Below are 50112 nucleotides of genomic sequence, written 5' to 3'. Positions count from 1 at the left end.
CGAACCCCTCAGTTCTCGAATCGTGCCTGAACGAACGGCTGTACGTCGCCGATGTCGCTCAGTCTGGAGTCAGAAAGGAGAACAGCTTCCGTCTCTTCGAGTGGAACCGAGAGGCTGATTTCTTTCGTCCGGCCGTACCGTCCCTTCGAGACGACGACGGCGTTGACGATCCCGAGCATATCGAGTTCGCTGATCAGGTCGGTGACGCGACGCTGGGTCAGGACGTCGGCGTCGATCTCCTCACAGAGGCGTTTGTAGATGTTGAACACCTCGCCGGTGTTGATGCTGTGGACGCCGTTTTTCTCGAGCAGGATGATCGAAAAGAGGACGAGTTTGCTCTGTGTCGGCAGCGTCCGGACGACCTCGACGACCCGATCGAGTTCGATCTTGTCCTGGGCCTGGCGGACGTGTTCCTCGACGATCGTTTCCGTCTGGGCGCGTTCGGCGAGTTCGCCCGCTGTTCGAAGTAGATCGAGCGCGCGGCGTGCGTCCCCGTGTTCCTGTGCAGCGAACGCCGCACAGAGCGGGATCACGTCGCCGGAAAGCGCCCCGTCTTTGAAGGCGACGTCCGATCGGTGCTGGAGGATATCTCGCAACTGGTTAGCGTCGTAGGGTGGAAAGACGATCTCTTCCTCACCAAGTGAGGATTTGACTCGCGGGTCGAGAAAGTCGGTGAATTTCAGATCGTTGCTGATCCCGATAATAGACACGCGCGAGTTGTCCAGTTCGGAGTTCATCCGTGACAGATTGTAGAGCGTGTCGTCGCCGCTTTTTTCGACGAGTTTGTCGATTTCGTCCAGCATGATGACGACGACCCGTTCGTCGTAATCGACGGCGTCGAAAAAGACGCTATAAACGCGATCGGTCGGCCAGCCGGTCATCGGCACCTCCTCGAAAGAGTCCCGATCGGATTCGAGTTCCTCCATCCGGGTTTCGACCTCCGTGCGGGTGGCAAACGGTGTCGATTCGAGTGGATGGCTGGAGCCGTGATCGTGATTCTCGGCGTCGGGTCCTTCGCTCGCTGACCCCTCTATTTCACCTGGAGAACCACTAGACATAGCGTTATTTGGTGTTCCAGTGGAAACGTCTTGGTCGGGGTCCGAATCGGGACCAGAATCAGTTTCGGTCGACGCGACGTCGGTAAACAGATCGGTGTCGTCGGAGGCGTAACCGACGGATTCGGAATCGGCGTGCTCTTCGTACTCGTCTACTGCGGTGAGAAGCGCGTCCAGCGTTTCGAGACGGTCGTCGATTCGGGTTTTATTCTTCTCGATGAACTTGTTTGCCAACTGCGCGAGGACCCGATACTGGGTGTCGGTCACCTCACAGTTGATGTACTCGACGTCACACGGGACGCTGTACTTCTGAGAGGTGCTCTCGAGTTCCTTGCTGACGAACTTGGCGCTTGCAGTCTTCCCCGTTCCGGTTTTTCCGTAAATGAGAATGTTCGATGGGGTCTCACCCCGAAGTGCGGCGACCAGAATTGTTGCCATTTTGTTGATCTGATCGGTTCGATGCGGGAGTTCGTGCGGTGTATAGGATGGACGCAGTACTTCTTTGTTCTCGAAAATCGGTTCCCCGCTGAGGAGGTCGTCGAATAGACCCTGATTCGACTCTTCGTCAGCGATTTCGGAACTCCCGAAGTCCGTCGAGAATCCGGCGGTTCGGCGTTCCTCGACATCTCCATCGTTCCTCGTGATTTCTTTTTCGTCGTCTGACATCCGTCGTGCACATACCCCCTCATTTCGAGTGGAACACGGACGCGAGTGCAGGAATACAACCGTATAGATTGCCTTTCGAGGGCAGTCCACTATTCCAGGCGTCTGGCCCGTGTCCAGTTGATGCAAACGAAACAGTGGAAGACCGTGGTATTAAATTCTTCCATTCAATTCAACGTGACGATCGAACCGAACCATCTGAATCGATCGGTATCCGGTTCGATACGCGACAACGGCGTGTACAGACGGTGTAAATTATCGAGACGAATACCAATGTGAATCTGAATAAGGGCTGTTTCAGGTAGACAGACCAGAAGATCTCGTCTCTGAGGGAACGCAACGCTGATAGGGATTGTTGTAACTTGGTACCGGCGATCGTCCGTCACGGGCTGGCGGTCACCGGTAATCGATTACAAGAGTCCCTCTGAGGGTGTGAGCTTCCGAGATACGAGCGAGTTCTTGAGGGAGTTCCTTACCGCATCACACATTTCGGGTATTTCGGTTTCGAGATCGGAATCTCTCATCAACGCGTGGTACCCGTGACAACAAACGGTGTGTTTGCAGACAGGTTCTGGTTCTCCGAATCGACCGAGATCGATCGGTGCCGATAGTGTGGTATAGTTGATGTGAGGGGATCTAGCCCCCCACCCCTTCGCTTCAGGTGGAACTGCGTCACGAAGGGGTGGGGGAGGAGGGGTCTTTAAAATACGGAATCTTTATTACCATGGATCAGAAACAGTATCCGCAATCCTAGCAAAATAAAATAGTTACTAGAGAGTGTGGAGTTTGTTGCTAGTTCCTGCTAGATTCTCCGTTTTCTGAGGATCGCGTTACTAGATCTGTCTCTGAAGCTCGTTTCTCAAGAATTCCCCCGGTAGCACCGCTGTTGGGCCGACTCATCTCTAAACGAAGGTATTCTGTGGTCTTTCATCCATCACATTCCCCGTCCTTGAGGGGGACTCCTTCGACGATCTCCAGTCGAAACGAAGGGGTGGGGGTGTCACGGACCGCTCGCAATCTTCGATCGGTCTCGGCTACTGACCGGAATATCTCCGAAAGACATTCTCTATGTCGTGACACTATTTCTCACAATCGAACTCTGTTTCGTATGATAGTCAACATGTCTGACGTAGGCTTAAGTGAATTCAGTCAGTAGTACGCGCAGATGCACCCCGCGGTGCTGGAGGTCCCCAAGGATGGGATTGTTCACAGAACTCAAAGATAGTATCTCTCGGGCGACGGACCGTCTGTTCTCCGAACAGGAACCGAAACGAATCGGGATATATGGACCGCCGAACGCCGGCAAGACGACGCTTGCGAACCGCATCGCTCGTGACTGGACGGGTGACGCGATCGGAACGGAGAGCCACGTTCCACACGAAACGCGACGCGCACGCAGGAAAGAAAACGTCGAGATCGAACGAAACGGAAAGTCGGTGACGATCGACATCGTCGACACGCCCGGCGTGACGACGAAAGTCGACTACGAGGAGTTCACCGACGAGATGGGAAAAGACGACGCCATTCGTCGATCACGGGAGGCGACGGAGGGGGTTGCCGAAGCGATGCACTGGCTTCGGGAGGACGTCGACGGCGTCATCTACGTTCTCGACAGCGCCGAAGATCCGATCACGCAGGTCAACACGATGCTCATCGGGATCATCGAATCCCGAGAGCTGCCGGTGCTGATTTTTGCGAACAAGATCGATCTCGACGAGTCGAGCGTCAAGCGGATCGAGGATGCGTTTCCACAACACAAAACGGTCCCGCTGTCCGCGAAAGAGGGGAACAACATGGACGAAGTGTACGACAACATCGCGGAGTACTTCGGGTGAATACGGATGCCAAAAGCAACGAATACGGACGATCCGGATACCGCCAACGGCGTCCAGATCGATCTCATTAGCGGCGAACGGATGGACGGGATGGCGACGATGGAAAAGATCCGGATGATTCTCGACGGTGTCCACGACGGAAACATCGTTATTCTCGAAGAGGGGCTGACGCCGGACGAAGAGAGTCGACTCATCGAGGTAACCATGGCCGAGATTAGCCCCGACGAATTCAACGGGATCGAGATCGAGACGTATCCAAAGTCGGACACTCGTGACGCCTCGTTACTCGGACGGATCATGGGTGCCGAGGAAAAATCGACGAAGAAACTGACCGTGATCGGGCCGGCAAACCAGATCGAAACGCTCCACAAGGACGAAACGCTCATCAGCGCGCTCGTGTCTCGAAACTAATGCCACACGAATGCACGAACTGCGGCCGCACGTTCCCCGACGGCTCGAAGGAGATGCTCGCTGGCTGTCCCGATTGCGGGGGCAACAAGTTCCAGTTCGCTCCGAAGACGACGATCACGGGAGACTCATCCGAGCACGCTGGTAAGCCTGAATCGGCCGACGACGGTGAGCCATCGGATGATCCCGGTCCCGACTCTTCTACCAGCGACGAACGCGGGATCGCGACCAGTGCGGCCGATACAGTTCGTGACTGGGTCTCGTCCGATTCACAGAGTGATACGGATTCCGCACCCTCGACCGATATGGAAGAGTTTGCGGAGTGGCCCGACACGGCGCGGCGACCCGAGGATCGATCGACTGCGGCGACCGACCCTGAGGATCGATCGACAGCCAGCGATGAGACCGCGGATCGGTCACTGTCCGACCGGACTAACTCCCATGGTGGCGACGCGCCATCCGGTTCACCGTCGGGCGCACACGCCGAATCGACCGATACCTCGATGAATCTGACCGACGAGGATACGGCACAGGCAGACGCCAGGAGCGAAGTCGTCAGTCGCGACGACCTTCCGTCCGAACCGCCCCGAGTGGACGATCGAGACGATCACACAGCAGATATCAGCGACACTCAGGCCCAGCTGGGAGACGGTGACACACCGTCTCAGCCGACGGCGGGTGAGAACGACGAACCACCGGATCACGGTCGCGTCGTCAGCGAACCGTCGGCCGACCAGCCGTCGATCGAAGACTTGCGTGCCGAACTCAACGAGCAGTTCGAGAGCATTCGAATCGTCAGTCCCGGCCAGTACGAACTCAATTTGATGGAACTGTACAATCGCGAGGAGTATATCATTTCACTGCAGGAGGACGGTCGGTACGTGATCGACGTTCCGGATTCCTGGCGCGGTGACGACGAGTAGTTTCTTGACGGAGATGAGCCGCGACTTTCCGACAGGGATGAGCCGCGACTTTCCGACAGGGATGAGCCGCGACTTTCCGACAGGGATGAGCCGCGACTTTCCGACAGGGATGGGCCGCGACTTTCCGACAGGGATGGGCCGCGATTTCTCGACGTGGTTCCGATGGAACGCGGGGAACTCCGATCGAGACAGATGGGGAGAATTCCGACCGAGGCAGATGGGGAGAATTCCGACCGAGGCAGATGGGGAGAATTCTGACCGAGACAGATGGATTTAAGCGACGTGGCCGATAGCGACCGAGTATGAGTACTGCAACCAAGGTCGTTCTCGGTACCGTTGGCGTCTCAGCACTGCTGTCGGTCCTGATTATCTTTCAGACCGTCTTCGTCTGATGTTCGAGCCGCGGACGCTGTCAGCGGAACTCGAAGCGATCCGAGACGCGTCGGTTCCAGACGTACGGGTACTCGATTGTTCACGAGACTTCGAGACGCTTCCGCCCGAGCAGGCCGAAGACCTCGGCCTGTTCGTCGACGCGCTCGATCCGGCGAGCTACCCACCTGAGTGGCTCCCCGAAGACGCACCGACGCTCCTCGCCCGGTACGCGAGTTCGGACTTCACCGTCGGGATGCCCGGCGACGGGAGCGTCGCCTGGACGCGACAGACCGACCCTCCGACCGTTATCGTCAAGCCACGGGTCGAGGGGTCGCCCGCATCGTTCGTCGATTTCCTGATCGCGGAAGCGTTCGTCGAACTGGGTCTCGACGTCCCCGAGCACTTTCTCGGATTCTTCGAGGCTGACTATCCGGATCTGGACCGCGCGATCGAACTCGATCCCGGCGGTACGTATCAGGTCGCCGCGGCACTGTACGATGGCTGGGTCGGACTTCAGAGCCGGGAGATATTTTCGGAGTGGCACGACGATTCCCCGACGCTTGCCGACGCGTGGCAGGATGCGGGTGCTCGACTCGAGGACCGTGTCACCGGACTCCCCCGAGCAATCGCCCGTGGAGACACCCAATTCGCGGACGCAACCGAACTCGCCTGTGCGGGGATCAAACACGCGATCGAGTTGCCGGCACCATTCGCTGCACTCGACACCGACGCGTACGTCGATCACGGTCCCGCGTACGCAATCCGGTGGGCCGAAAAGACGTTCGACGCGCTGTCGGAGTGACCAGGGTCTGGCCCGTGCGTTACCAGGGCCTAGTCCGTGGCCTCGTTTTCGACTCGATCGAGCACGATCCGGTCTGCAAACCCGCCCCGTTCGGCCCGTTTCTCGCGGCGCTCCGCCTCGATATCGTCCATCCGCAGGTTCTGCTCACCGAGAATCGCACGGACCACTTCGAGAAGATCGGCCAGTTCCTCGATACTTCGATCCTCCTCAAATTCGTTGGCTTCTTCCACTAACTTCGCTGCGAGCCTGTCGAGGTACTCGTCGTCGCCCGCGACGTGAGTCACCGGTCGCTCGTCGGTCGCCTCGATGAGTTCGGGGATTCGATCTCGGACGAGTTTGTCGTACTCCGTGGGCATGATCGATTGGCGACGACGGAGCGTCAGAATTCGGCGTCGACGTTACCGTCTTCGTCGAGGTCGATCACGCCGTCGAACAGCGATCGGAACTCGTCGACGAGAGCGGGGTCGTGAGGGTCTTCCGAAAGATGGAATAGACCAACTGCGTCGTGTTCCTCGAGGAGTTCGAGGATACGCTTGACCGCGTCGAGCGCGCTCTCGTCGCCGGCATAGTAGGCGAGTTCGGTGACGGAGTCGAAACTGAGGCGAAGTTTGCCCTCGTGGGCGTCGAGAAAGCCGTCGATGTGGTCGACGATGCCGTCGACGTCGTCGGGTGCGGCGACGTAGTGGACCGTATCGCTCGTTCGCCGGGAGTAGCCGCGTTCGATGCTGAGGGTGTCGAGAATTTCGGCGCGGTCTTCGTCGACATCGTAGTACTCGAGCTTTTGTTTGACTTCGCGGGCGGTTGTCCGGGTGGAAATGACGAGAAAGTTGTCGGTGTCGGTTTTGAGAAAGTCGGTGTCGATTCGATCGGTTTCGCCGGTACTCGGATGGAGGAGGAGAATGCCGGTCCCACCCGGTACTGTCTCGGGAGTGTGGTCGATTTCGAGCGTATACTCCATTACTGCCGTGAACAACTTTCGGCACTTACTTAAGAGTGGGGATGTGTTCCCGGTCGACGTCCCGACGCGGTACGGCGATCGTGGGGCAGATCGTTCGTTTCGGGTTCTCGCGCCGGTCCCGATCACCCAATATCGTCTCCTTCCTGTCGGAGCAAGACGAGCATCGAGAGGCCCGAAATAAGCACCAGGAGAAGCGCCGGAATCGCAGCGTAGCGGTACGCGAGCGAGCTCTGTGCGTCCCAGATGATCGACACGAGCGTGTCCATGCCGATCGGCTGGAGCATGAGCGTGACGGGGAGTTCTTTCATCGTGGTCAGGAAGACGAGTATGCCGCCAGCGATCACGCCGGGCATGATCAGCGGCAGCGTCACTCGTCGAAACGTCTCCAGCCGACCGGCGTTGAGCGTTCGGGCGGCCTCGATAGTCTGGTCGTCGACCTGGAGAACGGACGATCGAACGGTGCCGACTGCCTGTGGCAGGAACCGGACGACGTACGCGAACACGAGCAGCCAGACGCCCTGGCGGTACAGCGACGGCAGGGTTCTGGTACCCAGAAACACCAGCGCGAGGCCGATGACGATTCCCGGGACGGCAAACCCGATGTAGGTCGCTCGTTCGAGGATTCGTGAGAGCAAGGAGTTCACCCGCCCGGAGTAGTACGCTACCGGAAGTGCAACGAGACACGCGGCCACTGCGGCCAGCAGCGCGAGGTAGACGGAGTTGAACGCGAACTCCCACTGAAATTCGAGCGACGGGATGGGATCCCCTTCGCTGTGAACCAGCCAGTTCGTAAAGATTGCGACCGGAACGACCAGCGTCACGATCCCGATCGCGGAGACGAATCCCATGGCCGGCCACTTCCAGCCGCCGAGTCGGATCGTACTGCCCGTAGCCGTCCCGCTGTTTGCGTCTTCGTCGCGTCCGATGCCGGCTTCGATGACGAGGACGATCGCGACGATCGCGATAAGCTGTAACGCGAGTAAGGCGGCGTATTCGACGGCGAAGCCGCTGAATTCCCAGTAGATCGTACTCGTAAAAACGCTGGCCTGCATGAACGCCGGCGTCCCGAAATCGGAGATCGCATAGAGACCAGCGAGCAGTGCGCCGGCGGCGATTCCCGGTCTGATCTGTGGGAAGGTGACGCGGCGGAACGCCTCGAACGGGCCGGCATTGAGCGTACGCGCGGCGTCAGCGAGCGAACTGTCCATCGACAGCAGCGCCGCCCGCGTCGTCAAGAACACGTACGGGTAGGTGTAGAGGGTGATGATGAATACCGCTCCCGAGAGCCCGTCGACCTGCGGGATCGTCGTGCCGAACAGCGCCTCGACTTCGCCGCCGGAACCGAACATCCCGTTGAACGCGATCGCACCGATATAGCTGGGGATGACGAGCGGGAGCGCGGCGACGACGGTCCAGAAGCGGGGATAGGGAAGATCCGTCCGGGTCGTCAGCAGGGCGAGTGGCACGCCGAGACAGATGGAAAACGCCGTGACGAACCCCATTAGTGCGATACTGTTGGCCGTCACTCTCGCAGTTTGCGTGGAGATGAGAAGATCGGAAGCGCGAGAGAGTTCGACCGTCGTCGCCTGCCAGACCAACCAGAACATCGGTGACACGACCAGCAACGCAAACAGCGCGCTCACTGCGGCCAGTGCGATCGTCCACGGATCTACGCTCTCGAATCGTTTGGCGATCGCTTCGGCGTGCGGTGACGTGTCCATGGCGTCCTTGATTGGTTTCATCGTGATTTCGACGTGTCGACCGGCGATTCACGCTCGATTGTGATCCGCTCGGCGCTCGGGTATCTTGAAACCCCTGATTGGATCGCGGATCGATGGGAGCTGTCGACTGGTCAACTCCATACGGATCGGGGTTACGAAAGATCACAGGGACGGCGTGAGAACGTTGCGGCCTCGTTGTCTGATACCGACGTTTTGGGGTCTGATGGCTCGTTTCGAGAGAGCACGGAGATGCAGTGGGAATCGGTACAGCGACAACGTCGACTGTTCCGCTTCGTTCGTCGACGCTTCCACCTCGGTTTCCGTTAGAGCGGGAGCATTCCTTCCTCTTCCAGGAGCTCTCGGGCGTCCTGCAGTTCCATGTCGAAGCTACTCAGATCGAACTGCGGCGGGTTGAGTTCGTCGAGGTTCGGCAGCGGGCCGACGTAGTCGACCCCGTCGACGACGGGGTACTCCCCGTTTGTCTCCATCATGAACTCCTGTCCTTCGGCGGCCACCAGGTGGCGGGTGAACTCCGCGACGAGCTCGGGGTCGTCGACTTGATTCGTGACGGCCACGCCGGCGACGCTGAACAGACAACCGGGGTCGTCCTCGGTAAACGTCACCCGGATCGGCGCGCTCGAATCCTCGTTGACGATGCGCGCGGCGTAGTAGCTGTTGCCGAGCGCGACGATCGGGTCGTCGTCACCGCCCTGGTTGACGGCTGCGGCCTGATCGCCTCCGCTCGAGAAGAGTTTGGGATCCTGTTCCATGAAGTCCCGGACCCACTGACGGGTTGCCTCTTCGCCTTCGAGTTCGACCATCGCCTGGATGAATCCGCGGAACGTCCCCGAGTTGGGTCGCGTCGCGATGATCCCCTCGAACCGATCGTCGGTCGCGAACTCGAAGATGTCGGTCGGGAAGTCGTCGTCGTCCCCATCCCAGCGCTCGCTGTTGTACTGGATCGCGCGCACGCGGCCGCTTACACCGGTCCAGAATCCGTCGGGTTCGCGGTAACTCTCGGGAACGGCGTCGACGACGTCGGTCGGAAGCTGCTGGACGAGGCCTTCGTCGTGGACCGCGCCCAGTGCGCCGGGGTCCTGAGAGTAGAAGATATCAGCCGGGGTGGCCTCACCCTCCTGGATCAGCTGGTTGACCTGCACGTCGTTGTCGTCGTAGTCGCGGTTGATCGTGAGCCCGTCGTACCTCGCTTCGAGTTCCTCGAAGACGAGGTCGATCTGATCGCGCGTGCGACCGGAGTAGACGGTGATCTCGCCCTCGAGATCGCCGAGGTCGTCCCACGAGACCGCGGTGGAATCGACGGGGTTTTCGATCGGGTCGGCGTCGGCAACGGCTCCGTTGCCGTTGGTACCGCCGTTTCCGCCCCCGTTACCACCGCCGTTTCCGCTCGCGTCGTCATCGTCGCCGTTTCCGAGACAGCCGGCCAGACCGAGTGCGCCTACGGTAGCGGCTCCCGCAGTCGCGAGCAGCGGCCGTCGTCTACTGGTTTCGACGTTCTCGTCGTCGCCTGGCGTGTTCTCTGTCATACATCGGTTTAGGTGGGCCTAAAACATATAACAATGTCGGATTTCTAATACGATTTCGAGGATCGGTCGTCGCTTCGACTGGAACACCCCAATCGGCCGTTATTTCGATCGCAACGCGATGCGGTGTTTCAAGGGCTGTCGACGACTCGAATGAGTTCGTCCGCGCTACTACCGCTGTACTGGTGGTATTTGAATCGCCGCGGACACGGATTGCGTTTCGACGAGCGGACCGAAGTTTCGTTTCGACGAGCGGACCGAAGATCCGTTTCGACGATCAGTTGTCTCCCGTGATCGGCCGTGGTTCGAGCGCTGCGGTTATACAGTCCCCGAACGCGCACTCGTTTCATCGTTCTGTGGCCTGCCCGTTCCGTCCTCGATCCGAAGAATTGCCGTCATTCAAATATTTTCGAGGAGTTTGTCGATGAGACGCTCGGCACGACCGAGCAGCCGTTCGGGGAGCAGTGGAAGGATTTCAGCGAGCAACGGTTCGAGTTCGTCCGAACGGGCGAGATCCAGGTATATCCGGGACCCTTCACGACGACGGCGGACGACATCTTGTGTGACCAACCGGTCTGAATGCCACGATAGCGTGCTCCGAGCGATACCGACCGCCTCGATCAGTTCGGAGGGTGACGATTCTCCGTGTTCGAGAAGATACATGACGATATCCCTCGTCGTCTCTCGTCGCAACAGTGCGATCGTGGTGCGTTCCCAGTTGTCAAAGCGCGGCGAATAGTAGTGGCTTTGCCCGTAAAGCGACTCACAGACAACGGTCCCACACTCCAGAAGATCGTTGACGTGGCGATCTATTTGTTCGGGTGAGGCCTCGAACTCGCGGACCAGCGCGTTGAAATGGATGCCCGGGTTCTGATACACGACCGTCGCTAGCTCGGATCGACGCCTCTCGCTCACAGATTATCACCGAACTGGTCGGTCCGAGAGACGTATACTGCAACGAGCAGTGCAGCGACGAGAACGACGTCGAGACCGTGTTCGATCGTATTGTACACGGTGAACTTGCCGGTATCCAAGGCGGCGGGATCAAACAGGGCTATGAGGCCGGTAAGACTTCGGATCAATAGCGTGGAGAACGCGACCAGTACGAACAGGTACGGGCGAGAGCGACGACGGAGATACAACAGTCCGACGCCGATGACGGCCACCAGTGCAGCGCCGCTTTCGAGGATGACAACGACGGTATAACTGTGTGGTGTTTGCGATACGGACTCGAATACGACGAGCAGTAGTCCCGTCCCCAGCACGGCAAGAACACCCAGACAGATGGCTGCGTACCGAATACCGTGTCTGTGTCGCCTCTTTTTCATAGTCACTCGACGGACTGCCGTCCGTTCTCCCGTCGTCTATGTTTTAGGGGCACCTAAAAGACTATATGGGTTTCGATTCTTCGAACGGGAAGGGATGAGAGGCCACGACAGCGGTGCTGTCCGGTCTGCCGAATCCGATGCCCACGGATGTTGGCTGGCTCGAACCTCTCCGCTCGCGTCTTTTTAGGCAAGCCTAAAAAAGCTACCGATGACGATCGCAACGGCTCCGATACCTTCTCACCAATCCCCGTAGAGGAGGGAACGTCGTGTTTGTCCCTCGATGGCCGTCGTTTTCCGTTCCCCGATCGTTGTTTTCGGTTCTCGATGATTGCAGCACGGCCCGGAGCCAACCCGAATCCGTTTTCCCGCCCGACAGTATTCGTCCGTACATGAGCGTTCGCGAGGAGTTCGACGAGTGGGCCACGAGCGGCCGAGACAAAGGAATGGAAGAACGCCACTGGCACACCGCCAAGCACGCGCTGGCACGAATGCCAGTCGAACCGGGTGACACCGTCCTCGATATGGGCTGTGGCAGCGGGTACGCGGGTCGGGCACTCCGGGATACTAAGGATGCCGGCCGGGTCTACGGCCTCGACGGCGCGCCCGAAATGGCTCACAACGCAGCCGAGTACACCACGGACGATCGCATCGGCTACGTCGTGGGGGATTTCGGCTCGTTGCCGTTTGCGGATGGCTCGATCGATCACGTCTGGTCGATGGAAGCCTTCTATTATGCGAGCGATCCCCACGAAACGCTGTCAGAAGTCGTCCGTGTACTCCGGCCTGGCGGCACCTTCTACTGTGCGGTCAACTACTACGAGGAGAACGTCCACTCCCACGAGTGGCAAGACGACATCTCCGTCGAGATGACTCGCTGGGATCGCGGACAGTACCGCGAGGCGTTCCGCGACGCTGGTCTCTACGTCGCAGATCAGGACAACATTCCCGATCGGGAGATCACCATCCCGGACGCCGCCGCGTTCCCGACCGACGAGTGGGAGACTCGCGAAGCGATGGTCGAACGGTATCGCGAACTTGCGACGTTGCTTACCGTCGGCGTCGCTCCCTGACTCTCGGGACGAGCGCCTGTCCTCATCGCACTGCACCGCGATCGCTGGCGATTCCGTGCCGAATGGCTATCTCTGGATTTGTGGTTTCGACTCTGCGGTTCGACCCCCTCCATTTCGACTGGAGCACCGCTGATCTCGCCCGTAATTTCCGCTCGCCGGCCCGTCCTGGGAACCCCCTAATTTCCACTCGAAATAACTCAAAAACACCCGTACGGCAAGGGCTGGGGGCCTTTCGTGTCCGATCGCCGCCGATCAGTTCGACTCGAAGCGCTCCCCCGCCGGGATCGTGAGCTCGAGCCAGTTCTCTTCGGGCGCCAACGGACAGTCGAACGTCTCGCTGTAGGCACAGAACGGCGTGTACGCGAGGTTGAAATCGACGACGATCTCGTCACCCGTTTCGAGGGCCCGGTCGGCCGCCAGTTCCATGTACCGACCCCCTTGATACGTCTGTTGGCCCGTCGTTTTGTCCCGGAACGGAATAAACAGTGGCTCGTCGGCCCGACTCTCTCGCTGGTAGCCCGCCAGTTCGAAGGTCCCGTTCTCCAGGTCGTCCGCCCGATCGAGTTCGAAGGTGAGAGTCACCGTCCGGAGATATCGCATTTCTCGACCCGCGGTCGTGTCCATCAACACGACTTCGGGATCGTCGTGGACGGTGGCGGTCGCGCTCACGCGGTAGTCGGCGTCGGGGCTGAAGTAGTCGACTCCCGAAAATTCCTCACGCTCCTCGGGCGGGATCGGGGACTGTGGGTGAGTCGCAAAAAAATCGTCTTTTTCGGCGCGCTTCGCTTCGAGTTCGTCGCGCCAGCGATCGAGGTCGATGGCGTCAACGGAGTCGGCGCTATCGCCGGAGTCGGCGGCGTCGGTCATACGGTTACTAGCGAGGCGAGCGGGGAATGGGTTACGTTTCGGATCGCCGGCAAACGCGGGATGGGTCGGGGACTCCGGAGGTGCGTCGTTACTCTTCGATCGTTAGGACGCCGTTTCGGATCGAAACGTCGGCGGCTTCGGGCGGGAGTTCGAACTCGAACTGCTCGCCGTCGATGACGACGATCGCCGTCTGCCCGACGACGTCGACCGCGAACTCCTCGTCGACGTGACCGAAATCGATCGCGATGACGCTTCCGTCGTCGTACTCGACGGGACGGACGACCGCCCCGCTGCTGTCGACGTTCTGGAGGGACTTTGGCACTTTCATAGATGAGAATAGGTTCTCACGCGGTTAAAGCGACACCCCTACAGCTTCAATCCGCCATCGTGTGTTCCGTCTAAACGGGCCAATATCCGGCGACAGGCGCAGTATTGGGGTCTGTGATCGATCGAGTCGCAGATCGGAATCGTTCGAGTCGGAGTGAGTCACAGATCGGAATCGATCGAGCCAGGGGTTTATATCCGATCGCGCGGCCAGAGTCCGTCAACGCTATGGACGACGACCGCGGAGTAGCGCATCCATGACGGACTGGCGATCGGTGTTCGGCCACGACGAGCCCTACGACGAGCAGGTCGACGGCATCGAGACCGCGATCGACACCGCTCGCGACGGCGGCTACACCGTCATCGAGGGCGCCTGTGGCACCGGGAAGACGATGATCGCCCTCACCGCTGGGATCGACCTCGTGCGCGATCCGGACACCGACTACGAGCGCATGTTCGTGCTCACGAGCGTCAAACAGCAACTGCGCCAGTTCGAGGCGGACCTGGAGACGATCAACGAGAACCTCCCCGGTAGCTGGGACCCCGTCTCCGGACTCACGCTGGTCGGCAAAGCCGACGTTTGCCCGTACAACCGCGAAAACGCCGGCGGAATCGACGACGACAACGTCTACGATCGGTGTGAAACCCTGCGCGATCGAACGCGCGACCTGACCGGCGAGGGCGGCGACACGACGGCCGGCGCACTCACAGCGAGTGCGCGACAGCAGCAAACGGGCCTCGCCGACAGCGGGCGAACCGGAATGACTGCCCGGTTCCTCGAATCTGCAGGCGAAACGACGCCCTACCCCCTCGAGATGCCGACCTACTCCGAGGGCGGCGCGGTCGGCGCTGAAACCGAGTACTGTCCGTTCTACGCGCAGTATCTCGATGATCTCCCCGAAGAGGGATCAGAGGGGGACGCCGTCGAGGCCGTTCCGTTCGACTTCACTGACGCCGGCATGGTGACGCCGGAGGACCTCGTTGCCCGATCGGTTCGCCGGGGGACCTGTCCCCACTCGGTGATGGGGGCGCTGCTGGGTCACGCCGAGGTCGTCATCGGGAACTACTACCACGCGTTCGATCCGACCACGACGACCGCCTTCACCGGTGCGCTGCTCGACGACTCGACGTTCGTCGTCTGCGACGAAGCCCACATGCTCGAACCCCGCGTGCGCGACCTCGTCAGCGACGGCCTGGCGGACGCGACCCTCAGGGATGCCGAAACCGAACTCTCGCGAGTCATCCAGCCGATCGAGTTCGAGCGCGAGGGTCGCCGGGCCGAAGGCGGCTCCAAGACCGCCGACGCCGACCTCGTCCGGGCCGAACTGAACGACACCGATGTCTCCGTCGAGGACCTCTCGCGCACCCGCGAGTTCCTTCGGGACCTCCGGGAAGAACTCGATCGTCGCGTGCGCGCCCACCTCGATCGAACCCACCGCGGCTGGAAATCGAACCTCACCGACCTCGTGGACGACGAAATTCCGCTTCGTGACCCACAGGAGCCGGCCGAAGACGAGATTTCGGGGTGGGCACGGGATGCCGGCTACAGCGACGCCGACTGGGTCCGTGCCGAGACCGTCGGCGCCGTGGTCGCGCGGATTCTCAACGAGGCCGAAAACGAGGAGCGAACGCGCGCCGTGCCCACCGTCGGACGCGTCCTCGGGGAGTGGTACCGCCGGGGCCACACCGACCACTTCCGGGAGATCGAACTCGAACGGACCTGGGACGAAACCGAACCGCCGGACTCGTGGCGGCGCGCGTACACCGCCCGACTCGCCTTGCACAACTGCGTCCCGAGCGACGCGATCGGCGATCGACTCGGCGCGTTCGGCGGCGGCATTCTGATGAGCGCGACGCTCGAACCGATCGACGCCTTCACCGAGGTGACGGGACTGCAGTATCTCGCCCGCGAGGAGGGACGGCCGATCGTCGAGCGTCGGTACGGCCTGCACTTCCCCAGAGCGAACCGTGAGAGCTTCGCCGTCGCCGCGCCGAAGTTCACCTACGACAACCGGGGTCGGCCGGGCGAGCATAGCGAGGCGCGACGCGCCTCGAACAAAGCGGGCGAGCAACGCTCGCTGAATCCGACGCGAACGCACTACGCGGACGCGATCGCGAAGGTCGCCCGCCTTCCCGGGAACGTCCTCGTCGGCATGCCCAGTTACGCGGAAGCGGAGTGGGCTGCGGGCACGCTCGAGGACCGCATCGACAAACCCGTCCTGCTCGACGCCGCGAGCGACGACGAGACGACCCAGTCGCTCAAAAGCGAGTTTTTCGAGGGCGACGGGAAGGTACTCGTGACGAGTCTCCGGGGGACGCTGACCGAAGGCGTCGACTACAGCGGCGATCGCCTCGCCGCCGCGGTCGTCTGTGGGGTCCCGATCGTCAACACCTCGAGTCCGCGAACCAAGGCGGTTCGCCGGGCCTACGACGACGAGTTCGGCGACGGCTTCGTCTACGCGCTGACGATTCCCGCGGTTCGGAAGGCTCGCCAGGCGATCGGCCGCGTCATCCGTTCGCCCGACGACGTCGGGGTTCGCGTGCTCCTCGACGAGCGCTACGCCCGCGATAGCTGGGATTCGGTTCGGCCGTACCTCCCCGACGACAGCGAGTTTCAGTCGGTAAGTCCCGACATGTTCGATCACGGTCTCGATCGGATCCGATCGCGACTGTCGTGACCGGCAGTCGGAGGACCAGGCCCGTCGCTGGACGCGGGACTATCGCGCCCCGATCCGTCGATGGGGGCGCAGTGACGACTCGTTCGGGACGACCCGAACGAGCGTCGACGCCGGATTGTAGGCCACACGACCGGTCGGCGCTTTCGCCGCGACGAGTTTCGAGAACCCGGGTGAGTCGAAGCGAAGCTGACACAGCCCCCGGCTGTCCGTCCGTGCGGATTTCGTCTCGGTCTCGACGACCGCGTCTTCGATCGGTCGCCCCTGAGCGTCCCGGACGCGGAGGGTGATCGTGGTTCCGGTCGCGATCTCTCTTTTCTCGACCTCGAGCCGGAGCTGACGGGTGACTTGCATGCCGGTTGCTACCACGCCTGTCTCGAAAAGGCATCACCTGCAGATTCGGGTTCGATCGTCCCCGGCGATTCGACCCCTCCACAGTCCGGCGATTCGACTCTCCGGTCGTTCATTCCACATCGACCACGTGAGCGTCGTCGGGAGCAAATCCGACCGTCAGTTCGTCGCTCTCAGGAACCGCCGAACGCTGTAACACGATCGGGCGGTCGTTCCACCGACCGTTGACCCGAACCGTTTCACCGAGGAACTCGCTGGTTTCCACCGCGACCGAGATTCGGTTCTGCTCGGCGGACTGGGAGAGCGCCCCCGGCCGCACGCAGACCGTCGCCCGATCGGCTCTCTCGGGAACTCCCGACACGGTGAACCGCTCGCCGTCGATCGAAAGGGTCGCGTAGCTGTTTCCGTCGCGAACACTGCCGTCCCCTGCACGTACCTCGCCTTCGAAGACGTTGTTGTCACCGACGAACTCGGCGACGAACCGCGTCGCTGGCTCCCGATAGAGCGACTGTGGCGTCGCAACTTGCTCGACTCGCCCGTCGTTCATCACCGCGACGCGATCGGAGATGGCCAGCGCCTCGGCCTGATCGTGGGTGACGTAGACGGTGGTGATTCCGAGTTCGGACTGGATACGCCGTACCTGTCGACGCAGCGATTCTCGGAGCTGCGCGTCGAGGGCGCTCATCGGTTCGTCGAGCAAGAGCAGGGCTGGTTCGGGGGCGAGCGCGCGGGCGAGGGCGACTCGCTGTTGTTGACCGCCGGAGAGCTGCGTGGGGCTGCGATCGCCCGTGCCGGCGAGATCGACCAGGTCGAGCAACTCGTCGACGCGCTCGTCGACGGTCGTTCCCGCGGGTGGGTCGCGAAACTGAAGCCCGTAGCCGACGTTCTCCGCGACGCTCATGTGCGGAAAGAGGGCGTAGCTCTGGAAGACGACACCCACGTCCCGATCTTCGGGCGGGACGCCGGTCATCTCCTCGCCGTCGAACCTGACACTGCCGGTCGTCGGCTCCTCGAAGCCCGCGATCGTTCGCAGGGTCGTCGTCTTCCCACAACCTGAGGGGCCGACGAGCGTAAAAAACTCCCCGTCGCGAACGGTGAGATCGACGTCGCGCAGCGCGATCGTCGCCGTTCCTTTGCGGTTCGTTCCGTCCGCACTCGTTCCGTCCGCACTCGTCCCGTAGCGTTTCGAGACACCGTCGAGTCGGAGTTCCGTCATCGCTCGAACCTCCCGCCGACACGATCGACGACGACGAAACTCGCGGCGGTGACCGCGAGGAGGACGGTCCCCATGGCGATCGCCGGCCCGGATCGACGTCCGAGGTACCGTTCGACGGCCACTGGCATCGTGTACGAGTCGGTGCCGCTGGCCAAAATGACCGTCGAAGAGAACTCCCCGATCGAGATGGCGAAGGCGAAGGCGGTCCCGGCGACGATGCCGCTCGCGACGAGGGGCAGTTCGACGTCGAGCAGGGCGCGATACCGCGTCGCCCCCAGCGCACGTGCGGATTCGACCATCGCGGGGTCGAGGCTCGAGAGCAGCGGCGAGACGTTTCGCGTGACGAAGGGGTAAGCCGCGACGGCGTGGGCGACGACGATCGCGACCGCGCCCGTCACCTGCAGCCGCCAGCCGCCGGGCAGCGAGATGCCGAACACCAGTCCCTGCAGGAGGCCGATCCCGAAGACGATCCCGCTGACGGCGAGGGGAACCATCGCGAGCGTGTCGATGATCGTCCCGAGCCGGCCCGCACGGGCGGTTAGCACGGAGATCACGACGCCCATCGGGACGGCGATCGCGAGCGTCCCCAGTCCGAACAGCAGCGAGTTCCGGATAGCGAGAAACGGCAGCGTCTGGAACGACTCGCCCTCGAGCTGTCGCTCCAGTAAGAACGCGTAGTGGCGGAGCGTAAGCCCACTGCCGTCCGTGACGCTCCCGATCACGAGACTCGCCATGGGGCCGACGAAGACGATCGCGGCGACGACGCCGTAGCCCACGATCGCGAGTCGCCGCGGCGAGAGTGCCGTCCGGCGGTCCGGAAAGAGCGGCTCTTTCGGCGGCGGAGACGCGGCCCGGGCCAGTCCGGATTGGGACGACTCGTACTGGAGGTAGGCGTAGGTCAGGGCGAGCGAGAGGATCGTCTCGAGGATCGCCAGCGTCGCGGCTTCGGTGTATGACAGCCGCTGGATTCGGTCGTAGATCCAGACCTCGACGGTCGCGAGCTGGAGCCCGCCGAGGGCGAGGACGATCGGGAACGTCATGAACGTGAAAATAAAGGTCAACAACGCGCCGGTAAGCACGGCCGGCAGAAGCTGTGGTACGACCACGTCGCGGAACGCTCGTCGCTCACTCGCACCGAGGCTGCGAGCGGTCTCGACGGTTCGGACGTCGACGGACTCCCAGGCGGCGACGGTGATCCGGGCCACGAGCGGCGCGTTGTAGAACGCGTGGGCGACGATGACGATCGCGAGCGGATTCCACTCGATGAAGGGGTAGGGACCGACGCCGACGCTTCCGAGCAGCGAGTTGAGCGTTCCTGCCCGGCCGAACATGGCGTAAAAGCCCACCGCGACCATGATACCGGGGAGGACGAACGGCAGGATGGTCAGCGATCGCAGCGTCCGTCGGCCCCGAAACTCGTAGTTCGCCAGAACGTACGCCGCGGGAAGGCCGAGCGCGACGCTCGCGATCGTCGAGAGCGCCGCCTGATAGGCGGTAAAGCCGAACAGCCCCGTCCGGATTCCGGGCGTGTCGACGCCGAGCCACGGAATTGGGACGCCGACGCCGGGAATTGGATACTCGATCGAGAGCGAAACCGAGATCGCACCGAGCCAGCCGACGATCGAGCCGAGGTGGGTGCCGAGCGCGAGTGGCTCTGCGAGGACGTCTGCGAGCGCGCCAACGTAGAACGGATCGGTTAGCACGTCGACAAACGCCGCGAGCGTCGGGACGCCGTCGTCGACGACGGCGTTGACGAAGACGACACCGATCGGGAGGTAGAGCATGACGGCGAGCACGCTGGCCGTCGCGAACGCGACCAGCGTGAGCGCGTGCCGTTCGAGCCAGTCGATCAGCCGCTTGCGCGGCGGCCGCTCGTTCGGCGGCCGCTGGCCCGGTGACCGATCGTTCGATGCCCGTTCGTCCGGTGGCTGCTCGGTCGACGCCTGCTCGTTTCGGGACTGCTCGTCCGGGGGCTGTCCGCTCGGTGTCACGCGTTATTCGACGATCTCGCGCGCCCAGTCGTCGACCCAGCCGTCGAGGTTGCCCCGGAGTCGGTCGTAGCCGATCGTCACCGCCTCCGGCGGTTCGTGGGCGTACTGGTCGAAGGACTCGTCGAGGTCGACGAACTCCGCCTCGACGGCGGGGAACTGGACGTTTCGCTGTGCGATCTCGGCCTGGGCGTCATTCGAGAGGACGAAATCGAGGAACTCGTAGGCCAGATCGACGCTCGTGGCGCGATCGAAGACGGCCATCCCCTCCGGATTTGCATACCCCTGACCGTTCAGAAACCCGATCTGGTGACGGCTCAGATCGTTACCTTCCGCGGAAGCGAACACCTGATCGGTCGAGTAGGAGACGACCATCGGCCGTTCCTCCTGCATGTAGGCTCCGTAGTAGGAGTCGCTCCAGTCGTCGAGGATCCGAACGCCGTTGTCCTGTAAGTCCCGCCAGTAGTCGAGATAGCCGTCCTCGCCGTAGGCGTCGATCGTCCACAGCAAAAACGCCTGGCCGGGATCGGACGTCTGGGCGTTCTGGGCGAGCAGCGCGTCCTCGTATGCGGGTTCGAGCAGGTCGTCGAACGTCTCGGGTTCGTCGACTTCGTTTTCGTCGTAGACGAGGCTGATGTAGCCCGTGTCGTAGGCCAGCACGCGACCGTGGGGGTCCTCCATATCGAGTCCGTCGCGGATGCGATCGGCGCGCTCGATGCGATCGGTGTTGAGTTCGCGAAAGAGCCCGCCCTCCGAGAGGGTGTCGTCGACGCGAACGAGGTCGTCGATGTTCGCTCCGAGGTAGACATCGGCGTCGAGGGCCGCCTCCTGCTGTTCGCGCTGGATGTAGTGATTGATGCCCGCCTCGGGAACCGTCCACTCGAGGGTGGCGTCCGGATACTCGGCTTCGAACTGCTCTTTGAGCCACGGGCCGGCCGGGTCCTCGCCGTCGACCATCGAGTCGTAGGTCGCGACCGTCAGGGTCCCCTCGAGATTCGGTTCGTCGGGCTCCTGATCGCCGTTTTCCGCGTCGTCCGGTAATTCTTCGTCGTCGTCGTTTTCGCGAGTGAGACAGCCGGCGACGCTCGCGAGGGTCCCGCCACCGATCGCTCCGATAACCGCTCGTCGATTCATTACTCGGTTGTTACACTGCGTGGTCTTAAGCGACATGATTGTGCGACAGTGGTCTGGCGTGGTGAACCGGCGTGGCATCCAGATCGTGAACTACTCCGTCGTCAACTTCATTGAAATGGGCGGTCTCAGCGTCGCTGTAGCCTCACGTCGTTCGGGTCTGCCGGACACTCTCTCCGGACGGAAGGATTTTATCCGCGGGGTGAGACGGATGGGTGTGACAGCGAACACGATCGCCCCTGGGAATAGCCCATCGGCCGAGAGGAAGCGACGATACGTCCTTGCTGGCGTCGTCGTGGTGCTTGGCATACTCACGGGAGCGATCCTCCTCGAAGTCCTCGGGACGATTCTGTTCGCACTGACCGTGGCGTACGTTCTCATGCCAGTTCAGTCCTGGCTCGTCAGGCGCGGTCTCACCGAGTGGACCGCCGCGGTCGCGGCAACGGTAATCGGTTTCGTTTCCGCCATTACCGTCTTCGTCCCGATCGTCGCGACGTTGTACTTTCGGATCGACGAGATCACCACCGTCATCGGCGGTTTGCCGGAGGACATTCCGATCACCGCCTTCGGCATGACGTACACAGCCGACGTGGGAGAGGTCCAGTCGCTCGTGATCAATTACGTGAGCGGGGTTGCGGTGTCGATCGCCTCGGCACTGCCGGTTCTGGCGATCAAATTCGCCCTGTTCGTCATCCTATTGTTCGCACTCTTGCTCAAGGGCGATGCCGCCGGGCGGGCCGCGGTCGCGCCGGTTCCCCGTGCCTACAGGGATATCGTCTACGCGCTGGCGAACCGCGCTCGCGAGACACTGTACGCGATTTACGTCCTCCAGCTGGCCACGTCGGTCGCTACGCTGGTCATCGGCTATCCGCTGTTCTGGGCGCTCGGCTACGAGATGGCACTGACCCTCGCGATAATTGCCGCCGTCTTGCAGTTCGTCCCGATCATCGGTCCGAGCCTTCTCATCGTCCCGATCGCGATCTACCACGTCACGGCGGGCGAACTGGTCGCGGCGGCTCTCGTGGGCGTCCTCGGCATCGGACTCGTCGCCTGGTTCCCCGATATCGGGATCCGTCCGCGACTCGCACGCCGGTCGGCCGGCCTCCCCGGTAGCCTCTATTTCATCGGCTTCACCGGCGGCCTCTTTACGCTCGGTCCGATCGGAATCGTGGTCGGCCCGCTGATCGTCGCCGTCTTCGTCGAAGCCGTCGATCTCCTCGCGGACGAAGTCAACAACGAGGTGACGTTCTCCGAACTCGCCGACGGAGACGACCCGCCGGACGGTACCGCCGATCCGTCGGCCGAACCCGACGGCCTGTCGGACGACGCCGCCCGAACGGCGACCGCACCGCCCGCAGACGCGGACGATTCGACCGATCGCTGATCGTCGTCGATCGCAACGTCGTCGGTCGAGTGCCGAGCATCGAGCGCCTTCGATCGCGCGTGTCACGCGAGAAACGAGTCCCCGTTACTTTTCAGGACGCCCGTCGTCTTTCGCCTATGGGAACCGAGCGAACCGTCATTAACGCGATTATCGGCGCCGTCGTCGGCGTCGTCCTGTCGTTTATCCCCTTCTCGACCGTTCTCGGCGGAGCCGTCGCGGGCTTTCTCGAGGGATCGAACCCGCGGGACGGCGCCGTCGTCGGCGCGCTCGCTGGCATCATCACGTTCCTCCCGATCGCCGGACTGGCGGTCATCGCACTCGGCGTGCTCGGGTTCGGGCTGGGGATCGTCGCCGCACCGATCCAGGGCTTCGTGGCCGCCTCGTTCGCCGTCGTCGTTCTCGCGTTCATCGTGTTCCTCTACACCGTCGGCCTGTCGCTGCTCGGAGGGTTCCTCGGAGCGGTTCTTGCCGCGGAGTATCCCGACCAGCAGATCCGGACTCGGGACACGATCGGGCTCTCCTCGAGTGAGCAATCCACACCGCGTCACAGCGGAGCCGTCGACCCGACCCGACCCCCGAGACCACCGTCGGAGTCCTCCTGGGACGGAGACCGGAATCGACGAGATCCAGATCGATTCGAACCCGGCGGGGACCGCGATCGCGACGCCGGCGAGTGGGATCGAGGCCGAGATCAGGAGGTGGACAGCGATCCGGATCAGGATCGGGACCGACCCTGATACCCACCGATCGTCCGCCTGCGTTCACCGTTCCCGACCCGTCTCTCGCGCTTTCCTCTCTCGCCCGGTCACTCGTAGCGCAGCGCGTCGATCGGATCCGTTCGCGCCGCCCGCCAGGCCGGGTACAGCCCCGAGAGGACGCCGACGAGGATGCCGACGACGATCGCGATGGCGACGTACTCGTAGGGGTAGACCAGCGGCAGGTCGATGTACCACGCGCCGAGATAGCCCGCGAGGAGTCCGAGTCCCGTGCCGAGGATCGCGCCGATGAGTCCGAGGATCACCGCCTCAGCGAGGAAGAGACCGAGGATCTCTCGGTTCTGGGCTCCGATCGCTTTCATGATGCCGATCTCTCGAGTCCGTTCGGTGACGCTGACGAGCATGATGTTGGCGATGCCGATCGAGCCGACCAGCAGTGAGATCGCCGCGATTCCGACGATGAAGTTCTGGAGCAAATCCAGAACGTCCTCTAACTGCTGGAGGAGTTCCGCGCTCGTCTGGAGGGTAATCTCGAGTCCGGCCTCGTCCATGAGCGTCCCCGCATCAGACTCCTCGCTTTCGAGGTACGCGGTTGCGCTCTCGCGGGCCCGATCGACGTCCGCCTCGTCGGCCGATTCAGCCTCGACGACGATCGCCAGAAAGAGCGCGTCGTCGGTCCCGCCGTCGCCGGCGATTTCGTCGGATTCGACCCCGCCGATCGATCCGTTGTCGCCGTCGGCGGGTTGCCCGCCGCTTCCCGGTCCCAGAATCGGCCCGGCGGCCGCTTCGGTGTAGAACGGGTCGGTCGGCACGTACACCCGCGGCGACGGCTCGAACCCCTCGAACGGGCTCAGCCCCTCCGAGGAATCGGTGATCCCGACGACGGTCACTGTCGTCCGCTGACCTCCCTGCAGAACGATCGTCAGCTCGTCGCCGGTCGAGACGGGCTCTTCGAACTGGTTCGCGACGGCGGGGTTGATGACGGCTTCGCGTTCGCCCATCTCGAACTGACGACCCTCGTCGAGGGAACTCTCCCGAATATAGGTGGGTCCTGCAGCCACGAGCGCGTCGCTCTGTGGCGAGAGTTCGCCCTCGTAGGCGATCGCCTGCGTCGACAGCGGCATATAGCCGTACGCGGCGTCGACGCCGTCGCGATCCTCGACGGCCTCGAGATCGCTCCGGCTGAACACCGGCTGGGCCCCGGCGAGCGGCCCGCCCTCGGTGTCGGGCTCGGCGGCCCAGCCGTAGACGTTTCGCTGGTCGTCGGGACTGATGTCCCCGATGACACCCGCCTGCAGGCTCGCGCCCAGCGTGACGAAGGCGATCACCGCAGCGATCCCGATGACGATCCCGAGCGTCGTCAGCGCCGATCGAAGCTTGTGACCGCGAATAGAACGCCACGAGAGTCTGAGGCTCTCGGTCGGCTTCATCGAGTCGCTCCCCCGGCGTCCTCGTCGTCCGCGTGGTGACCCGCGGTTCGAGTCTCATCCTCGCCTCCCCCACCGCCGGCCAGCGATTCGATCCGTTCGATCGTCCCGTCGAGCAGGTGGACGATCCGCTCGGCCCGTTCGGCCACGTGGCGTTCGTGGGTGACGACGATCATCGTCGTGCCGGCGTCGTGAAACTCGCCGAAGAGATCGAGCACGTCCGTTTCGGTCTCGGTGTCGAGGTTACCGGAAGGTTCGTCGGCCAGCACGATCGCCGGATCGTTGACCAGCGCTCGGGCGAGTGCGACCCGCTGGCGCTGGCCGCCCGAGAGTTCGTTGGGCATGTGATCGACGCGATCCCCGAGACCGACCCGTTCGAGCAGGTCTCGGGCCCGGTCGCGGCGCTCGTCCCGATCGATTCCCCGGAACAGTTGGGGGAGGGCGACGTTCTCGAGGGCGTTCAGCCGGGGCATGAGGTTGAACGTCTGGAAGACGAAGCCGACTTCGGTGCCGCGGAGGGTGGTCCGTTCGCGGCCGTCGAGACTTCCGACGTTTCGGCCGCCGACGACGACCTCTCCCTCAGACGGGGTGTCGAGACAGCCGACGAGATTCATCAGCGTCGACTTGCCGGACCCACTGGGACCCATGATCGCGGTGTAGGAACCGCGAGGGATCTCGATGCTCACGCCGTCGAGTGCGTGGACCGGCTCACCGACCTGATAGGTTTTACGAACGTCCACAAGAGAGACTGCCGTCTCCGAACTCGCCATACCGGGGTGGTCCACAACCGGATTGAAAAAGGTTCACTGCAACGGAGTGGGTTCGTGCGCCTGGCGATCACCAGAACTGCCTGTTGTTGAGATTCGTCTGATTGTCTGGGACCTCCGCGACAGACAGGATTTTCGAGAACTCCCCACAAGGAGCTACAACGTTTTTGTTGTCGCCGCTCGCTGGTCGAATCATGAAAACTGCGGGCGGATCAGACGCGGCGAAACGCCGCGCCGGCGAACGCGCAGCCGAGACGGTCGAGGACGGCTTTGTCGTCGGCCTCGGAACGGGATCGACGACCGCCTACGCGATCGAGGCGATCGGGCGACGCGTCGACGACGGACTCTCCGTCCAGGGAATTCCCACCTCCTTCCAGTCCCGGCAACTCGCGTTGGAGACCGGGATTCCCCTGACGAGTCTCGACGCAGTCGATCGGGTCGACCTCGCGATCGACGGGGCCGACGCGGTCGTCGACGATCCCGACTCGGCCGCCCACGGGACGCTCATCAAAGGCGGCGGTGCGGCCCACACCCGCGAAAAGCTGGTCGATTCGACGGCCGATCGGTTCGTCGTCGTCGCCGATCCGTCGAAACTGACCGTCCGTCTCTCCCGGCCGGTACCGATCGAGGTGTTGCCGGATGCACACACCGTCGTCGCCGATCGCGTCGCCGAACTGGGCGGCGAGGCGACCCTCCGCAAGGCCGAGCGAAAGGACGGTCCCGTCGTCACCGACAGCGGGAATCTGGTGCTCGATTGTGCGTTCGGCGCGATCGACGACCCTGCCGGGACCGCTAGGCACCTCTCGGAGACGACGGGCGTCGTCGAACACGGCCTGTTTGTCGGTCTCGCGGATGCGACGTACGTCGGGACGTCCGACGGAGTCGAGACTCGGCAGTACTGAGGTGGTCGGACGACTGGTGGGGAGGTGTCGACGAATTGCAGTCCAATTGCAGTCGCAGGGATCGTACCGCTCAGAGCGATTCGCTGTACCCACAGGCCGGACAGGAGAGGTTTCCGCTCTTGACGATCATATACGACTGTTGGCAGTGAGCGCACGGACAGCCGATCGAGACGCCGGATTCGTTTGCAACCGCCCGCAGGGTTCGTTTCAGCTGGTGTTGTTGTCGCTCTATCACGTCCAGGCGCTCGGCCAGTACGGCGACTTCCGCGAGGGTCGGCTGTTGGCGTCGCTTCGGACCGTGAGTGGAACGTGGATGCATACCTCATCTACAACGAGCGCGAAGTTAACCGTCTCTATTAAGTACTTGTCGTGACAGGATGGTCGACTCTCCAGACCGGTGGCTCGTTGGCTCGGATCCTGACGCTCAGGGTTCCGATCGCTCGAACTGAGCGGTTTCGGTCTCTGTCGATCGCCAGGAGAGGGCGACGACGAGCAGGTAGAGGATCCCGAGCAACCGGGCTGCCGGTTCGACGCCCGGCCGCAACTCGAGGTCGTCGGTGTTCTCGTAGACGAGTTCCTGACTGAGCGTGATCAGCGGTTGCGGGACAACCGCAAGCACGAGGCCGGCGGTCCCGAGCAGGCCACCGACGAGCGTCGACCCGTTCTGGGGACGACCGCGAACGAGCAACCAGACGACCGTCAGTCCCTCCGCGCGTGCTCCCCAGAGCGCCCACGGACGACGCTCGGCCTCGTCCGGATTCGCGAGACCGATCCGTTCGCAGGCAGCGATAACCGGCTTCGGTTTGCAGATCTCGAACAGTCCGAACACGATCAACAGAGTTCGAAGCATTCCCTCCCTCCTACACCGGCACCCCTCAAAAATGCGACTGCGAGTTGCGATCGCTGTCGACGCAACTCCGTACGTTCGTGGTGCTGTTGGTACGGTTTCCGGACTCGCGTGTCCAAATGCAACTCGCGCGATCGATCGTCAGAACGCCGTCGCTACCTGAAACGAGTGCGATAAAAAACGTCGGGTGGCGTCCCTTACAGGTCGCGCGGCTGGACCGTCTTCCGGTCGTTCGCTTCCGCACGTCGGGCGGCGTCTGCGAGCAGCTCGTCGACTTCCTCGTCGAGTGCATCGTAGAAATCCGAGGCGACGTTCTTGTCATCGAGCGCTTCCTTCACGGCGGCTTTGACGATAAGGTCTGCCATACGATGTATTCGTTCCGCTTACCTCCATATAAATATTGTGGTTACACAGCGAAATACGGGGGCTGCAGCGCCCAATTCGTCCGTTTCGGACCGCGAAACCACCGGAAAGTATATGTCGGATAAACTTCGACGGTCGCGATCCTCCGTTCGATCCGGCGAAATCTGGCTCGCCCGCGCTCCTGCGGTGCTCGTGCGCGATTTGGCTCGATCGCTCGACGGACACCGATCGATCGAGTCGTGTCGACGGATTCGAGTACGTGCACTCCCCAGAACGGGACATGCGCGAACTCCTCGAGGCCGTTGCGGACGGATCGCTGTCGCCGGCCGAAGCCGAGGCCGAACTCGCGGGATACGTCACCGGCGACGCGGGCCGATTCGACGCGGCCAGAGACGACCGACGGGGCATTCCCGAGGGTATCTTCGCGGCGGGGAAGTCGGCCGACCAGGTCGTCGCACTCGCCGAAACCGCACTCGAGACGACCGACAGGGCGCTCTGTACTCGTGTCTCGGACCGACAGATAGAGGCGCTCGAATCGGCGCTCGCAGACTCCGTTCCGGAGGCGACCGTCGATCAGCGCGGCTCGACCGTTCACGTTCGGACCCCGGCGTACGATCCACCGTCGCTCGACGCGACGGTCGGAATCGCGACCGGCGGGACCGTCGACGCCCCGGTCGCGGACGAAGCCGAACTCGTCTGCGTCGACGCCGGGGTCTCTGTCGATCGAGTCGACGACGTCGGGGTCGCCGCGCTCGATCGAATTCTCGACCAGCTCGATCGGCTCCGGGAGGCGGACGTGCTCCTCGTCTGTGCCGGTCGAGAAGGCGCGCTGCCGACGGTCGTCGCCGGTCTCGTCGATACGCCCGTCATCGGAGTACCCGTCTCGAGCGGCTACGGCCGCGGCGGCGACGGCGAGGCGGCGCTCCTCGGAATGCTCCAGTCGTGTACGGTGTTGTCCGTCGTCAACGTCGACGCGGGCTTCGTCGCCGGCAGCCAGGCGGTTCTGATCGCCCGAGCGATCGACGCGGCGCGATCGTAGCGGGATGGACGACTCTGCCAGCCCATGTTCAGATCGGGCACCGTGAACGCAGGGTGAAAAAATCCTCTTGATACCGAAAAACCAAACGGTGTTTGGGAAAGCTCTTTTAAATATACACCGGGTAGAACTGAGTGCCGGCCTTGTGCCGGTGTACCCATGCCCACATGTGACCACTGCGGCGCGCACGTTTCCGAACGGTTTGCACGGGTCTTTGCCGATAAACACGGGAATATCTACGCGTGTACGAGCTGTTCGGCCAATGCGGGGATCGCAGAAGTTGCCAAAGAACGCGCCCGCGGTACCTGATCCCCGCGCCGTATCGCCCCCGACGACCACGCGTAACGAGTCGCTTTTGCCATCCCCGTCCCTACCGGCGATCGATGGCCGGATCCGTCGACGACCACGTCGTCTACGTCCTCGAGTGTGCCGACGGGACCTTTTATACCGGGTACACCACGGACCTCGACCGCCGGGTCGCAGAACACGACGCAGGCGACGGCGCGAAGTACACTCGCGGCCGGACGCCCGTCGAACTGCGCTACGCCGAAACCTTCGAGAGTCGATCGGCGGCCATGTCTCGCGAGTACGAAATCAAGCAACTGACACGGGCGGCGAAAGAGCAACTGATCGAGAGTGACTGATCCCGTCGGACACCCGCCGACCCGGGTCCCGTGATCGGATTAGTCGTCTGCGGCCGCTTCCGATCGCGGTGACCGCACGTCGGGGTCGATAAACGCGTACTCGGTGAGCATCCGTCCGAGCTTTTCGACGCGCTCTTGCAGAGCTGGGTCGCGAAACCGCCGGTCGTCGATCGCGTCCGGGTCGCCTTCGAATTTTCCCGAGGCGTCTCGAAGGCCGACCTGGTGGGGAAGCACCCAGCCGTGGACGCCCCGAACCGTAATTCGCAGGTGATCGAGCGTCGAGCCGTAGCTCCCGCCGCCGGCGGTCGCCAGCAGGCCGACGGTGGTGTCCTCGTACTCGTCCCAGCCGCAGTAGTCGTGGAAATTCTTCAGGGCACCCGAGTACGAACCGTGGTAGACCGGCGTGCCGAGTGCGACGGCGTCAGCCTCGCGGACCAGCCGTTTGACCTCGACGGCGTCACCCTGCTCGTCGTCGACGAGGTCGGGATCGTAAACCGGGAGGTCGAACTCGCGAAGGTCGAGTAATTGCGTGTCTGCGCCGGCGGCGTCGGCAACACCGAGAACGTACCGGAGCGCGGTTCGCGTGTAGCTTTCCTCGCGCATGCTGCCGCTGACAGCGAGAACGGAGGGGATATCGCTCATGTCTCCGATAGGCTACCGATTCGGAAAACGTCGCTGGTTGCACGTTTCGTCCGTGCTGGCTTTCGGCCAAACTCGTCCTGCCACCTCGCGCGAATCGATCCCGGTTGCGACTGTGGCCGAGAAAGAGAGCGCTTTCCGTTCGTGACCGACGGCGTCGGTTTTTTCGGTGCCGACGCTGAGACAGTCGTATGGACGCGATCTCGTTCGGTACCGACGGCTGGCGGGCGACGCTCGAGGAGTTCACCACACCACGCGTGCGAATGGTCGGGCAGGCGGTCGCCTCGTACCTCCGGGACGAGGGACTCGAGGGACCGATCGCGATCGGCTACGACGCTCGCGAGAGTTCCCCGGAATTCGCAGAGGAACTCACGCGCGTGCTCTGTGCGAACGGGTTCGACGTGCTCCTCCCCGAACGCGATCGGCCGACGCCGCTGTTCGCCCACGCGATCGTCGAGCGGAATCTGGCCGGCGCGCTCGTGCTCACGGCCTCGCACAACCCACCCGAGTACAACGGTGTGAAGTTCATTCCCGAAGACGGTGCGCCTGCACTTCCCGCGGTGACCGACGCGATCGCAGAGCGCCTTGCCGAACCCGATCCGCTTCCCGAGGACGAGCACGGGAAGGCCGAGACCGTCGACTTCGCCACCCCTCACGCCGACGCCGCGCTCGACCTCGTCGAGGCGATCACCGGCAGCGCCGATCTCTCGGAGTCGGGACTGACCATCGCCTACGACGCCATGCACGGCAGCGGCCGCGACACCACGGATGCGTTACTCGAGCGCGCGGGCGCGACGGTCGAGTGCCTGCGCTGTGAGCGCGACCCCGATTTCGGCGGCGGCGCACCCGAACCCGCACCCGAGAATCTCACGGCGCTCGTCGATCGCGTCACCGGCGACGATGCTGTCGACTTCGGCATCGCAAACGACGGCGACGCCGATCGGATCGCGATCGTCACGCCAGAGCGGGGCTTTCTCGACGAGAACCTCTTTTTCGCCGCGCTCTACGAGTACCTCCTCGAGTCGGATGCCGGCCCGGCGGTTCGGTCCGTCTCGACGACCTTCCTTATCGATCGCATCGCAAAAGCCCACGACGAGGTCGTCCACGAGGTTCCGGTCGGGTTCAAGTGGATCGCGAAGGCGATGGCCGACCACGACGCTCTGGTCGGCGGCGAGGAGTCGGGCGGCTTCACCGTCCGGGGCCACGTCCGCGAAAAAGACGGCGTCCTGCTCGCCCTGCTCGCGGCCGCGATGCACGCCGCCGACCCGATCGACGACCGGGTCGATCGACTCCTCGCGGAGTACGGCACCGTCGTCCAGGACAAGATCAGCGTAGCCTGCCCCGACGACGAGAAGGAGCGCGTGCTCGCGGATCTCGAAAGCGAGATTCCCGAGACGATCGCGGGAACCGCCGTCGAGGACGTGAACACGGCCGACGGGTTCAAGCTCCAGCTCGCGGACGGCTCGTGGGTGCTCGTCCGCCCCAGCGGAACCGAACCCGTGTTGCGAGTCTACGCCGAGGCAACCGATGAGGAGCGCGTCGGGCGGTTGCTCGGGGCCGTCGAGGGAGTGGTCGAGCCGCTGGTCTGAGGGGGTTCCTGATCGACTCTTTGTGCCCTCCAGTAGATAGTCGTGTGATTTTGTCATTCAGAATTGTACCTGACACTGGATCGATCGGTTCGGTAACTACGGGTGTGAACAGATCATGTATGAACGCCAATCTATCATCAAAATATCATTATCTAGTTACATTAATGTCTTTTACCGTACGGTGTCATGCGAAATCATATATGGTCGAAGTTCAACACTGACAATAATGGCAAGAGGTAACAAAAAAGTAGCAATGACTGTAGAAGAAATTTCTGATATTTTATCAATTTTGGGAAACTATACACGAAGAAACTTACTTCGATATTTAATCACGAACGAGGGAGATATATTCTCAACTGAAGAGATTGCCAATCATATAAATGCCTCTTTTTTTGGATACAAGAGTCAACCCGGATCCAGAAAAGAAATAATAGTAGATTTACACCACAACCATCTACCCAGGCTTAAAGAATTAGGCGTCGTAGAATACAAACCCGAATCAAAAGAAATCAGATATTGGGGTCATGATTTAGTTGAAGAGATATTAGAGACAGTTCCACACGGAAAGTGATTTTCTTTTATTCTGACTCCACGCCTGTAGATGATTGAAATTGGAAATCAGGTTCATCTTGAGTCGGGTTAACAGTTATCTGATCCGATCCCCGAACTGTAACCAGATATCCATAATATTCAAACTGAATATTGAGATTTGTATCTCTTTTTGAATAAGCACTAGACCCCAATTCGTCTAGGAGTTCTGGATCTATAACCGAATATAGCGGTACTTCAATCTCTGATGGGGCTACGTCTTCTTGTCGGGCTACCTCCATTATTATCTTATAACTTAGTGACTTACCTTCTACCATGAGTAGAACTACCAGTCATACTATTTAAAAGTCAGGTTATATCCTCGTTATTATATATTTATACACTTTTTACGGTCTATTATGACTATCCGTCGAAGACTGTGTTTTGATGCTACCAGATGAAAATCTGACAATCACAGACAATGCATTCGGTTCATCACCTCATACGAGTGTGGATTCGATGAAACCATCCTCTGTATTCAAGCATATAGTTTTAAAAGAGAATCAGGGAGTTATTTTCACTCCGGTAACTGTATCTGCTGTACTTACAACGAGTTTCACGCGCTACTCCGAAACCGCCCGCGGGTTGCACGTTCCGGGTCCGGTTTTACACACGTCTGCCCCGACCGATTCCGTATGAGCGGACGGAATCGCGAGGACGCCGCGTACACGGAACTCACGCCCGACGCGTGGCACCAGAACGACGAGGGTAACTACTACATCGACTGTCCGGAATGTGGTTCGGCAGCATCGCTGATGAACGTCGTGGCACACGGCCGGTGTAACGGCTATCTCGACCAGCGCGAGGACGAGACCGAACTCGACGAGGTCGCGTTCGACTGCACGGCGAAGCTCTGGTTCGAACTCGGCTACACATCGGATCCCGAAGACGAGACGAGCGACGACGCTCCCGGCGAGTCGAGTAGCGACGCCGAAACCGAAGAGGGCGTCGCGGCCGAGGGTTCACCGCCCGGAACGGACGGAACGGTAGACGAGGGGTAAGGGTCACGCATTTTCCGAGGCGGGAGTAACGCTTCTCGAGACGATCCACCGATCACTCCGAGCGCTGGGACTCTGCGAGCGACTCGAGCCGATCGGTCGTCGGCGGGTGCGTCTCGAAGAGCCAGCGTTCGAGGCGGTGGAGGCGCGTCTCGAGCCACCAGTAGGACGGTTCGACGTCGCCGTCGGGACCGAGCATGACCTTCTCGAGTTCCCGCGGTTCGAGCGGGAGGATCGACAGCGACGAGACGCCAGACACCTCGCGAAGGTCGCGGCGGGGCGTGTCGGCAATCTCGCGGTCGAGTCGCTCGAGCGCGCTGGCGAGTGCGGCCGGCGAGCCGGTCACCTCCGTTGCGGCGCGATCGGCGGCCAGTTCCCGGGTCCGGGAGAGCCTGGCAGTGACCGATCGGCCGACGATCCAGACGACGCTCGAGACGATTCCGAGTGGCACCGTCACGATCGCAGCCCAGCCAGGGTTTTCGATCGCCGCGATTCGCGACCGCAGTCCGTTCGCGACCACGACGGGCAACGAGACCACGGTCATCACCATCGCGTCGCGGTTAGCGACGTGGGCGAGCTCGTGGGCGATCACCGCCTCTCGCTCGTCATCGGAGAGCGCCTCGATCGTCCCGAGTGAGAGCACCAGGTGCGTGTCGTCGGGGCGAAACCCGACGACCAGCGCTTCCGGTGCGCGCCGATCCGAGACGGCGATCGTCGGGACGGGGACGCCGAGCTGGGCGGCGACCCGCGTCGTCGTCTCGTACAGTTCGGGTGCCGTCTCTTCGTCAACCCGGTGGGCGTCTGCGAGCCGTTCGATCGTCTCGAGCTGTCGGTGTTCGAGGTAGCCGATCGTCAGCAGCGTCGCGATAGTGACGACGGACGCGATGTGGACGGCTGCTTCGATACCGAACAGTTCCAGTAGGGCGTAGAAGACGACCCAGACCCCAGCGAGAAAACCGAGCGTAACGATCGCGAGGGAGCCGATCGCGAGACACATCTGAATCTGCAATCTGTGCGATCCGGAGGGCATACGCGATCTTTCGCCGGACTCGTCAAAAGTATTGAGTATCCCGCGATCCGGCCCGACCGATCGCTTGTAATGCGGTACACCATTCCCTCTCAGTTTCCGCGGACGAGTCGGCTCCCGATCCGATCGGGGAGGCCGGCGTCTCGAACCGCGTCCTGCACGGCGTCGATATCGTACGCGACCCGGTGGGTATCGACGGTCAGCGCGTCGAGGTCGACGACGGCGTAGGCCGCCCGCGGATCGCCATCCCGCGGCTGGCCGACGCTGCCCGGATTGACCACGATCCCGTCGCTGTACCGTTCGACGTGCTGGACGTGGGTGTGTCCGAGTACGAGCACGTCCTCCTCGCCGAGCAGCCGCGCCGAGAACTCTGCCGGGCGGGTGTACCGCGTGTACCGATCGGGATCGTCGGGGTGGCCGTGGACGAGTTTGAGCCGGCCGTCGAATTCGGTGCGCTCTACGGGCAGGTCCGCGAGCCACGCGAGTTGGTCCTCCGAGAGCTGGTCTCTCGCGTGTTCGACGCCCGCTTGCGCCATCGAGTTGAACCGAAACGGGGTATCCTCGACGACGGCGGCGTCGTGGTTTCCCATCACCGTCGGCACGTCCCGATCGCGGAGTTCGTCGACGCAGTCGGCGGGCCAGGGGTTGTAGCCGACGACGTCGCCGGCACAGACGAAGCCGTCGATCGCTGGCATGTCGTCGAGGACGGTTTCCAGCGCGACCCGGTTTCCGTGGACGTCAGAGATGAGCCCGATCTTCATACCGGGAGGTAACTGGTGCCAGCAGTATGTAGGTTGGGCGCGGGAGACGACGGCCGCTCACCGATCGGGTCCGTCGGCGCCTTCCGGGAAAAACCGCCGTAGTGCCAGCGTCGTGCCGAGATACGACGCGCCGACGACGGCGAGAACGGTCAGGATAGTCGTCACGACTGTCACGCTAAGCAGAATTTCGAGCATGCTTCCGTTACCGCGCTTGAATACAAAATCGTGCCGATGAGCAGACACAAAAGCCGCTGACGATCGGGGCGGACGCCCTCCGACGAGCACTGTATGACTGCCTGTTCGAGGCCTCAATCGCCGTTTTCGATCGCCGTCTCGAATCCGTCGTCGGTGCGGGCGACGCCGGCAGCACAGACTGCGTGCTCGAAGTCGTGGTCATAGACCTCGCTCGCTGCACCGGCTGCGGTTTCGGCGTCGAAATCGATCGGTTCGGGGGCGTTCGTTTCGTAGGTCGCCACGAGCGTCGGTTCGTCGACGGTTTCGACTAGCAGGGCGTCCTTTCGGACGGTGCCGATCAGCGCCTCGCCGTCGTCGTCGATCGTCGCAGCGATACGTGGCGTGTCGTAATCGTCTTTCTCGTAGTCCAGCGCGAGCAGGCTCTCGGCCAGCGCGTCCCGCGCGGGGTAGCCGAGTTCGAGTTTCTCCGCGATCGGGTCGACGTGCGAGCCGTTGCCGAAGGCGACGGTTTCGCCCGTCGGCGTCTCGACGACGCGCAAGCAGTTGTAGGCGACGTAGGGGTTGTCCGTCTCAGGGGCGTCCTCGGTCGGACCCACGGTAAGCGCCTCGTCTCGTTCGGTAATCTGCCGGTTCGGGAACGATCGCGACGACACCCGATACGCGCCGACGTCTGGACCGACGACGACGAATCGTCCAACGTACATACTCGCTGGTGCGCGAGAGAGGGGAAAAGGGGTGTCGGTTCGTGGCGAGTCGCGATCGGTCCGCCGTGAGTGGCTGTTCTGTACCAGATAGTGTCGGTGGTTTATATCAAATGCCGCGACGAAGTGGGGCGTGACAACGGAAGACGAGTGTATCGAGGCATTGCAGGTGGCAGCCGATCGGCTCAGCGAGTCACCGACGAAAGCACAGTACGAGGAACTCGGGTTGACTCCCGCTTCCGCGACGATAATTCGGACGATCGGTGGGTGGAACGAGGCGAAAACGCTGGCTGGACTGGAAACCTCTTATTCGAGAGGTGCCCGAGTCGGATCGAAACCGGATGATGTCGATCTTCCCGCGGAAACATCGTGGGACGAACTCTCAGTTGACCAGCGCTGGCATTACCGAAACACTGAGTGGAACGCGACACGAACCTTACGCCGCCGCTCTCGTCTTCGGTCATGGCTCAACGAGCAAAAACGGGAGCGCGGCTGTTCACGGTGTGATGTCGATACTGCAGCGTGTCTCGACTTCCACCACGTCGATGAAACAACGAAAGAGATGGCGATTGGTCGAATGGTCACGTTTGGATATGGGAAAGACGCGCTTCGGGACGAGATTGAAAAATGTGAGGTTCTGTGTGCCAACTGTCATCGGAGAATACATTATACCCCACCAAGCGAGCACCGCCGACACTGGGTCAACGAATACAAACGTGACGCTGGCTGCGACCGGTGTGGAGAAACGGATCCGGCCTGTCTGGATTTTCATCATACTACTGATGAGAAAGGGGCCACAGTAGCGAGACTCGTTGGTGATGGACGATCGAAGGCACGTCTTCGTACTGAAATCGATCGGTGCCGCGTTCTCTGTGCAAATTGCCATCGAAGAGAGCACCTCGATTCATAGCCCTCTGAAACACGCAGAATCTGGATTTACACTGAACTCGCCCCATCACTCTCACGAGTTCCGACCCGCAGTCGAGTTCGTAACACTCTAATACGAACACCAACTACGGATTGGTACGTCGTCGGTAACAGAGCCTGACGAAACATGTCAAGTCCATTAGGGTAGCGGCCAATCCTCCGAGCTTCTGGGGCTTGGGACGCTGGTTCGAATCCAGCATGGACTACTTCTTCCGCTTTTTCAACTCGAATATCTTCGGAGTGCCTGCTATCGATCTCCAGTCGAAACGAAGGGGTCTGGTGTCCGAATACCTCACACCAGAATTCATATTCAGGGTGACTCCGTACCACCACTCGATGAACCGACGACAGCTGTTTGCAGCGGGGGCGGCGGCGATCGGTACCACCGTCGCGGGATGTCTCGGTGGAGATGACACTGACACCGACGGAAATGGTGCCGAAGACGACGACAACGGCGGGGACGACGGTAACGACGGTGCCGACGGCAACGACGGCTACGGACCGGAACCCGACACGGTGCCAGCGGAGCGATCGATCGATACCGAGAGCTATGAAACGGCGTCGTTCGGCGGCGTCGACGTGCCCCTCGCGCCGCTCGAGGACGTGATCTACTGGTATCGACGACAGGAGGCACGGATCGTCGACGCGCGCGGCAGTCAGTCGTTCGAGGATTCGCGGATCACGGGGGCCGTCCTGAGCAGCGCTCCCGACGGGGTCGATCCCGATCCGGTCGCGGAGTGGTCGACGGACGATCGGATCGTCACCTACTGCGTCTGCCCGCACGCGATGGCCGGGCAACGCGCGGCCGCGTTGATCGACGCGGGCTACGAGCACGTCTACGCGCTCGACGAGGGATTCCAGGCGTGGGTCGACGCCGGCTATCCGATCGAGGGCGCGGCGGTCGACGGCGGGACTGCGAGCCTGCCGGCCTACGACGTTCGAGGGCGCTCCAGTCCGGCTGCCGCCGGCGAATACGTCGTCGTGCGCACGGTCGAGGGCGACCAGCGCGAGATGAGCGTCGTCGACGACGACGGCAGCTACGAACTGACGCTCCATTTCACCGGTCTCGACGAGGACTCGCTGCTCGCCGTCGAGGCACCCGATTACACCCGCGAACTGACGCTCGCGGAACTGACGAGCGATGTCGTCACCGCCTGACCGAGCGCGTTCTCGCTGACCCTGCGTGGCGATCCGCTCTTCCTCCCGATCGTTCGCCCCGACTCGACCTAGTCCCGATCGTACGCCCCGGCTCGATCGAGTTTTCCCCGTTCCCGGAGCACGCTCGGCGTCCGACAGATGCCGGGCGCGCCGGTGGCCTGCGGAACGGTGCAGTTGTTACAGCTCTCACAGAGGACGCGGCTCTCGCTGTCGGAATCGAGCAGCCGCGCACCGAGTCGCGGCTCGGCGTAGAACGGCCGGGCCATGCCGACGGCGTCGCAGGCGGGGTTGCCTGCGGGGCTGTAATCTCCGAGCAACCGATCGATCTCGCCGCGCTCTCGAATTCCGCCCTCCGCGAGAACGGGGATCGACACCGCCTCGCGAACCCGGCGGCAAAAGTCCTCGTTCCACGCGGGTTCGAAATCGTACTGCAGCGATTGGATGCGATTTCCGAGCGCGACCAGTCGCTTTCGCCCCGACCCGCCGAAGGCCGCATCGTATCCGTCCTGCAGCGCCTCGTTCGTCCACGCTCGATCGGGGTACTCGCCGCGGACGATACTCATGTCCCAGACGACGGAGGTCTGGACGGGAACCACCGCGTCGTAGCCGATTTTTTCGAGCCGGCGGGCGATCTCGACGCCGTCGGACAGGGAGAGCTTTCGGCGGACGAACGGCGACGGTGGCGCGGGCGTCTCCGCGGGCACCTTCGTCATCAGGGGCACGTCGCCGGCGCGATCGCGGATTTCGTCGTGGACCAGCGCCAGGAACTCGAGGCGGGCCTCGGGACTCCCGCCGAACTCGTCGTCGCGGTGGTTGTAAAACGGGGACAGGAACTGCTGGACGATACCCATGTTCGCCCCGGAGAGGTGGATCCCGTCGTAGCCCGCCTCGACGGCGTAGGCGGCCGATCGGCCGAAGTCCGCGGCCAGGTCGTAGACCTCCTCGGTGGTCATGACCTGTGGGTCGTAAGATAGGAAGCCGAGTCGATCGAGCGCTCGCAGTTGCCAGGGGGGTCGCGAGACGGCCAGCTGTTCCAGCTCTGGATTATCCCGGCGGTACTCGACGTGCCAGGTCTCCATGCTCCGTAGCCCGCCGTGTTCGAGCTGGATGAACAGGCGGCTCCCGTGGTCGTGGATGCGATCGGTGAGTCGCGACAGTCGGGAGACGAAACCGGGGTCGTGGATGCGGGTCATCCCCGGCGCGGCACAGCCGCCGTCGCAGCGGACGATCGTCGCCCCTTGACAGATGAGGCCGACGCCGGACGCGGCGGCGGGTTCGAGGTCGTCGATCAGCACGTCCACGGCGTCCGGGCCGTTTCCCGCACACTCCAGCAGGGGCGCACGGTAGAGCCGGTTCGGGACAGCCAGGCCGCCGATCTCGAACGGCTCTTCGAGGGTCGCCATGGCCGAAATTCGACGCGAGCGTACAAGAGCGTGGTGACGCTGTGCAGGCCGACCAGAAGTGCCGGTTATGGCGCCGGGCCGGCGGCCGACTCGTCGCGCTCCGTCGATCGGTCCTGTTCCGTGGGTGCGTCCTGTTCCGTCGGCCTGTTCTGTTCCGTGGGTGCGTCCTGTTCCGTCGGCCTGTTCTGTTCCGTGGGTGCGTCCTGTTCCGTCGGCCCGTTCTCTGCTGTCGACCCGCCTTGCGCTGTCGGTCCGTCCTGTTCCGCTGACCTGTCGAGCAGCGCGATCGCCATGCGTTCTGCGGTGTAGGCGAACACGTTCGAGACGTGGAGGGCGACGATCGCGACGATCGCACCTACGGCGAGCGCGAGCAGTGCCTCCGGAAAGCTCTCGATCGACCAGACGATCGGCTGGTCGTTGACAGTGATGAGTTCCTCCTCGTGGGGGTATCGTATCGGTGCGACGGCGAGCGAAATCGCGCTCACCAACACGATCAGTACCATGAGTGCGACGAAACTGAACCAGAACTTCATCATGAGAAACCCGAGGCCGCGCCAGGTCGAGGCCGCCTCGAGATATCGTTCGAGCGACTCCAGGGGACCGGTCGCGGCGGACGATCGAACGTCGTCGGGCGCGTCGAGGTCGACGCGCAAAAGCGCGTTCGCGAGCTGGCGTTCGACGCCCGCGAGGAGCCGGGAGCCGAGGACAGTGACGAGCAAGAGACCGAGTCCGACCAGGAACACCGAGAGGAACACGCCGAAGCCGAACCCGACCAGAAACACCGTCCAGTAGACCATTCCGAGCGGAATCGCCACCAGCAGATAACAGAGGTTTTTGTACGTCTGACGAGCGGCGACGACGCCGACGAACGACCCGATCGAGTGGCCGGCGAGACGACTCCTACTGGTTGGCGGTGCCATCCTGTCCCCATCCTCGTCGCGGGGGCACAAAACGGGGTGTGGGCAGTTACAGGTCGAGAAAGTGCCCAGCAGTCCGTTTCAGGGCGGAAGCACGACTGCTCGGCCTTCGATCTCGTTGTGTTCGAGTCGTTCCGCGACCGTGTTGATCTCCTCTAGATCGTGGCGCTCGGTGTGTAACTCGACCGCGCCGCGATCGACGAGCGAGACGAGTTCCTGGAGTTCGGCGTACTTGCCGACCAGGGTCCCTCTGAAGGCGAACTCGCCGTTGACCAGCGCCTGACTGGGTTCGTGAATGTGGCCGCCGTAGCCGACGATGTGGTGGTCCCCGCCGGCGGCGACGATCTCGGGTGCCAGTGCAGTGGTCTCGTCCCGGCCGACGAAGTCGACGACTTGCTGGGCCCCCACGTCGTCGGTCAGATCCGCGATGACCGCCGCGAGGTCCTCCTCGGCGGAATTGATCGTGTGGCGAGCGCCAAGCTCTGTTGCGAGTTCGAGCGCCTCGTCCTTGATGTCGACGGCGATGATGTCCGCGGCGCTCATCGCCTCGAGACACTGGAGTCCGATGTGGCCGAGGCCGCCGACGCCGATGACGACGCTGGTATCGCCGGGGTTCAGTTCGGCAACCGCCTTCTTGACGGCGTGATAGGCCGTAATTCCCGCGTCGGCGTGGGGGGCGATCTCGGTCGGATCGACGCCCTCGGGGAGCGGGATGACCGCTCGCTCGTTCGTCCGGAGGTACTCCGCGAAGCCGCCGTCCGTGGTGAGACCGTTGAACGCGCTGTTCTCGCAGTACATGTCCTCGCCGAGTCGACACGGCCGGCAGATGCCACAGGTCTGGACGGGATGGCAGACCACCGGATCGCCCTCTTCGACCAGCGTCACCTCCTCGCCGACCGCAGCGACGATGCCGGCGTTTTCGTGGCCGAGTGTCATCGGCAGGTCCTGTGGCGCGTATTGCTCCCACATTCCCTCGATAATGTGATTGTCGGTCTGACACCAGCCCGCACCCTCGACCTCGACGAGGACGCCGTCGGAACTGTCGATATCCGGCCGATCGATCTCGTCGATCGACAGCGCCTCGCTCATGTCCTCGGTATACTCGTGGAGTCTAGCTGCTTGCATGGTAGCGTGTAACACATCACCGTCCTCGGTGAAAACTGTCCCCCGAACCGTCAGTTTCGATGATTTTCTACCAGCACAATATCAGTCGGGAGAACGTTCCTGTGGGGAGTTCACCGTGGATGGACACTCTGATTTCTCTGAAAAACTATGATGTGTGCTGTTATCGAATACCACAGTGGAATGTATCACCAACATGGCGAGGACGTGTTCGTGATCGACGCGCACGTTCACCTCTGGGACGCGCGAGAGGAGAACATCACCCACGACGGCGGGGAGGAGTTCATCCAGTGTTTTTACGACTATCACACGACGTTCACGCCGGAAGACCGACAGTGGGACATCGACGAGTATCGCTACTACGGGACCGATCGGATGCTCGATGACATGTTCGCTAACGCGGCCGCCGACATGGGCATCTTCCAGCCGACGTACCTGACCGACTTCTACGATGAGGGGTTCAACACGACTCACCAGAACGCCCAACTGGCGACCGAGTATCCGGAGCGATTCGTCCTCAACGGGACGTTCGATCCGCGCGACGGCGACGAGGGCATCGAGTACCTCGAGGAACTCCACGAGACGTACGACATTTCGGGGGTCAAGCTCTACACCGCCGAGTGGCGCGGCGAGTCGAAGGGATGGCGACTCGACGACGAGGAGGCGTTCCGGTTCTTAGAGAAGTGCCAGGAACTCGGTATCGAGAACGTCCATCCGCACAAAGGGCCGACGATTCGACCGCTGAACCGCGACGCCTTCGACGTGAAAGACGTCGACGACGCCGCGTCGTCGTTCCCCGAACTCAACTTCGTCGTCGAACACGTCGGCCTGCCGCGACTCGACGACTTCTGCTGGATCGCCGCCCAGGAGCCCAACGTCTACGGCGGCCTCGCGGTCGCCGCTCCCTTCGCCCAGAACCGGCCGGGTAAGTTCTCCGAGATCCTCTCGGAACTGCTCTGGTGGCTCGGCGAGGATCGCGTGCTGTTCGGCTCGGATTACGCGATCTGGAACCCCGACTGGCTCGTCGAGGAGGTCATGGAAGCAGAACTCACGCCGGAACACCGCGCGGAGTACGGCGTCGAGTGGGATCTCGAGACGAAACGGAAGGTTATGGGCGAGAACGCCGCCGAACTCTACGACATTGACATCGACGCCAAGCGAGAGGCGTTCGAAGAGGACGAGATCAGCCAGCGGTTCGGCCTCGGTGACCACTACGCGAGTGAGGAACCGGCGGCCGCGGACGATTGATGTCTCGTTCCGACCCCGAGGACGGTACCCCGGTTGCCGAGTCTCAGTCGACCAGCACCGAGGGCCCGGACCGAGCGACCGTCCGCGATCGACTCGATCGCGTCACCGACCCCGAACTCGATCGCTCGATCGTCGAACTCGAGTACATCGATTCGATCGAGATCGACGGCGACCGGGTCACCGTCCGGTTCACCCTGCCGACGGCGTGGTGCTCACCCGCCTTCGCGTGGATGATGGCGATCGACGCCCGCGACGAACTCGAGGCGTTGCCGAGTGTCGAGAACGCGCGGATCGTCCTGCAGGAGCATCTCCACGAGGCGGAGATCACCCGCGGCGTGAATCGAGGCCAGTCGTTCGCGGAGGCGTTCCCCGACGCCGACGGCGACGTCTCGGCCGTCCGGACGGAACTCGACGAAAAAGCCCGCGTCGCACGCCAGTACGAGGCCGTCGAGGCGCTGCTCGAGGCCGGACTGGACCCCGAGACGATCGTTTCGCTCACCTCGGCGGACCTCGAGCGATCGGCCGCCGATCGACCCTCCGGAACCGAGACGGCGGACGAACGCGTCCGGGAAGCCGAAACCGAACGGCTGTCGATCTACGTTCAGAACCGCGCGATCGTGGTCTCGGTTCCCACAGCCCCGGTCGATCGCTACCTCGAAAAGGCACGACAGACGGGTGTCGTCTCGGACCCCGACGATGTCCTGTTCCGGACGCCGGAGGGGGAGCCGATCGACGTCGACGCCTTCGAAATCGTCCACCGGCGCGGGCGACTTGCACAGGTCAACATGTCCAGTCAGGGCGGGATCTGCGAGGGGTTACAGGCGGCCAGAGAGCGACGCGTCGAGGGGACAGGCGACGACTAAGACGATCGGATCGAGGACCGTCGAGTCCCTCGTTTTCGTGCCGCTGTCGGTTCGTGGAGCAGCTACCGTTCCAGTTCGTCGAGTCGATCGCCGAGCGTTTCGCGGACCGAGCCGATGTCCCCGCCGATCCGAACGATCTGATAGCCGGCGTCGATCGCCGCCCGCGCGCCGACCGGATCGTTTCGAATTCGACCGATCGGGATCTCGGCCGCGAGACAGGCTTCGAGCGTTCGATCGATCGCGGCCGCCACAGCGTCGTGATTCTTCGCCGTGGGGTCGCCGGCGGACATCGAGATTTCGAGATCGGCCGGGCCGACGAACGCGAAGCCGAGTTGCGGAACGGCGAGGATCTCCTCGATGTTCTCGACCGCCCGCTCGTTCTCGATCATCGTCCCCACGAGGACTTCGTCGTCCTCGCCGGCGACGAAGCTGTCGACGTAGCCGGCCCACTCGCCCGATCGGCCGACGCCGACGCCTCGGTTGCCGACGTCGCCGTCGTAGCCGAAGTAGGCCGCCTCGACCCCCCGACGGAGTTCGCTCGCCGTTTCGATTCGGGGGAGCAGAATCGTCCGGACGCCGGCGTCAAGGACCTTCCTGACGAGGGGAGGCTCCGGAGCCGGGAGGCGAACCAGCAACTCGATGTCGGCCGCTTCGGCTGCTCGGGTAAACTCTTCGAAGGCGGTACTGTCGTACGGGCTTGGGCCCCCGTGCTCGAAGTCTAACCAGACGTAATCCAGCCCGAGGCGACCGTACGTTTCGATCACCGTCGGTGAGAACGTCTCCGCACTCGCTCCGAAAACCGTCTCGCCGTTTTCGAGCGCCCGGCGGAGCCCGTTTTCGGACCTCATCCGGCCACCTCCCGGCTCAGATCGGCGCGGTTTTTCGTGGAGTCCGGCAGTCCGCCGTCGTACACCGTGCGGACGTTCGCGGCCGCCTGCCGACTCATCCGTTCGAGCGCTTGCTCGGTCACGCCGCCGACGTGGGGCGTCAGGACCACCTCGTCCCGTGCGTAGAGCGGGTGGTCGTCTCCCGGTGGCTCCGTCTCGAAGGTGTCGAGGCCGGCCCCGGCGACGGTTCCGCTCTTGAGGGCCTCGTGGAGTGCCGTCTCCTCGACGACTGCCCCCCGCGAGGTGTTGATCAGGACGCCGGTTTCGCCAAACGCTGCCAACTCTGCGGTCGAAATCGAGTGGCGCGTCCGATCGGTCAGGGGGACGTGGACGCTCACCGCGTTCGATCGCTCGAACAGCTCCTCGAGCGTCTCGACTCGCTCGACCCGCTCCGGGAAGGCGTCGTCCGGTTTCTTCGGATCGAACGCGATGACGGCCATCCCCAGTCCCCTGGCGAGACCTGCCGTCTTCCGTCCGATGTTTCCGAACCCGTACACGCCGAACGTGTCTCCGGCGAGTTCGTCGCCGGTGAACGCGGCCCGCTCCCAGTTGCCTGCCCGGACGTGTCTGTCCGCCGTGTGAAGGTTTCGACGAACGCCGAACAGCAACGCGATCGAATGTTCTGCGACCGACTGTGCGTTCGCGCCGGGCGTGTTACAGACGACGATATCTCGCCGCGACGCCGCTGCGACGTCTACGTTGTCGAGTCCGCTGCCGTGCTTCGCGATGACCTGCAATCGGTCTGCCCGGTCGATGACGTCGGCATCGAGCGGTGCCACCCGCACGATGACGGCGTCGTACCGATCGATGTCGTCGAGTGCGGTCTCGTAACTGCCGTACTCGTCCATGCTCGTACACCGTGCAAAATCCGCGATCGACTCCGGGCCCGACGGATCGATCCGCATCGGGAGCAACACCTCCCACTCTGTGGTCATAGGTACCCGTCCACAGACGCTGTGAAAAGTATGCGACCCGATACGCAGTTGGATTACCCGTGTGCGACCCGGCGATCCGAGACGGTGACCAGTCCAGCAGCCGTGGTGAGGTCCGCTACTCCTCAGATGGGCACCGTCGTCCTCCCGACCGATTCCGTTCGCCGGGTGCGGAGGAACCCTACTTTTCGACGTCGAGCAATGCGACTCGTTCGCGGACTAACGCCCCGATCGACGCGTCGGTCGCCTCGCACTCGGCGTCGGTGATCTCGAAGAACTCACGGATCGTTTCGGCCCGTTCGGTTTCATCGATCGAAAGCGTGGGTTCGACGGCGACGACCGCGTCGAGGGCGTCGATCGATTCGACGGTCGCCCTCTCAGCGTCAACGCCGCCCCCATCCGCGGCGGCGACGAGTATCACGGCCGCACTTTCGCCCTCGTCGACCCCCATCTCGAGCGCTCGATCGATCTGGCGGCGGCCGGCGGCGTACAACAGAATCTCGACGGCCCGATCGCGGGCGATGTTCTCGCCGCGTGCGATCGCCCGGTCGGCCAGTTCGACGGCCCGTTCGAGGTGGGCGCGGTCGGCGACGTAGCGCGCGTCGAAGGCCTGAATCGTCGTGCCGTGCTGGTCGCCGATCGCGCCGAGGTCGCTGACGAAGCTGTCGATGTCGTCGATCGCGAGGTGGCGTTCGAGTAGTTCCATCAGAAATCACCCAGGCTCGCTTGGCTCTCGTCTGCGGCCGCGTCCGTCGGTTCGTCGGTCTCGCTGTTTCCGTCGGTCTGGTCTGAACCCGTACTCGGTTCCGCCGCCGACCCGCTCGGTTCGACGCCGTCCATCGACGGATCTTCGCGACCAGCGTTTTCGAGGATGCTCTCGGCGGTCTTCTCGCCTTTCAGCGCGCCGAGGACGACGCCCTTGTCGGCGGTTCGTAAGTCCGCGGGCTCCTCGATTCCACGCTCGTACAGCCGACGGGCGCGTTTGCGACCGACGCCGCCGACCGAGACGAGTTCGAGCAGTTCGTCGCCCACCCCGTGTTCGACGCGGGCCCGCGCTTCCCGGACGGCGACGGTCCACTCGCTGTCGATCTCGGCTGCGAGCGATTCGGCCGCGCCCAGCAGCCACTCGGCCGTATCGACCTTTCCCCGGAGGTCGCCCGGCCCGATCTTGTACCGCTCCGTGATCGCGTCCTCGTCGTCCTCCTCCGCCCAGTCCTCGAGCAGTTTTCCGGTCTTGAGCGCCGACAGCCAGTCCTCGAAGCGATCGTCTTCGAACTCACTCGGCGGGTCGCCCAGCAACTCGGCCTCGCGCTCGTAGAACAGTTCGCCGTAGGTCTCGTCCTCGCCCGATCGAAGGTAGAGCTGGTACATATCCGGCGTTCGCGAGACGAGCTGGTAGAGTCCGAGCGCGGTGGGCCGATCGTCGGCCCGTTCGAGCCCGTGGACGATCTCGGCGGCGCTCATGGGATCGAGGTAGAGCCGGGAGACGGTGTGGCCGAGGCTGGTGGCCTCGAGTTCGACGTCCCGGGATTCGCTGCTGGCGATTTCGGCTGCCGAGGTGAAGCCGTCGGCGGCTGACTGTCCGTCCTCGTCGCCACCGTCCCGTTCGACGAAATCGTTTCGTTCGAGGTAGCTCAGCACGTCGTCGGTTACCCGCTCGAGCCGCCCCGCTTCGGTCGACTGGCTCGCGTACAGGGTCTCTTCGAGGAACTCGAGCAGCCCCCCGCGAGTTCGAGCGAAGCCGGAAGCGATCGTCGCGAGCACGTGCGTTCGCAGGGCTGGTTCGGCGGCGAGTTTCGATCGGACCGCCTCGGGGTCGGCCCAGACGTAGCGATCGAACAGCTCCTCGCTCTCGTCGTGGCTCTTTGCGAGCAACACGGCTTCGCCGTAGGGGTCGAGACCGGGTCTGCCCGCCCGCCCCATCATCTGGTGGACCTCGAGCACGTCGAGGGGGGCCATCCCGCCCGCAGTGGGGTCGAAGCGCCGCCAGTCGCGGACGACGACCCGGCGGGCAGGGGTGTTCACCCCGGCCGCGAGCGTCGGCGTTGCCGAGATCACCTTCAGGAGCCGATCGCGGAAGGCGTCCTCGACGATGCTGCGCTGGGTTGCCGAGAGGCCGGCGTGGTGAAAGGCAGAGCCGCGCTCGACGCACTCCGCGAGGTCCTCGCTGGTCTCGGTGTCGCTGTCGTCCCGGATTTCCGTCGCGATGTCGGCCAGTTCCGATCGCTCCTCGTCCGTGAGTTCGCGGCTCGCGACCTGGCCGAGACGCCGGCCCGCCGCCTCCGCGTTGCGCCGAGAGTTGACGAACACGAGCGAGGAGCCTCCTTCCTGGAGGATGTCGCGGACGAGCGCGGCCTCCTGCTTCTCGCTGCCCTCGACCGGAACTTCGCGCGTCGAGCCGTCGTCGAAGTTGAGTGCGTTGCCGTAATGGACGCCCATCCGGAGATCGATCGGTCGCCAGTCGGTGTCGACGAGCGCGGCGTCGAGCCAGTCAGCGATTTCGTCGGCGTTGCCGACGGTCGCCGAGAGCGCGACGACCTGCAGGGCTGGATTGAGCTGTCGGAGCTTCGCGAGGGTGACCTCGAGCGTCGGGCCGCGGTTGGCGTCGTCGATGAGGTGAACTTCGTCGCTGACGACACAGGTGAGGTCCGACAGCCAGTCGGCCCCGTTGCGGACGAGCGAGTCGACCTTCTCGCTGGTCGCGACGATGATGTCCTTCGTGGCGAGCCACTCGTCCGTGCTCTCGTAGTTGCCCGTCGTGACGCCGACCGTGACGCCGAAGCGTTCGTACGCGGCGAACTCCTCGCGTTTTTCGCTGGCGAGCGCTCGCAGAGGCACGATGTAGAGCGCTTTCCCCCCACGTTGGACCGCCGACAACATTGCGAGGGCGGCGATCATCGTCTTCCCGCTTGCGGTGGGGACGGCCGCGACGAGGTTCTCGCCCTCGGTCGCGCCGGCCTCGACCGCCTCGGCCTGTGGCGGGTAGAGCTCCTCGATGCCCTCGCGCTCGAAGTGGTCGACGGCACCGGGCGGGAGCCCCGACAGCTCCTCGATATTCATTACTCGCAGTTGGCGCGTCCCGCGGTTTAAACTGTCGTCTCTTCGGCCAGCGTGCAGGACGACTGTGGAAACGGTTGGTGATTGACCGATTTGGCGATAGACCGATGGGCGTGGCGACCGAACGGCGTTCTATGACCGGTCCCGATCGAGTCCTCGTCCCCATGCTCGGCACCCCTGGAGAGGACGAGGCGCTCGAATACGCACTAGAGACGTTCCCCGACGCCGAGGTAACTCTGCTCGCCGTCGTCACGCCACTGGACGCGCCACTGAGCGAGGGCGGCGTCCTCGAACGCGACGAAGAGCGAACCGAAGAGGTACGCGATCGGGCCGCCCGGCTGCGATCGTCGATCGACGGTTCGGGAGTGAGGGAGCGGGTTCGGATCGAGACTGCGGAGGGCCGACCCGGAACGATCGTTCCGCAGTATGCAACCGAGCAGCACGTCGATCACGTCGTCCTCTACGGTCACGATACCGGATCGACGGGGTTCGTGCGGCGGTTTCTCGGCCGGAGCATCGCAACGACGGTCGTCGAACGGACGCCGCGCCCGGTGACGGTACTCGAGTGACCGTTCGATCGACCCATGAAACCGGTCTCCTTCTGTCGCCGCTGCGAGGCCGAGATCCCGCGTGACGTCGAGGAGTGTTCCGAGTGTGGCTACAACCCGAAGTCGATCGTCTGGCGCGTCGGCGTCGGCGCGCTGATCTTCGGCGGGGCGCTCGCCTTCGTCTCGCCGCCCGTCGGGTTACTCGGCGTCTTCGTCGGTATCGTTGCCGTTGTCGGGAGCTATCTCGCCTCGCCGGCGGAGTGACTGCCCGTACCGTGCTCGAACCAGTCAGCGCTATCGACCCGGCTCAGCCCCCGATCGCGAACGCGAGTACCTGATAGAGTCCGTAGGCGACGACGACCGAACTCCCGAGCGTTAGCAACCAGAAGGTGACCGTGAACCCGATCTTGCGCCGTGAGACGCCAGCCGACCCCGCAGCCAGCCCGCCGCCGATGACCCCCGAGAGGATGATGTTGTTGAGCGAGATCGGAATGCCGAGCGCGATCGCCAACTGGGCGATGATGAAGCCGGGGACCAGCGCCGCGATCGACCGCCGGACGCCCAGCTGGGCGTACTCCCGCGAAGTCGCCTGCAGGAGTCGCGGTGCTCCCATCCACGCGCCGGCGAGGATCCCGGTTGCGCCGATCGCGAGCAGCGCAATCCCCGGCAGTCCGAGTTCGATCCGGAAGAGGTTCTCGAGGGGACCCGTCGCGAGTCCGACCTGTGACCCACCCGAGGAGAAGGCGACGATGCTGCCGAGGATGAGCAGGAACGACTTGATTCCTCGATCGACGGAGACGAGAACGCGCTTGCGGATCCAGACGAAAGAGAGCACCCCGACGACGATCGTCACGACGACCGTTCCGAGACCGATTCCGGCGGCCAGTTCGGGGCCACCGCCGCCGAACTGCCGGGCGACGAACCTCGCGAGGGTTCCCTGGTCGGCAACCGGGTCCGGAATGACTCCGAGTCGGATATTTGCGACGATCGCCCCGACGATGCCCGCGAGCAGCGGGACGCCGACCGCTTCCGGAACGTCGTCGCGCCGCAGGATGACGGCGGTGGTGTAGGCCAGTCCGCCGGACATGATCGGAACCAGCAGCCAGAAGATGCCGAGCCGCTGGTAGGTGGCCATCGCGGGGTCGCCGCCGAGAGACAGTCCGGCCCCCACCATCGCGCCCGTGGTCGCGAAGGCCGCGGGAATCGGGTACCGGGTGTAGATCCCGATCGCCATGAAT

54 protein-coding genes and 1 tRNA gene (1 of these 55 cut by a window edge) are annotated in these 50112 nt (G+C 63.0%); 23 read left to right on the top strand and 32 right to left on the bottom strand.

Annotation, left to right across the window (positions count from 1 at the left end; translation table 11 throughout):
- Window positions 1-8: 8 nt before the first annotated feature.
- Window positions 9-1721 (bottom strand): Cdc6/Cdc18 family protein, encoded by a 1713-nt coding sequence (locus AC6I6L_RS07405; protein WP_497917098.1) that lies wholly within the window; start codon window positions 1719-1721, stop codon window positions 9-11.
- Window positions 1722-2914: 1193 nt separating this feature from the next.
- Here AC6I6L_RS07405 and AC6I6L_RS07400 point away from each other — a divergent pair.
- The 5 genes from AC6I6L_RS07400 (at window position 2915) to AC6I6L_RS07380 (ending at window position 6058) form a co-directional block, all read left to right on the top strand.
- A complete protein-coding gene (locus AC6I6L_RS07400) occupies window positions 2915-3553 on the top strand; it encodes an Era-like GTP-binding protein (RefSeq protein WP_497917097.1) in 639 nt (212 codons plus the stop codon).
- A 6-nt stretch (window positions 3554-3559) separates the two neighbouring features.
- Window positions 3560-3964: a DUF2073 domain-containing protein gene (locus AC6I6L_RS07395; protein WP_497917096.1), complete on the top strand. Its 405-nt coding sequence runs from the start codon at window positions 3560-3562 to the stop codon at window positions 3962-3964.
- The gene (locus AC6I6L_RS07390; protein ID WP_497917095.1) at window positions 3964-4884 is read left to right on the top strand and encodes an OapC/ArvC family zinc-ribbon domain-containing protein; all 921 of its coding nucleotides are present in this window, start codon (window positions 3964-3966) and stop codon (window positions 4882-4884) included. The genes AC6I6L_RS07395 and AC6I6L_RS07390 overlap by 1 nt, the downstream gene beginning before the upstream one ends.
- Before the next feature lie 302 nt (window positions 4885-5186).
- A complete protein-coding gene (locus tag AC6I6L_RS07385; RefSeq protein WP_497917094.1) occupies window positions 5187-5276 on the top strand; it encodes a hypothetical protein in 90 nt (29 codons plus the stop codon).
- Window positions 5276-6058 (top strand): DUF7089 family protein, encoded by a 783-nt coding sequence (locus tag AC6I6L_RS07380; RefSeq protein ID WP_497917093.1) that lies wholly within the window; start codon window positions 5276-5278, stop codon window positions 6056-6058. The genes AC6I6L_RS07385 and AC6I6L_RS07380 overlap by 1 nt, the downstream gene beginning before the upstream one ends.
- Before the next feature lie 29 nt (window positions 6059-6087).
- Here the strand turns inward: AC6I6L_RS07380 and AC6I6L_RS07375 are convergent, their stop codons facing one another.
- The 6 genes from AC6I6L_RS07375 to AC6I6L_RS07350 all read right to left on the bottom strand — a co-directional run bounded on the left by AC6I6L_RS07375 (window position 6088) and on the right by AC6I6L_RS07350 (window position 11606).
- Entirely contained in the window at window positions 6088-6414 is a 327-nt protein-coding gene (locus AC6I6L_RS07375) for a nucleoside triphosphate pyrophosphohydrolase (RefSeq protein ID WP_497917092.1), read from the bottom strand.
- 23 nt (window positions 6415-6437) lie between these two features.
- Window positions 6438-7016 carry a DUF7090 family protein gene (locus AC6I6L_RS07370; protein ID WP_497917091.1) on the bottom strand — a complete coding sequence of 193 codons (579 nt, stop codon included), beginning with the start codon at window positions 7014-7016 and terminating at the stop codon, window positions 6438-6440.
- 122 nt (window positions 7017-7138) lie between these two features.
- Window positions 7139-8758 carry an ABC transporter permease gene (locus AC6I6L_RS07365; protein ID WP_497917090.1) on the bottom strand — a complete coding sequence of 540 codons (1620 nt, stop codon included), beginning with the start codon at window positions 8756-8758 and terminating at the stop codon, window positions 7139-7141.
- Window positions 8759-9060: 302 nt separating this feature from the next.
- Window positions 9061-10281 (bottom strand): extracellular solute-binding protein, encoded by a 1221-nt coding sequence (locus tag AC6I6L_RS07360; RefSeq protein ID WP_497917089.1) that lies wholly within the window; start codon window positions 10279-10281, stop codon window positions 9061-9063.
- Window positions 10282-10677: 396 nt separating this feature from the next.
- Window positions 10678-11193 carry a winged helix-turn-helix transcriptional regulator gene (locus tag AC6I6L_RS07355; RefSeq protein ID WP_497917088.1) on the bottom strand — a complete coding sequence of 172 codons (516 nt, stop codon included), beginning with the start codon at window positions 11191-11193 and terminating at the stop codon, window positions 10678-10680.
- Window positions 11190-11606 (bottom strand): DUF7471 family protein, encoded by a 417-nt coding sequence (locus tag AC6I6L_RS07350; protein WP_497917087.1) that lies wholly within the window; start codon window positions 11604-11606, stop codon window positions 11190-11192. Before AC6I6L_RS07350 ends, AC6I6L_RS07355 begins: the two co-directional genes overlap by 4 nt.
- A 389-nt stretch (window positions 11607-11995) precedes the next feature.
- Between AC6I6L_RS07350 and AC6I6L_RS07345 the strand changes: the two genes are divergently transcribed.
- Window positions 11996-12676 (top strand): class I SAM-dependent methyltransferase, encoded by a 681-nt coding sequence (locus AC6I6L_RS07345; RefSeq protein WP_497917086.1) that lies wholly within the window; start codon window positions 11996-11998, stop codon window positions 12674-12676.
- Between the two features lie 252 nt (window positions 12677-12928).
- On the opposite strand, the gene AC6I6L_RS07340 is transcribed toward AC6I6L_RS07345, so the two are convergent.
- On the bottom strand, window positions 12929-13543 hold the full coding sequence (locus AC6I6L_RS07340; protein WP_497917085.1) for a DUF1684 domain-containing protein: 615 nt from the start codon (window positions 13541-13543) through the stop codon (window positions 12929-12931).
- Window positions 13544-13631: 88 nt separating this feature from the next.
- Window positions 13632-13871 carry a DUF7127 family protein gene (locus AC6I6L_RS07335; RefSeq protein ID WP_497917084.1) on the bottom strand — a complete coding sequence of 80 codons (240 nt, stop codon included), beginning with the start codon at window positions 13869-13871 and terminating at the stop codon, window positions 13632-13634.
- 253 nt (window positions 13872-14124) lie between these two features.
- Here AC6I6L_RS07335 and AC6I6L_RS07330 point away from each other — a divergent pair, with 253 nt between their 5' ends.
- Entirely contained in the window at window positions 14125-16545 is a 2421-nt protein-coding gene (locus AC6I6L_RS07330; protein WP_497917083.1) for an ATP-dependent DNA helicase, read from the top strand.
- Between the two features lie 39 nt (window positions 16546-16584).
- Here the strand turns inward: AC6I6L_RS07330 and AC6I6L_RS07325 are convergent, their stop codons facing one another.
- The 4 genes from AC6I6L_RS07325 to AC6I6L_RS07310 all read right to left on the bottom strand — a co-directional run bounded on the left by AC6I6L_RS07325 (window position 16585) and on the right by AC6I6L_RS07310 (window position 21231).
- The gene (locus AC6I6L_RS07325) at window positions 16585-16896 is read right to left on the bottom strand and encodes a peptidase associated/transthyretin-like domain-containing protein (protein WP_497917082.1); all 312 of its coding nucleotides are present in this window, start codon (window positions 16894-16896) and stop codon (window positions 16585-16587) included.
- 109 nt (window positions 16897-17005) lie between these two features.
- Window positions 17006-18109: an ABC transporter ATP-binding protein gene (locus tag AC6I6L_RS07320; RefSeq protein ID WP_497917081.1), complete on the bottom strand. Its 1104-nt coding sequence runs from the start codon at window positions 18107-18109 to the stop codon at window positions 17006-17008.
- Window positions 18106-19962 carry an ABC transporter permease gene (locus AC6I6L_RS07315; RefSeq protein ID WP_497917105.1) on the bottom strand — a complete coding sequence of 619 codons (1857 nt, stop codon included), beginning with the start codon at window positions 19960-19962 and terminating at the stop codon, window positions 18106-18108. Before AC6I6L_RS07315 ends, AC6I6L_RS07320 begins: the two co-directional genes overlap by 4 nt.
- Before the next feature lie 141 nt (window positions 19963-20103).
- The gene (locus AC6I6L_RS07310; RefSeq protein WP_497917080.1) at window positions 20104-21231 is read right to left on the bottom strand and encodes a thiamine ABC transporter substrate-binding protein; all 1128 of its coding nucleotides are present in this window, start codon (window positions 21229-21231) and stop codon (window positions 20104-20106) included.
- 208 nt (window positions 21232-21439) lie between these two features.
- Between AC6I6L_RS07310 and AC6I6L_RS07305 the strand changes: the two genes are divergently transcribed.
- Together AC6I6L_RS07305 and AC6I6L_RS07300 are read left to right on the top strand one after the other, a co-directional pair.
- Window positions 21440-22612, top strand: coding sequence for an AI-2E family transporter (locus tag AC6I6L_RS07305; RefSeq protein ID WP_497917079.1), 1173 nt, complete (start codon window positions 21440-21442; stop codon window positions 22610-22612).
- Window positions 22613-22728: 116 nt separating this feature from the next.
- Window positions 22729-23349 (top strand): DUF5518 domain-containing protein, encoded by a 621-nt coding sequence (locus AC6I6L_RS07300; protein WP_497917078.1) that lies wholly within the window; start codon window positions 22729-22731, stop codon window positions 23347-23349.
- A gap of 68 nt (window positions 23350-23417) precedes the next feature.
- Here AC6I6L_RS07300 and AC6I6L_RS07295 read toward each other — a convergent pair whose 3' ends face one another.
- Both AC6I6L_RS07295 and AC6I6L_RS07290 read right to left on the bottom strand, forming a co-directional pair.
- Window positions 23418-24758, bottom strand: coding sequence for an ABC transporter permease (locus AC6I6L_RS07295; RefSeq protein ID WP_497917077.1), 1341 nt, complete (start codon window positions 24756-24758; stop codon window positions 23418-23420).
- Window positions 24755-25525 carry an ABC transporter ATP-binding protein gene (locus AC6I6L_RS07290; RefSeq protein WP_497917076.1) on the bottom strand — a complete coding sequence of 257 codons (771 nt, stop codon included), beginning with the start codon at window positions 25523-25525 and terminating at the stop codon, window positions 24755-24757. The genes AC6I6L_RS07295 and AC6I6L_RS07290 overlap by 4 nt, the downstream gene beginning before the upstream one ends.
- Before the next feature lie 191 nt (window positions 25526-25716).
- On the opposite strand from AC6I6L_RS07290, the gene rpiA reads away from it, so the two are divergent.
- Window positions 25717-26424 (top strand): ribose-5-phosphate isomerase RpiA, encoded by a 708-nt coding sequence (rpiA, locus tag AC6I6L_RS07285; protein ID WP_497917075.1) that lies wholly within the window; start codon window positions 25717-25719, stop codon window positions 26422-26424.
- Between the two features lie 70 nt (window positions 26425-26494).
- Here the strand turns inward: rpiA and AC6I6L_RS07280 are convergent, their stop codons facing one another.
- From AC6I6L_RS07280 to AC6I6L_RS07270, 3 genes are all read right to left on the bottom strand, one after another.
- Window positions 26495-26743, bottom strand: coding sequence for a hypothetical protein (locus AC6I6L_RS07280; protein WP_497917074.1), 249 nt, complete (start codon window positions 26741-26743; stop codon window positions 26495-26497).
- Between the two features lie 105 nt (window positions 26744-26848).
- On the bottom strand, window positions 26849-27274 hold the full coding sequence (locus tag AC6I6L_RS07275; protein WP_497917073.1) for a hypothetical protein: 426 nt from the start codon (window positions 27272-27274) through the stop codon (window positions 26849-26851).
- Window positions 27275-27468: 194 nt separating this feature from the next.
- Window positions 27469-27636: a DUF1931 family protein gene (locus AC6I6L_RS07270; protein WP_006665251.1), complete on the bottom strand. Its 168-nt coding sequence runs from the start codon at window positions 27634-27636 to the stop codon at window positions 27469-27471.
- Window positions 27637-27914: 278 nt separating this feature from the next.
- On the opposite strand from AC6I6L_RS07270, the gene larB reads away from it, so the two are divergent.
- From larB to AC6I6L_RS07255, 3 genes are all read left to right on the top strand, one after another.
- Entirely contained in the window at window positions 27915-28673 is a 759-nt protein-coding gene (larB, locus tag AC6I6L_RS07265) for a nickel pincer cofactor biosynthesis protein LarB (protein WP_497917072.1), read from the top strand.
- A gap of 156 nt (window positions 28674-28829) precedes the next feature.
- On the top strand, window positions 28830-28979 hold the full coding sequence (locus AC6I6L_RS07260) for a DUF7563 family protein (RefSeq protein WP_497917071.1): 150 nt from the start codon (window positions 28830-28832) through the stop codon (window positions 28977-28979).
- Window positions 28980-29053: 74 nt separating this feature from the next.
- A complete protein-coding gene (locus AC6I6L_RS07255) occupies window positions 29054-29314 on the top strand; it encodes a GIY-YIG nuclease family protein (protein WP_497917070.1) in 261 nt (86 codons plus the stop codon).
- Window positions 29315-29353: 39 nt separating this feature from the next.
- On the opposite strand, the gene AC6I6L_RS07250 is transcribed toward AC6I6L_RS07255, so the two are convergent.
- On the bottom strand, window positions 29354-29956 hold the full coding sequence (locus tag AC6I6L_RS07250; RefSeq protein WP_497917069.1) for an NADPH-dependent FMN reductase: 603 nt from the start codon (window positions 29954-29956) through the stop codon (window positions 29354-29356).
- A 188-nt stretch (window positions 29957-30144) separates the two neighbouring features.
- Here AC6I6L_RS07250 and AC6I6L_RS07245 point away from each other — a divergent pair, with 188 nt between their 5' ends.
- A complete protein-coding gene (locus AC6I6L_RS07245; protein ID WP_497917068.1) occupies window positions 30145-31542 on the top strand; it encodes a phosphoglucomutase/phosphomannomutase family protein in 1398 nt (465 codons plus the stop codon).
- Between the two features lie 226 nt (window positions 31543-31768).
- Complete coding sequence (locus tag AC6I6L_RS07240) at window positions 31769-32113, top strand: DUF7344 domain-containing protein (protein WP_497917067.1); 345 nt, start codon at window positions 31769-31771, stop codon at window positions 32111-32113.
- A 7-nt stretch (window positions 32114-32120) separates the two neighbouring features.
- Here the strand turns inward: AC6I6L_RS07240 and AC6I6L_RS07235 are convergent, their stop codons facing one another.
- The gene (locus tag AC6I6L_RS07235) at window positions 32121-32408 is read right to left on the bottom strand and encodes a HalOD1 output domain-containing protein (protein ID WP_497917066.1); all 288 of its coding nucleotides are present in this window, start codon (window positions 32406-32408) and stop codon (window positions 32121-32123) included.
- Between the two features lie 357 nt (window positions 32409-32765).
- On the opposite strand from AC6I6L_RS07235, the gene AC6I6L_RS07230 reads away from it, so the two are divergent.
- A complete protein-coding gene (locus AC6I6L_RS07230; protein WP_497917065.1) occupies window positions 32766-33131 on the top strand; it encodes a hypothetical protein in 366 nt (121 codons plus the stop codon).
- Window positions 33132-33183: 52 nt separating this feature from the next.
- On the opposite strand, the gene AC6I6L_RS07225 is transcribed toward AC6I6L_RS07230, so the two are convergent.
- The 4 genes from AC6I6L_RS07225 to AC6I6L_RS07210 form a co-directional block, all read right to left on the bottom strand.
- Window positions 33184-34158 (bottom strand): M48 family metalloprotease, encoded by a 975-nt coding sequence (locus AC6I6L_RS07225; protein ID WP_497917064.1) that lies wholly within the window; start codon window positions 34156-34158, stop codon window positions 33184-33186.
- 89 nt (window positions 34159-34247) lie between these two features.
- Complete coding sequence (locus AC6I6L_RS07220; protein WP_497917063.1) at window positions 34248-34916, bottom strand: metallophosphoesterase family protein; 669 nt, start codon at window positions 34914-34916, stop codon at window positions 34248-34250.
- Window positions 34917-34973: 57 nt separating this feature from the next.
- Window positions 34974-35111: a hypothetical protein gene (locus tag AC6I6L_RS07215; RefSeq protein ID WP_497917062.1), complete on the bottom strand. Its 138-nt coding sequence runs from the start codon at window positions 35109-35111 to the stop codon at window positions 34974-34976.
- A 113-nt stretch (window positions 35112-35224) separates the two neighbouring features.
- Entirely contained in the window at window positions 35225-35815 is a 591-nt protein-coding gene (locus tag AC6I6L_RS07210; RefSeq protein WP_497917061.1) for an IMP cyclohydrolase, read from the bottom strand.
- A gap of 130 nt (window positions 35816-35945) precedes the next feature.
- On the opposite strand from AC6I6L_RS07210, the gene AC6I6L_RS07205 reads away from it, so the two are divergent.
- The 3 genes from AC6I6L_RS07205 (at window position 35946) to AC6I6L_RS07195 (ending at window position 37897) form a co-directional block, all read left to right on the top strand.
- Window positions 35946-36722: a homing endonuclease associated repeat-containing protein gene (locus tag AC6I6L_RS07205; protein WP_497917060.1), complete on the top strand. Its 777-nt coding sequence runs from the start codon at window positions 35946-35948 to the stop codon at window positions 36720-36722.
- A 150-nt stretch (window positions 36723-36872) separates the two neighbouring features.
- Window positions 36873-36945: transfer RNA gene (locus tag AC6I6L_RS07200), tRNA-Gln, on the top strand.
- A 130-nt stretch (window positions 36946-37075) separates the two neighbouring features.
- Window positions 37076-37897 carry a rhodanese-like domain-containing protein gene (locus tag AC6I6L_RS07195; protein ID WP_497917059.1) on the top strand — a complete coding sequence of 274 codons (822 nt, stop codon included), beginning with the start codon at window positions 37076-37078 and terminating at the stop codon, window positions 37895-37897.
- A 68-nt stretch (window positions 37898-37965) separates the two neighbouring features.
- On the opposite strand, the gene AC6I6L_RS07190 is transcribed toward AC6I6L_RS07195, so the two are convergent.
- The 3 genes from AC6I6L_RS07190 to AC6I6L_RS07180 all read right to left on the bottom strand — a co-directional run bounded on the left by AC6I6L_RS07190 (window position 37966) and on the right by AC6I6L_RS07180 (window position 41342).
- On the bottom strand, window positions 37966-39300 hold the full coding sequence (locus AC6I6L_RS07190) for an oxidoreductase (RefSeq protein WP_497917058.1): 1335 nt from the start codon (window positions 39298-39300) through the stop codon (window positions 37966-37968).
- A gap of 65 nt (window positions 39301-39365) precedes the next feature.
- Window positions 39366-40220, bottom strand: coding sequence for a sensor domain-containing protein (locus AC6I6L_RS07185; protein ID WP_497917057.1), 855 nt, complete (start codon window positions 40218-40220; stop codon window positions 39366-39368).
- A gap of 78 nt (window positions 40221-40298) precedes the next feature.
- The gene (locus AC6I6L_RS07180) at window positions 40299-41342 is read right to left on the bottom strand and encodes an NAD(P)-dependent alcohol dehydrogenase (RefSeq protein ID WP_497917056.1); all 1044 of its coding nucleotides are present in this window, start codon (window positions 41340-41342) and stop codon (window positions 40299-40301) included.
- Between the two features lie 180 nt (window positions 41343-41522).
- Here AC6I6L_RS07180 and AC6I6L_RS07175 point away from each other — a divergent pair, with 180 nt between their 5' ends.
- Window positions 41523-42587: an amidohydrolase family protein gene (locus AC6I6L_RS07175; RefSeq protein ID WP_497917055.1), complete on the top strand. Its 1065-nt coding sequence runs from the start codon at window positions 41523-41525 to the stop codon at window positions 42585-42587.
- Complete coding sequence (locus AC6I6L_RS07170; protein ID WP_497917054.1) at window positions 42587-43450, top strand: metal-sulfur cluster assembly factor; 864 nt, start codon at window positions 42587-42589, stop codon at window positions 43448-43450. The genes AC6I6L_RS07175 and AC6I6L_RS07170 overlap by 1 nt, the downstream gene beginning before the upstream one ends.
- A 62-nt stretch (window positions 43451-43512) precedes the next feature.
- On the opposite strand, the gene AC6I6L_RS07165 is transcribed toward AC6I6L_RS07170, so the two are convergent.
- From AC6I6L_RS07165 to AC6I6L_RS07150, 4 genes are all read right to left on the bottom strand, one after another.
- Window positions 43513-44298 carry an HpcH/HpaI aldolase family protein gene (locus AC6I6L_RS07165; protein ID WP_497917053.1) on the bottom strand — a complete coding sequence of 262 codons (786 nt, stop codon included), beginning with the start codon at window positions 44296-44298 and terminating at the stop codon, window positions 43513-43515.
- The gene (locus AC6I6L_RS07160; protein ID WP_497917052.1) at window positions 44295-45272 is read right to left on the bottom strand and encodes a hydroxyacid dehydrogenase; all 978 of its coding nucleotides are present in this window, start codon (window positions 45270-45272) and stop codon (window positions 44295-44297) included. Before AC6I6L_RS07160 ends, AC6I6L_RS07165 begins: the two co-directional genes overlap by 4 nt.
- A gap of 178 nt (window positions 45273-45450) precedes the next feature.
- Window positions 45451-45975 (bottom strand): KEOPS complex subunit Cgi121, encoded by a 525-nt coding sequence (gene cgi121 / locus AC6I6L_RS07155; RefSeq protein ID WP_497917051.1) that lies wholly within the window; start codon window positions 45973-45975, stop codon window positions 45451-45453.
- Window positions 45975-48329, bottom strand: coding sequence for an ATP-dependent DNA helicase (locus AC6I6L_RS07150; RefSeq protein WP_497917050.1), 2355 nt, complete (start codon window positions 48327-48329; stop codon window positions 45975-45977). Before AC6I6L_RS07150 ends, cgi121 begins: the two co-directional genes overlap by 1 nt.
- Before the next feature lie 131 nt (window positions 48330-48460).
- On the opposite strand from AC6I6L_RS07150, the gene AC6I6L_RS07145 reads away from it, so the two are divergent.
- On the top strand, window positions 48461-48895 hold the full coding sequence (locus AC6I6L_RS07145) for a universal stress protein (protein WP_497917049.1): 435 nt from the start codon (window positions 48461-48463) through the stop codon (window positions 48893-48895).
- A gap of 15 nt (window positions 48896-48910) precedes the next feature.
- Window positions 48911-49138, top strand: coding sequence for a hypothetical protein (locus AC6I6L_RS07140; RefSeq protein ID WP_497917048.1), 228 nt, complete (start codon window positions 48911-48913; stop codon window positions 49136-49138).
- 43 nt (window positions 49139-49181) lie between these two features.
- Here the strand turns inward: AC6I6L_RS07140 and AC6I6L_RS07135 are convergent, their stop codons facing one another.
- Window positions 49182-50112: the 3' portion of an inorganic phosphate transporter gene (locus tag AC6I6L_RS07135; RefSeq protein WP_497917047.1), read on the bottom strand. 281 nt of this gene lie beyond the right edge of the window; only the last 931 of its 1212 coding nucleotides appear in the window; its start codon lies beyond the right edge, outside the window; the stop codon is at window positions 49182-49184.

This window comes from Halosolutus sp. DAT137 (genome assembly GCF_059736405.1).
This window is presented reverse-complemented; position numbering and strand designations above follow the sequence as displayed.

What these genes read in the sequence shown, in the direction of transcription:
- AC6I6L_RS07405 (WP_497917098.1), bottom strand. Translation starts at nt 1,721, where the DNA reads ATGTCAGACGACGAAAAAGAAATCACGAGGAACGATGGAGATGTCGAG.
- AC6I6L_RS07400 (WP_497917097.1), top strand. Translation starts at nt 2,915, where the DNA reads ATGGGATTGTTCACAGAACTCAAAGATAGTATCTCTCGGGCGACGGAC.
- AC6I6L_RS07395 (WP_497917096.1), top strand. Translation starts at nt 3,560, where the DNA reads ATGCCAAAAGCAACGAATACGGACGATCCGGATACCGCCAACGGCGTC.
- AC6I6L_RS07390 (WP_497917095.1), top strand. Translation starts at nt 3,964, where the DNA reads ATGCCACACGAATGCACGAACTGCGGCCGCACGTTCCCCGACGGCTCG.
- AC6I6L_RS07385 (WP_497917094.1), top strand. Translation starts at nt 5,187, where the DNA reads ATGAGTACTGCAACCAAGGTCGTTCTCGGTACCGTTGGCGTCTCAGCA.
- AC6I6L_RS07380 (WP_497917093.1), top strand. Translation starts at nt 5,276, where the DNA reads ATGTTCGAGCCGCGGACGCTGTCAGCGGAACTCGAAGCGATCCGAGAC.
- AC6I6L_RS07375 (WP_497917092.1), bottom strand. Translation starts at nt 6,414, where the DNA reads ATGCCCACGGAGTACGACAAACTCGTCCGAGATCGAATCCCCGAACTC.
- AC6I6L_RS07370 (WP_497917091.1), bottom strand. Translation starts at nt 7,016, where the DNA reads ATGGAGTATACGCTCGAAATCGACCACACTCCCGAGACAGTACCGGGT.
- AC6I6L_RS07365 (WP_497917090.1), bottom strand. Translation starts at nt 8,758, where the DNA reads ATGAAACCAATCAAGGACGCCATGGACACGTCACCGCACGCCGAAGCG.
- AC6I6L_RS07360 (WP_497917089.1), bottom strand. Translation starts at nt 10,281, where the DNA reads ATGACAGAGAACACGCCAGGCGACGACGAGAACGTCGAAACCAGTAGA.
- AC6I6L_RS07350 (WP_497917087.1), bottom strand. Translation starts at nt 11,606, where the DNA reads ATGAAAAAGAGGCGACACAGACACGGTATTCGGTACGCAGCCATCTGT.
- AC6I6L_RS07345 (WP_497917086.1), top strand. Translation starts at nt 11,996, where the DNA reads ATGAGCGTTCGCGAGGAGTTCGACGAGTGGGCCACGAGCGGCCGAGAC.
- AC6I6L_RS07340 (WP_497917085.1), bottom strand. Translation starts at nt 13,543, where the DNA reads ATGACCGACGCCGCCGACTCCGGCGATAGCGCCGACTCCGTTGACGCC.
- AC6I6L_RS07335 (WP_497917084.1), bottom strand. Translation starts at nt 13,871, where the DNA reads ATGAAAGTGCCAAAGTCCCTCCAGAACGTCGACAGCAGCGGGGCGGTC.
- AC6I6L_RS07330 (WP_497917083.1), top strand. Translation starts at nt 14,125, where the DNA reads ATGACGGACTGGCGATCGGTGTTCGGCCACGACGAGCCCTACGACGAG.
- AC6I6L_RS07325 (WP_497917082.1), bottom strand. Translation starts at nt 16,896, where the DNA reads ATGCAAGTCACCCGTCAGCTCCGGCTCGAGGTCGAGAAAAGAGAGATC.
- AC6I6L_RS07320 (WP_497917081.1), bottom strand. Translation starts at nt 18,109, where the DNA reads ATGACGGAACTCCGACTCGACGGTGTCTCGAAACGCTACGGGACGAGT.
- AC6I6L_RS07310 (WP_497917080.1), bottom strand. Translation starts at nt 21,231, where the DNA reads ATGAATCGACGAGCGGTTATCGGAGCGATCGGTGGCGGGACCCTCGCG.
- AC6I6L_RS07305 (WP_497917079.1), top strand. Translation starts at nt 21,440, where the DNA reads ATGGGTGTGACAGCGAACACGATCGCCCCTGGGAATAGCCCATCGGCC.
- AC6I6L_RS07300 (WP_497917078.1), top strand. Translation starts at nt 22,729, where the DNA reads ATGGGAACCGAGCGAACCGTCATTAACGCGATTATCGGCGCCGTCGTC.
- AC6I6L_RS07295 (WP_497917077.1), bottom strand. Translation starts at nt 24,758, where the DNA reads ATGAAGCCGACCGAGAGCCTCAGACTCTCGTGGCGTTCTATTCGCGGT.
- AC6I6L_RS07290 (WP_497917076.1), bottom strand. Translation starts at nt 25,525, where the DNA reads ATGGCGAGTTCGGAGACGGCAGTCTCTCTTGTGGACGTTCGTAAAACC.
- rpiA (WP_497917075.1), top strand. Translation starts at nt 25,717, where the DNA reads ATGAAAACTGCGGGCGGATCAGACGCGGCGAAACGCCGCGCCGGCGAA.
- AC6I6L_RS07280 (WP_497917074.1), bottom strand. Translation starts at nt 26,743, where the DNA reads ATGCATCCACGTTCCACTCACGGTCCGAAGCGACGCCAACAGCCGACC.
- AC6I6L_RS07275 (WP_497917073.1), bottom strand. Translation starts at nt 27,274, where the DNA reads ATGCTTCGAACTCTGTTGATCGTGTTCGGACTGTTCGAGATCTGCAAA.
- AC6I6L_RS07270 (WP_006665251.1), bottom strand. Translation starts at nt 27,636, where the DNA reads ATGGCAGACCTTATCGTCAAAGCCGCCGTGAAGGAAGCGCTCGATGAC.
- larB (WP_497917072.1), top strand. Translation starts at nt 27,915, where the DNA reads ATGCGCGAACTCCTCGAGGCCGTTGCGGACGGATCGCTGTCGCCGGCC.
- AC6I6L_RS07260 (WP_497917071.1), top strand. Translation starts at nt 28,830, where the DNA reads ATGCCCACATGTGACCACTGCGGCGCGCACGTTTCCGAACGGTTTGCA.
- AC6I6L_RS07255 (WP_497917070.1), top strand. Translation starts at nt 29,054, where the DNA reads ATGGCCGGATCCGTCGACGACCACGTCGTCTACGTCCTCGAGTGTGCC.
- AC6I6L_RS07250 (WP_497917069.1), bottom strand. Translation starts at nt 29,956, where the DNA reads ATGAGCGATATCCCCTCCGTTCTCGCTGTCAGCGGCAGCATGCGCGAG.
- AC6I6L_RS07245 (WP_497917068.1), top strand. Translation starts at nt 30,145, where the DNA reads ATGGACGCGATCTCGTTCGGTACCGACGGCTGGCGGGCGACGCTCGAG.
- AC6I6L_RS07240 (WP_497917067.1), top strand. Translation starts at nt 31,769, where the DNA reads ATGGCAAGAGGTAACAAAAAAGTAGCAATGACTGTAGAAGAAATTTCT.
- AC6I6L_RS07235 (WP_497917066.1), bottom strand. Translation starts at nt 32,408, where the DNA reads ATGGTAGAAGGTAAGTCACTAAGTTATAAGATAATAATGGAGGTAGCC.
- AC6I6L_RS07230 (WP_497917065.1), top strand. Translation starts at nt 32,766, where the DNA reads ATGAGCGGACGGAATCGCGAGGACGCCGCGTACACGGAACTCACGCCC.
- AC6I6L_RS07225 (WP_497917064.1), bottom strand. Translation starts at nt 34,158, where the DNA reads ATGCCCTCCGGATCGCACAGATTGCAGATTCAGATGTGTCTCGCGATC.
- AC6I6L_RS07220 (WP_497917063.1), bottom strand. Translation starts at nt 34,916, where the DNA reads ATGAAGATCGGGCTCATCTCTGACGTCCACGGAAACCGGGTCGCGCTG.
- AC6I6L_RS07215 (WP_497917062.1), bottom strand. Translation starts at nt 35,111, where the DNA reads ATGCTCGAAATTCTGCTTAGCGTGACAGTCGTGACGACTATCCTGACC.
- AC6I6L_RS07210 (WP_497917061.1), bottom strand. Translation starts at nt 35,815, where the DNA reads ATGTACGTTGGACGATTCGTCGTCGTCGGTCCAGACGTCGGCGCGTAT.
- AC6I6L_RS07195 (WP_497917059.1), top strand. Translation starts at nt 37,076, where the DNA reads ATGAACCGACGACAGCTGTTTGCAGCGGGGGCGGCGGCGATCGGTACC.
- AC6I6L_RS07190 (WP_497917058.1), bottom strand. Translation starts at nt 39,300, where the DNA reads ATGGCGACCCTCGAAGAGCCGTTCGAGATCGGCGGCCTGGCTGTCCCG.
- AC6I6L_RS07185 (WP_497917057.1), bottom strand. Translation starts at nt 40,220, where the DNA reads ATGGCACCGCCAACCAGTAGGAGTCGTCTCGCCGGCCACTCGATCGGG.
- AC6I6L_RS07180 (WP_497917056.1), bottom strand. Translation starts at nt 41,342, where the DNA reads ATGCAAGCAGCTAGACTCCACGAGTATACCGAGGACATGAGCGAGGCG.
- AC6I6L_RS07175 (WP_497917055.1), top strand. Translation starts at nt 41,523, where the DNA reads ATGTATCACCAACATGGCGAGGACGTGTTCGTGATCGACGCGCACGTT.
- AC6I6L_RS07170 (WP_497917054.1), top strand. Translation starts at nt 42,587, where the DNA reads ATGTCTCGTTCCGACCCCGAGGACGGTACCCCGGTTGCCGAGTCTCAG.
- AC6I6L_RS07165 (WP_497917053.1), bottom strand. Translation starts at nt 44,298, where the DNA reads ATGAGGTCCGAAAACGGGCTCCGCCGGGCGCTCGAAAACGGCGAGACG.
- AC6I6L_RS07160 (WP_497917052.1), bottom strand. Translation starts at nt 45,272, where the DNA reads ATGACCACAGAGTGGGAGGTGTTGCTCCCGATGCGGATCGATCCGTCG.
- cgi121 (WP_497917051.1), bottom strand. Translation starts at nt 45,975, where the DNA reads ATGGAACTACTCGAACGCCACCTCGCGATCGACGACATCGACAGCTTC.
- AC6I6L_RS07150 (WP_497917050.1), bottom strand. Translation starts at nt 48,329, where the DNA reads ATGAATATCGAGGAGCTGTCGGGGCTCCCGCCCGGTGCCGTCGACCAC.
- AC6I6L_RS07145 (WP_497917049.1), top strand. Translation starts at nt 48,461, where the DNA reads ATGACCGGTCCCGATCGAGTCCTCGTCCCCATGCTCGGCACCCCTGGA.
- AC6I6L_RS07140 (WP_497917048.1), top strand. Translation starts at nt 48,911, where the DNA reads ATGAAACCGGTCTCCTTCTGTCGCCGCTGCGAGGCCGAGATCCCGCGT.